The sequence below is a fragment of the Flagellimonas sp. genome, assembly GCF_965233845.1.
GTDB lineage: Bacteria > Bacteroidota > Bacteroidia > Flavobacteriales > Flavobacteriaceae > Flagellimonas.
Map to the genome: position 1 here is coordinate 3536201 of NZ_OZ247584.1, position 57671 is coordinate 3593871.

Genomic DNA, 57671 nt, shown 5'->3' on the forward strand with positions numbered 1-57671 from the left:
AGTGGTGCTATATTATGTGAACACAAATTTTCCGGAGTTGAATATTTTCCAGGATGTGCTGGTGCTGGTCCTTTTATTTGGAGGTGTCTTTGGTCTCGGGGTTATCATTTCTTGGGGCAGCACCCATATTGCCACCCAAAGGTTCTTAAATCTGAGAACGGACGATCTTTATTATTAACTTTACCATATGAGTAAGAAAAATAAGAAAGCAACAAACGCGAACAAGCCATTTATCTTCCAAAAGAAAAACTATGTGTTCCTTTTTATAGGATTGGCCTTTATAGCTTTGGGGTTTATTTTGATGAGTGGTGGCGGTAGTGACGATCCCAATGTGTTCAATCCTGATATCTACAGCTTTAGAAGAATACGCTTGGCACCCACTTTGGTGCTCATAGGTCTTGGGATACAAGTCTATGCCATTTTGTTGAACCCTGACAAAAACAGAAAATAGTTTGGAGTTAATCGATGCGATTATCCTTGGCATTATTCAAGGACTTACCGAGTTTTTACCTGTATCTTCAAGTGGACATTTAGAATTGGGCAAAGCCATTTTAGGTGCGGAATCACTACCGGAAGAAAGCTTGTTGTTTACCGTGGTGCTCCATTTTGCCACCGCATTGAGTACCATCGTAGTTTTTCGGAAAGATGTATGGGAAATTATTCGGGGCCTTTTTCAATTCAAATGGAATGAGGAAACCCAATTTTCCCTAAAAATTATCATTTCCATGATTCCTGCAGCACTTGTGGGCTTTTTTCTGGAAGACTTTCTGGAGGTCTTTTTTGATGGTGCCATCATCATTGTGGGCATCATGTTATTGATTACCGCCATCCTTTTATATTTGGCCGATTTGGCCAAGACCACCGACAAAGGCGTGTCTTACCGTAGTGCCTTCGTGATTGGCATGGCCCAGGCCGTTGCCATTTTACCAGGTATTTCTAGAAGTGGGGCCACCATCTCCGCAGCCGTTCTTTTGGGTGTGGACAAGTCCAAGTCAGCTCGATTTTCTTTCTTGATGGTTGTACCCTTAATCTTGGGGAAAATGGCTAAAGACATTCTAAGTGGTGAGATAGATTTTGCGGGGGACCAAGCCATTGCCATGGGAGCAGGTTTCATTGCTGCGTTTATAGCTGGTTTGGCCGCCTGTACCTGGATGCTCAAATTGGTGCGGCAAAGTAAGCTTACCTATTTTGCCATTTATTGTTTGATCATAGGTCTTATTGCCATTGCTTGGAGCATTTGGGGTTAGCCTTTCCATAACGATGCTTACCTTAGTCCCAAAAAATTACAGGGAATTGAAAACCAAAGAAGATTTCTTAAACGGGCAAATATTGCTCATTGACAAGCCATTGGAGTGGAGTTCGTTCCAAGCGGTGAATGCCTTAAAGTGGGCCATTCGGAAGAAATTCGGTTTAAAAAAAATAAAGATTGGTCACGCCGGAACCTTGGATCCTTTGGCAACAGGCCTATTGATTATCTGCACTGGAAAGTTCACCAAAAAAATTCCTGAGCTCCAGGGACAGATCAAAGAATATACAGGCACATTTACTTTGGGTGCCACCACCCCTTCCTATGATATGGAAACTGAAGTAAACCAAACCTTTCCCATAGATCACATTACCGATGGGCTGCTTTATGATGCCGCAACCGGCTTTCTTGGAGAAATTGACCAAGTACCCCCTGTGTTCTCCGCCTTAAAAAAGGATGGGAAACGGCTTTATGAATTTGCTAGGGAAGGAAAGGAAGTCGAAATTAAATCCCGAAAAGTTGAAATTCGCACCTTTGAAATAACCAAAATCGACATGCCTCATGTGGACTTCCGAATTGTTTGTAGCAAGGGCACCTATATCCGATCCATTGCCCATGATTATGGTAAATCCGTGCAGGCTGGGGCCTATCTCTCCGCATTGAGAAGAACCAAAATAGGTGATTTTAACGTAGATAATTCCGTCACACCAATGGTTTTCAAGGCGAACCTTGGACTGGAAGGATAAATTTCTTTCCCGGTTCCAGTAGTTTCCACAACCTTTGGTGTAAAATAATTTTGAAAAAAAGCGGTTATAATAAGACCATGAATCTGAACAGAAACCAGTTATCATTTTTAATAACTTTTTTCTCCATGTCCATTATCGTTTTGTTGCTTTTCAACATTCATTTGGGCGGGATGCAAGAGGAAGAATATGTTATTGAAATGAGTTTGGATGATGAAGATATTGAGGAGTTGTTGAAGGAGGAAGAGGAACGTTTGGAAGAATTGGCCAATAACGAACCCATAAAAAGCCATATGGCCTTTAATGAAACGGCCAAACCCACCATAGGTAATCCTGAGCCTCTAAAAACCCTGGAAGAACTCATGGAAGAGCGCGCCTTGAACAGTGAGGAGGGCGAATTTTCGGATGCGGACAGCGATTTTGCCAACCAGTTGAAGGAATTGGCCGCAAAACGGGAGGAAAAAAAGGAGCTTCTAGGAGAAAGAGAGGCTCAAAAGGAAGAATTCACCAATTACTTAAAGGATAGGCGCACTTCAATTTCATTTTCATTGGTTGAGCGAAATGCGTATTCCCTTCCTCCGCCCATTTACACCTGTATTGAAGGAGGAAAGGTGGTTATCAATATAAAAGTGGATAGTAACGGCTACGTTACCGAAGCTGATTTTAATGATAGTAGTTCTGGCACAAACAACTACTGCCTCATTGAAAATGCCATTACCTATGCGCTAAAGGCGCGGTTTAGCCCAGATTCCAAGAATTTACAGATTGGAACAATTACTTATCTATTCCAAGGGAAGTAAATCCAACAAATCGCTTAAGGTGTTTTGCCCTTTATCCTTGTTGTACCAAACCTGAAGATTTTGCTTGAATTCGGATGTTAATGTTCCGTGTTCTTTTTTGAAGTCCTCCACCATTTGGGTTGCGATGCTAGGTCTAGGGCCCCATTCCCCAATTATTGCATCAGCCTCCTTATCCAAAACAATAAGCTTGGGAATGGATTGTGAGCCATTGGTCAGGAATTGATTCATTAAATCAAGGTTCTCATCCCGAAGCACAACTTTAAACTCGATGTTCGGATTTAGCTCCGCAATCTTGTTCATTACAGGTAAACTGGGTGCAGCATCCCCACACCAGCTTTCACTCAAAACCAAAAAAACAAGTTTGGACTTCACTTTTGCGATCCGCTGCTGCGCTTCCTCTGATATTTTGATGGTCTTATCCCACCGCTTCATTCGGCGGTCATTGAGTTCGGTATAATTGATTAGGGATTCCAACTGCTCTGGCCCTGTGGTTTGTCCATTTTTTGCCAATTGCTCCACCATACTGCGGTACTCCCCATATTCCATGCCCTTTGAAATTCCTTCTTGGATAAGTTCCAACGGGTTCTTCTGTATTTTTGCTTCTGCTACTTCCATTCCTTTTTTGCTTCAAAAATAGTCCCCATAAGAGACTAAAAATCTGATATTTGTCATTGGTTGGAAAATGGACTAAAAACTTACAAACTTGTTCAATCCAAAAGAAAGGCAACCATTTTGGTATTACTAAGAATCGAGGAATCGCTTTTTGACCATACCTCCACGGGTATCATTTATGCTGTTCATTACCACAAAGGCCGAGTTGTCAATCTTATCGATCTCGTTATGTAATTTTCGAATCTCCAATCGAGTGATCACTGTATAAATCACGTTGTACTCATTTTGCTCTCCCTGGCTCCCATACCCGCCCTTGGCTTCATAAATGGTGAGACCACGGCCCATTTTCTCCACAATCATTTTGCGGATCTCCTCACTTTGTTTTGATATGATGGTGACCCCAGTATATTCTTCAATTCCTTCCACTACAAAATCCAGGGTTTTGGAGGCAGCCAAGTAGGTAAGCATGGAATACAGTGCCGCTTCAATGGAGAGCAAATATGCAGCAGCAAGAAAGATGATGACGTTGACCAGAATGATGATATCCCCAATTTTAACACCCCATTTTCTACTCAAAAAAATGGCCAGGACCTCCGTGCCATCCAAAACGCTTCCCCCTCTGATAGACAGGCCAATTCCCGCCCCAAGGAAGAATCCGCCAAAAACCGCCACCAATAGTTTATCCTGTGTAACCTCTGGAAATTGAATCAAAACCAAGGTAAGTGCCAACCCCAAAATGGCCACCGCAGTCTTTAAAGCGAATTGTTTACCAATGACCTTGTACCCCATAAAAATAAAAGGCAGGTTAATTAGGACAATCAGTATCCACAAAGGTGCAGCGGTCACTTCTGAAACCAACAGTGAAATCCCTGTTACCCCCCCATCTATAAAAACATTGGGCAAAAGGAAACTTTCCAGGCCAAAAGCTGCGGCAAAAATCCCCATCAAAATGAAGAATGTATCCTTCAATAGTCGTTTGGAGTCTCCTTTGGTTCCCTGTACCGCCAATATGCTTTTTTTACCTGCCATGACTAAAATTTATAACTCAATAGGGTTGATGGCCAAACTTTTAAAGAGCTTTGCTTTAACATAAAAGAACTTATTCTGTAGTTCATTTTGCTTTAGCTGTGCGTCAATCAGTTTGCTTTCCCTTGAATTGATCAAGAATACGGAACTTTCCCCGACCGAGAACTTTCTTTCCTCGGCGTTAAGTAAACTACCGTAATTGGCAACTATGTCAACTATGAGTTGATTCTGCAACACGTAAGAGTCCAGTTCTTGATATAACGCGGTAATCTTGTTCAATAGCTCCACTTGGGCATTGTCCCGCTCAAATTGCACATCCCTTAACTTGAATTTTGCAAGCTTCAATTCTCCTCTTTCCTTTCTTAGAAAGAGTGGGAATCTAAAGGTTACACCACCTTTAAAATCATCTGTGATAAACGAATTGATCTGTTCCGGTGATTCCGTCAAAAAATTGTATTCCACATCCAATTTAGGCAACAATTTGTTAGCCTTCAAACGCTTATCCACTTCCATTCCATCAATTTTGAATTCAAGTGAACGCAGCTTGGGATGGTTTTCCAAGATCAAACTATCCAATCCCTGACCGGCAATTTGTAATGTGGCATCAATCTTTGAGGCTACCTGAACGTCCGGAATTACTTCGGGCTGCAGTTCAACAGGAACATCATTGATCCACAGAAAATTGGATAATGCCAGGGAAGCTTTCATAAGCTTTACCTTGGCCTGTTCCCTGCCCAAAACCCGATTTTGAAGGCCAATTTTGGCTTCAACGGTGTCAACTATGGCCATATCTCCGGCCATAGCACGACGTTTAATACCATCCAATCGCACATCGGCGTTTCTTACGAAATCATCATAAACATTGTAGTCCAAATAGGCCCTTAACCAATCGAAATATGCCAAGGAGGCCTTATACAAAATCCCATTCACCTGAAGATCTTGGTCGGCTTTGGATTGCTCCCTAAAGAACTTGGCCTTGCGCAGGGTGGCCATTCGATCATTGATCCAAAATCCCTGTCCCAAAGACATGGATACCCCAGCACTATACAGTCCGTCCATGGGCAAGGTTTCATCGGGATTGATAAAACTGCCCTGGTTTTGCTCAAAATTTCCTTTAAGCTCAATTCCAAACCAGGTTGGAATCTTGAAAGTGGTATTCAAACGATCCCAATATTCCGTGCCCTTGAATTCCTTTTTATCGTAATCCACTTCTATTTTGGGATCAAAACCGCCTCTTGCACGCATTAAATTGGCCTCACCAATAGCAATGTTCAGCTGGGCTTGTTTGGCAATGGGATGGTACTTTTTTACATACCCCAGATACTCCCGAAAATCGAGCACGGGATTATAATCTTGGGCTTGGACCCCAAGAGTGAAAAACAGGCAAATCCACAAATAAAATCCAGGAATGTTATTTATTAGCATCGGCCATTTTGTTTTGCGGTTGATAATAATTGGGTGGGAATCCATTGAGCTGCCTCCACACTTCGAACCAAATGGGCACGTCGTTCAAAAGGGCAATGGTATTGGCTCCAGAGCCAACTCGTAGGGCCTCTGGCCATTCCCCTTCCTCTAGGTCCGGAGCCAAAAGCACCCTGTATTTCCCATTTTCACTGATGAAAGTCTCGATGGCCACAATCTTGCCTCCGAAGGTTCCAAAAGAAACATTGGGCCAACCATTGAAAACGATGGCAGGCCAACCATCAAACTGGATACGAACCTTTTCCCCTATATGGATCAAGGGAAGATCAATAGGCTCCACATAGGTCTCTACGGCCATGTCATATTGAGCCGGCATAATGCCCACCAATCGGTCTCCTTCCTTAAAGGTCTCTCCAATTCCTGATTGCAGGGCCTTATTGATGAATCCGCTTTGTGGTGCCTTTATGTACATCATACTGTTACGGATTTCATAATTGGTGTACTGATTTTCCAGTTTGGTCACCTGCGCTTCGGAATCAAACTGATTGGATTGGGCAGTGAGCATATCGCTCCTTGCCTTGGAAATTTTGTCCGTGTACTCCGCTTGCACCCTATTGACCTCGACTTGGGTGTTGATGACCTCATTCTTACTGGTCAAAAGCTTATTTTCTTGGGAAATCAGCTTGGCCTGGGTCTCCTGCAACTTCAACCTTTTTTCCTCCACATCGGTCAAGGCTTTTAGGCCCTCCTTTTCCAGCTCGGCTATTCGGTTGTACTGACGCTCAGCAATGGCAATATTGGTTTTGGCCGCCTCGAGATCTATACTATCGCTCTGCACTTTTAGCCGGGATTGCAACAGTTTGTTTTGAGCCTGTTTCAACTTTAATTGACGCTCGGTGGTAAGGGCCGCAATTTGTTGGTTCAGGGCCTTAACTTTCTCTTGATAGGATGTAACGGCCATGGACTTTGCCTTGATCTGCTTGCCTGTTCTGGCGACCAAATTAGGATCAAAATACTCGCTCTTGACCTCAGAAATATGGAGTATGGTGTCTCCTTTTTCCACAAAATCCCCTTCCCTAACATACCATTTCTCAATACGGCCAGGTATGGGCGATTGAATGGTTTGCGGACGTTGATCTGGTTTTAAGGTGGTTAAATATCCCTTTCCTGATATGGTCTGTGTCCAAGGCAGGAACATCACAATCAGGGTTATTAGGGAGAACACTGCGAGCAAGCGGTTAAAATGCTTGTTGTGCCTTCTTCCAAAGACTTTTTGGGCAGCCTTATAACCACTCAAATCCACTTTTTCATTCAATTTGTTGGGTGATATATTTAGCATGCTTCTATCTTTCGTTTATCAATTTTCCTTTTTCCATGGTGATGATTCTGCCGCATCGCCGTGTCCATTTTGGATTTTCACTTACAATAACCAAGGCCCATCCATTCTCTGGATTCGTTAAGAAATCCATGATTCTTTCCGCCTCTTCTTCTCCAAATTGGTCCAAAGGGTCTTTGAGTACCAATAGCTTTGGTTTTCCAACTATGCTTCGGGCCAAAACAATCTTTTTGGAAATGGCATAGGGAATCTGCCTCCCTTCCGGATAAATGATGGTGTTCAATCCTTGGGGCTGCTCCTTGACAAACTCTGTTAAGCCTGTATTTTCAAGAGCCCAATACACATCATCCCTGCTTATGGACGAATCCCCGAACGTGATATTATTCAGCAATGTGCCTTCAAATGGGCTTTCTTCACTGAGGGACTGTCCCAAATGTGATCGATAATAATTGAGATTTATTCCCTGTAAGGCCACATTGTTTACAAAAACCTTTCCCTCGTCAGGTTCCAAAATACCGGCAATCAGGCGTAGTAATGTCGACTTTCCCGATCCACTGGATCCCTGAAGTAAAATGGTGCAGGACGGGGTGATGGTCATAGAAACATTGTCCACAATCTTTTTGTCTCTTTCCGGAACATAATAAGACACTTCATCCAATTCCAAAACAAAGCCCTCATCTTCGCTAAAAGGTTTCTCACCAGTTTGGGGCTCCAATTCCTTGTCCACAACCTGCCCCAATTTTTCCAAAGAGGTCAACAAATCGTAAAAGGTCTCCAGACCCAAGATCATTTTTTCTACCGAACTGATCACCAAAATGATGATGATCTCAGCAGCAACAAATTGCCCTATATTCATTTCTTGGTTCAGTACGAGTAGTCCTCCTATCAACAGTAATCCTGCGGTAACCAACACCTTAAATCCTATCATTTGGATAAACTGAAGGACCAATACCCTAAAATGTCCTTCCCTGGCATCCAAGTAATCTGCTACCAAAGTATCGTTCTTGTCTACTGCGTGACTGGTTTTCCCTGAAAGTTTAAAACTGACCAAGGATCGGGCAATTTCCTGAATCCAGTGGGCTACTTTGTACTTATTTTTTGATTCATCCAGACTAGTATCTAGCCCCCGTTGCGCCGTAAATTTAAAGACCACATAGATCAGCAACACCAAAAGCAGACCATAGAGAATAAAAAACGGGTGGTAGAACGAAAGCAACAATAAGCCAAATACAATCTGCAGCAGGGCCGCTGGAAAATCGATTAGAATTTTGGACAATCCCTTTTGGACTGTAAGGGTGTCAAAAAAACGATTGGCCAACTCTGGCGGATAGTAATTCCGGAGCTCGTTCATCTTAATTTTGGGGAATCTGTAAGCAAATTCAAAAGAGGAACGGGTAAATATCTTTTGTTGGACGTTCTCTATAATGCGCATCTGCATCAACTGCAGCGTACCTGCAAAAGCTACACCCAAAGTGACCAAGATCACCAGGACAATCCATGAGGTGCTCACCTGCGCTCCTTGAATCAAATTGATAATTGCCTGTATCCCCAACGGAAGTGATAGGTTGACCACCCCGGCAAAAATGGCGTAATAAAAAACTTGGAGTATGTCCTTTTTATCCAATGCCAGCAACCCCATTAAGCGTTGCCATGCGGTTAGAACTTTTTCTGTCATACCTTTGGTGTTAAAGTACGGAACACAATATTGGTAAAATATTGGGTAGGGGTAACAGTGTCATCACAATCAGTAAGATTGGGAAAATGCTCTTTCAAGAAATACTGGTGCAATGACCCCTCCAAAATGGTGCTGGCCAAACTTGAGGGGTAAGGATAATCCTTGTCCACTGTGATAATCATTTCATGTAAGCGCTGGACCAACCGTTTGTAAATAACAAAATAACCCTCCTTGTTTTCCTGATCTACTTCCTTGGTCAAATAGGATTTTGAATATTCATTGATCACAATCTTATTGAGCAGTACTTCATTGACATGTGAAAAGTTAACATCCTCTTTTACGGTTTGTGTTAGGATTTCAATAGCCCTTCTTAATTTCTCCGTAGGGTTGGGTATGCCATTGGTGGCAAAGACCATTTTATATTCCAACCAGCCCCAATACCAGGAAGCCAAATAGAGCAGTAATTTATGTTTGTTCTCAAAATACCGGTAAACTGAGCTTTCATTGGATTGAATCTGCTCTCCCAGTTTTCGAAAGGTGAAACTTTCAAATCCCATTTCATGAATCATCAAAATACTCTGCTCCACGATTCTTTTCCCCAAATCCGAAGATTCAGGGTCTTTTAGATAGATTTTCTCGTTGATTCCTATTTTAATTGATTGCATTAACCGCTCCATAAGCTTTGCATTATTTGATATTGGTCTCAAAAATAAAAGTAATACTATTAAATTATAATAGTTTAACACTCTTTAACAATAGTGTTTATGTTTTTCAAGCGATTAATTCTATCTTTAGCTTGAAAAAATGGGAAATAAATTGCTATGAAAAGATTATTACCTTTAATAAGCCTGCTTCTTTTTGGTTATGCTGCCAGTGCACAGCAAAACCAATTTAGTATGCAGGTAATGCACTTCAATGAAAGTCGTGGGGATTTTGAACATGGAAAGCTGTTGGAAATCCCTTATTCCAAAATGGTGCTTGTGGAGAATTCCTTAAATTCTTCGTCGGGATTTGGCCTACAGCTCAATTTCCACGGACATCGAGTAACCGTAGATCAAATGGAAACCATGGCTGACGGGAGTGTTCAAGTGGTTTTACGGCGGGAAGACGGCAGAAATTTTTACGGCTTTAAACCTACCATTAAAGCTATTTTGGTACGTTAGCACAACTAAGAACTAATTGTAAACCTGACTGATATGAAACGATTTATTTACACTTTGGCCTTCGCATTGGTTTGCTTAGGTATGCAAGCTCAAGAACGGTATGTGGACCAAATTGAAATTGGTGATGAGATAATTCTGGGAAATCCTTCGGGCAGCCACTATAAATTTGTGGATGTTCCACGCAAGAACTTTATCATCAAAAGAGGAGGTATTGCAGATTTGTCAACCTTAAACAAAACCACCGTTACCATTACCGAAATTTTTAATGGTAAGGAGCCCAAGGTCACTTTTAAGCGCAAAGACGGCAAGAAGTTTTTTAGAATCTACAAAACCATGACCGCTGACTTTGACAAGGCCGTAGCTTCAGGAGAATTAAAGATGATTCCTGAAAAGAGTAAAGCGGCTATTGTACGATAAAGGGTTATCCTATGATGAAAAAGTGGCAGACATTGTGGTCCAAATCCAGTTCAGATGGGATTGAGGACAAGTCAAATTCGTCCATCGGCTGATCGATGGGCGGTTTGGCCATAGGTTTCTTGGCCAATGAACATCAAGCCGAAGGGATAAAACCATTTACCACCGATATTTTCATAGGATTTTTGGCCGTACTCCTTCTGGATATGGGAATCACCAGTGGTAAAAAATTGACCTCCTTTCTAAACAAGGGATGGTTTAGCATTGATTTTCTCTATTGGACTCCCCATTGTTAATAGCTGTGTGGTTGCATGATCCAGTCAATTCATCACGGAAAGTGTTGGTAATCGATTTTTATTTGCCATCCTTGCTGCCAGTGCTTCCTACATAGCGGTACCCGCGGCTATGTGGATTGCTGCTCCAAGGGCCAACCCAAGTCTTTATGTTCCTATGGCCCTGGCCTTGACCCTTCCCTTTAACATCACATTGGGCATGCCCCTATATCTTTTCGTTATCCAATTGTTTTAAAATCCACTGGCGAAATAAATCTTGTTTTACCCCAGCTTACTTTCCATAAAAAATTCAATTTCCCCTATCTTTAAACAAAAACCTATTTATGGCTAAACATCGATGTGGTTGGTGCGAAGGTGACACACTGTACGAAGCCTACCACGATCAGGAATGGGGGACTCCAGTAAAGGATGACCCTACACTTTTTGAGTTTTTGGTATTGGAAACCTTTCAGGCCGGACTAAGCTGGATTACCGTTTTGCGAAAACGGGAAAACTTCAGAAAAGCTTTTGACCAATTTGATTACGAACAAATTGTCCAGTATAACCAGGACAAAATTGATGCACTCTTGGCCGATTCCGGAATCATCAGAAACAAGTTGAAAGTCCACGCAACGGTGTCCAATGCAAGAGCCTTTATGGACATTCAGAAGGAATTTGGAAGCTTTAGCACCTACATTTGGGGATTTGTGGATGGGAAAGCCATCAAAAACAAATGGGATAACTACAAAGATTGCCCGGCTACGACCCCCCTTTCCGACGCCATAAGCAAGGATTTGAAAAAGCGGGGATTCAAATTTGTGGGAAGCACGGTAATTTACGCATTTATGCAGGCCACAGGAATGGTCAACGATCACGAGATGGGCTGTTTTAGATATGAAGAGGTCTAGATTTATTTTGCTTGCTATTTTCTTGGCCGCGGCCGTAAAGCTGTCGGCCCAGGGTAAGTATGAGCAAGAAACCAGGATTCCAAGAGCACAATTTCCGTCCAATGCGCTTGAATTGGTTTCCCCTTATCTAGAAGATGCAAAAAGAGTCCGGTTTTATCACGAGCAGGATAGCACCAAAAGAAGCTATGAGGTAAAATTTAAAAACCGAAAACTCCACTACAGCATAGAATTCAATGAACAAGGACTTTTGGAAGATGTTGAGTTTATCATCCAAAAAGGGGATATCCCAGAGGACAGTTGGAACCATATGACCAATCAGTTGACTTCCAGGTTCAAAAAATTCAGAATCAAAAAAATACAACAACAGTATCCCAGCAAGGATCGGGATTCCAAAGAAGTAATGCAACAGGCTTTTCAGAATTTGATTTTATCCTACATCAATTACGAGTTGGTTTTTGCAGCCAAGGACAAGCAACAATTCAAGACTTATGAAGCTTTGTTCAATTCAGAAGGAACACTGCTAAAGTTACGTCAATCATTCACATCCAACTATGACCATATCCTCTACTAAATGGCCTATTGGATTGGTGCTTTGTCTATTGCCCTTGCTATCTTGGGGGCAAGGGGAGTTCACTGGATTCTGGCAGCCCCAAATGGCTGTCAATTATAAGGTTTCGGGAACTTATTCACATAATCTCTCCTTGGCACACCGTATTTATTTTGTGGACGAAGGCGAATCTGGGTTTAGGGGCAGACATTTGGATTTGGTACATTTTTCCAAATTGGAGCTCAGTGATAATCAAAGTATTGCCCTTGGTATCCAGTATCGTTATAGGGATCTATTCGAGCAAAATCCCAACGAACTCAGACTAATGCAACAATTTAATTTTACCCAAAAGCCTTTAGTGGTTCGTTTTGGACATCGTTTCCGATCAGAACAGCGAATCACCAAATTAATGACCATTCATCGTTTCCGCTATCGATTTGCGGTTGACTTTCCTTTAAAGGGTGAAAAATTGAATTTAGGAGAGCCTTTTCTAGTTGTCAGTTTAGAAGGTCTGGCCAGTTTTGCCAAAAGTTCTTCCCCGGAATATGATGCCCGCGTCACAAGTCAATTGGGTTGGAAATTTGATAAAGGGCTTAAACTTCTAATGGGCACGCAGTATAGAGCTGAAAACTATACGGCTACAAAACCGGACCATATCTTATTCCTGCTCACGGGCGTTCAATTATCCCTTTAGGTGGGTCATAAAATCCGATCTGGAAATGAGCTCTGCTCCAAGGCTTTCCAAATGGGGTGTATGCACTTGGCAATCAATAAGTCTGTAGTTTTTTACTAGACATTCCTCTGCCAATTTTACAAAGGCAAATTTGGAAGCGTTGGAAGTTAGGCTGAACATGCTTTCGCCACAGAACACATGACCCAAATCCACGCCGTATAGCCCGCCTACAAGGGTGTTTTGCTGCCAAACTTCCATAGATCGGGCAATACCTCTTTGAAATAGTTCCATGTATGCCGACTTCATATTTGGGGTAATCCAAGTTCCTTCCTGGTCCTTTCGTTCCACTTGGGCACAACAATCCAAGACCTGTTCAAAACATTGGTTCTGTGTTAAGGAAAATTGTTGGTTTCGCATGACCTTGCGCATACTCTTGGACACTTTTATCTTTTGGGGGAAGAGTACCATTCTTGGGTCAGGGCTCCACCAAAGAATCAGCGCATCTTCATTGAACCATGGAAATATGCCATTTTTATAGGCCAACAAAAGACGCTCCGGTGACAAATCCCCTCCAACAGCCAAAAGACCATCAGAACTGGCCACCTCCACAGGCGGAAATTCCAATTGATCACCCAAAAAGTGTAATGGGATGTTGATTCCATCCTTTTCCATTTTCCAAAGCAGTTTTCTATAAATTTAATGAAAAGTTTACCAGATCAAAAGTCCTGCAATATAGATTAGGGACCCTACCAACATGAAAATTAGGGTATAGGGAAGAATCTCCTTGGCCTTCAACTTGGTAATTCCCAATAGAGGTAGTGCCCAAAAGGGTTGTAGCATATTGGTCACCTGATCTCCATAGGCCAGAGCCATTATGGCTTTGGGCAGGGGTACACCCAATTGCAGGGCGGACTCCAAAACCAATGGCCCCTGCACAGCCCATTGACCTCCTCCGCTTGGCACAAAAATATTGACCAGGCCAGCACTGAGAAAGGTAAAGATGGGAAGTGTTGTTTCTGTACTAATAGATACAAAAAAGTCGGAAATCCCATTGATCATTCCACTGTTGGCCATAATACCCATAATTCCAAAATACAGGGGAAACTGTATCAGGATTCCAGCAGTATCCCCAATGGCTTCTTCAATCGCATTTAAAAAACTCTTGAAACTTCCATGTAAAATTATGGCCAATCCCAGCATGAAAAAGTTGAGCATATTAGGGGTAATGTTCAGTATTCTAAGGGCCGGAAGGTATTGAATCAAGAAGGTCAGTAAAATCAAAACCCCAAAAATAGAAGCTGCTATTTTGGAATAGTCCAACTTTTCTGCCCCTTCCAAATTCTCCTTTTGAATGGACTGAAACTTATATTCCTTCAGGTTCATGACGGTAGGTTTGGCTTTTTTTCCTAGATAACGAACGGTCAAGGTTATGGCGGTAACCACCAAGACAAACAGGGCAAGGTTCCAGGGACTAAAAACTGTACTTGAGGTCGAAATCAATTCTGGCAACTGGTCAAAAAGTGAACTGTTCGAAACATTTTGCATCAGTTCCCTAAGATGCCCAGCTTCGGATACTTTTATAGGAGCAGATCCACTAATGCCCCCATGCCAAATCATTAATCCAGCATAGCCTGCGGCCCCGACCAAAGGATAATTTATCGGGATGTTGTTGGCCTGGGCGTACTCACCCACTTTTCTTGCCAAAATGGCCCCAAAAATGAGCCCAAGCCCCCAGTTAAAAAAAGCAACCAACATGGTAGGAAGAGCCACCAGAACTGCGGCATTGGAAGTAGAAGTTACAAGTTTAGTAATTCGAAGGATGAGGCGCCCCATAGGTTTACTCAGCACCAGCACGTGGCCCAAAACCAAAATGAGCATCATTTGGTATGCAAAAACCAAAAGCCCATTGTTCCAAACACCGTCTTCCCAATAGGATAGAATAGCCACTATGTGGCTCTCCTCTGAACGGTTCTCCGTGAAACAAAAGGCCAGGACCATGGTAAGCATGGTCAATAGAATGGCAATGGTGAACGGCGACGGTAAATACCGTCTAAAAATGCGCTCTATTACCTGGGTAAGTGCCAAAATGGTTTAGAATGGCAAATCGTCGTGATCTTCCTCGTTTAGGTCATCAGCAGGTTCAAAAGCCTCCATGGGTGGTACCGGCGGCATATCGGCAGAAGGTTGGGCAGCTTCCAAGTTTTCTATACGCCACCCTTGAATGGAATTAAAATATTTGGTCTCTCCCTGGGGATTTACCCATTCCCTTCCTCTTAGGTTGATACTGATCTTTACTTGCTGTCCAACACTATAGTTGTTCAGTAAATCGCATTTATCCTGTACAAATTCCACCAAAATATGCTGCGGATATTGTTCTTCCGTGGTTATTACAATTTCTCTTTTCCTAAAACCGTTATTACCGTAGGTTTTGGTTTCATCAATCATTTTTATTCTACCCTGAACTTCCATATATGCTATTTTCAATAAGCCCCAAAAATACATAAAATGCCTTCCAATAAAAACGACCAAGCATACCGAACTATCAACAAATTCTCACTTTTCTCCTATCTTTAATCAGAATTCCACCAAAGCATGAACTTCAGCCCCAAAAACAAAGCGTCCAACATCACCCTCTTGATTTCTGCTTTTGTCATTGTAAGTCTCATCCTGTGGAACACCAATAGTTTTTTCAAAAAATTTAAGGAGGAAGAGCGACTCAAAATGGAGATTTGGGCCACTGCCCAATTGGAGCTCATTCAATCTTCGGTAGACCAGGAATTGGGCAATCTTACCTTAAAGGTTATGGGAAACAACACTTCCACCCCTATGATCTTAGTGAATGAGGAAGGGTCTATCAAAACACATAATATTGCTCCCGAAAGGGCATCGGACAGTGCCTACATCCAACGAAAAATCAGGCAATTTGCCAGTGAAAACGAACCTATCCATATTGTACAGGAAGGGGAGCTTTTGGAGACGCTATACTATGGAAATTCTGAGGTATTGAACAAGCTCAAGTATTATCCCTTGGCTCTTTTACTGATTATTTTCCTGTTTGGAGCGGTCATTTTCTTCTTCTTTAAGACGAACAAGGCCTCGGAACAGAACAAATTGTGGGCAGGAATGGCCAAGGAAACAGCCCATCAGATCGGAACCCCACTTACCTCGCTTTTGGGGTGGAACGAACTATTGAAATCCGAGGATATCAATCCCGACATTACCAAGGAAATTGAAAAGGACATTATCCGTTTGCAAACCATTACGGAGCGGTTTTCCAAAATTGGGTCTACCCCGGAGTTAAAAGAGCACGATATTGTATCAGAGACTGAAAAAGCTTATCAATATCTTAAACGAAGAAGCTCCAAGTTGGTTCATTTTGATTTTACTTCCGATATTGAAAAACTTCCCGTGATGTTGAACCCTCCGCTCTACAATTGGAGCATTGAGAATTTGGTGAAAAACGGAATAGATGCCATGAAGGGTAAAGGGAGTATCAGTATTCAAATTGAACAGAAGGGTCAACACGTACACGTTTTGGTCTCGGACACCGGACATGGAATTCCAAAAAGCGATTTCCAGAATATTTTTAACCCGGGCGTAACTTCCAAACAAAGAGGCTGGGGCCTAGGGCTTTCTTTGGTAAAAAGAATTGTGGAAGAATACCACAAAGGAAAAATTAAAGTACTTTCGTCAAATAAAGAAGGAACAATCATGCAAATTTCCCTCAAAGCAAATGTTTAGATGCCATGGCAAAAGAAAAACAAATTGCGATAAAGGAAGCAGAAATTACCAACAACTGCCCCGAATGTTTTAACCAGCAGCTTAAGCTTACCTTCTATCAGAAGCATACGTTCAATCCATTTTTTCATAGAACCACGGATGTGGTTACCCACGAAATAAAATGTAAGAAATGTTACTCCATTATCTATCCCGTAAACTGGACAGAGGATATTGAGCGGGTGTTTGACTATTACAATAAACTGGTTCAACCGGACCGACCCCAAGTACGATTCACCACCCTATTCTATATACTTCTTATTTTGATCTTGGCCTTAGTAGTCGGTGGATTCTATTTGAGAATGGAGGGACTTATTTAAGGGCTCCGCTAATTTGTTCGGCTACTTTTTCAAACTCTTCAGGTGTCAACGATTCCTTATATTGGAAGGTTGCATTTTTCATGCTTTGCAATGGAATTAGATGTACATGTACATGGGGCACTTCCAACCCAATAACGCTCATGCCCACCCTTTCACAGGGAACCACTGCCTCAATGGCCTGGCCCACCTTTCTGGAAAAAGCCATGAGTTTTAGGTAGGTTTCCTCATCCAAATCCAACAATCTATCCACTTCTTTTTTTGGCACGCACAAGGTATGGCCCTTGGCATTGGGGTTGATATCCAAAAACGCAAAATTGTCTGCGTCCTCGGTAATTTTATAGCAGGGAATCTCCCCATTGATGATTTTGGTGAAAATACTGGGCATTAGGTTTGGTTTTGTTTGGTTTGAAATAAAAAATCCCGTCAAAGGACGGGATTAAAATTATGCAATTAAATGTGTTTTATTCTCGGGTGATTTCCAAAATATCAAACTTTAACGTTCCATTGGGTACCTGGATTTCGGCCACCTCCCCAACAGATTTCCCCAACAATCCTTTCCCTATGGGCGAGGTCACTGAAATCTTACCTGATTTCAAATCGGCCTCACTTTCAGCAACCAAGGTATATTTCATCTCCATTCCATTGGTCTGATTCTTAAGTTTTACCGTGGACAAAACCAAAACCTTGGAGGTATCCAATTGGGATTCATCTATCAAGCGGGCGTTGGACAAGGTTTCTTCCATTTTGGAAATTTTCATCTCCAAAAGTCCTTGAGCTTCCTTGGCCGCGTCATACTCCGCGTTTTCAGATAAATCTCCTTTATCCCTGGCCTCAGCAATAGCCTGTGATGCCTTGGGGCGCTCCACATCTTTAAGGTGGTTTAGTTCTTCCCTAAGTTTTTTTAATCCTTCAGCTGTATAGTAAGATATTTTACTCATATCGTCATTTTTTAATGCAAAAGAACATTGAGGAAAATGTGTTTATTTTCCCAATGCGCTTCTTTGGTACAAATACAAAAAATCCTCAACTGGAACTATGTCAAGCATAGTTTTTGCGAGGATTTAACGCAAATATAGGCAATTTTTGACCAATTTTGTCGCTGTAATACCATGAAATCCACGCTATGAAGTACATCTGGGGCTGTCTTTTGTTATTTTTCCTAATCTCCTGTGAATCTGATTCCACCAACCGAAATCCTTATTTGCAAGAGGTCAATTTTAGGTTTGACTTAAACCTAAATCTACCTTTATACAATGACCTGAATAATATTGGCAATCCTGTTTATGTGGGAAATAACGGAGTGGGGACACGGGGAGCTTTTGTAATGCGCACAGGACTGGACACTTTTTTTGCTTTTGAAGCCAGCTGTCCCAACCACACACCCAATAGTTGCTCCACTATGACCATCGACGGTCAGAATGTGACCTGCTCCTGCGAAGATTTCACCTATAGCCTATTCACAGGTCAGCAATTGAACAGACCTGATGACGGCACCCGCTATTATGACCTTTTGTTCTATAGGGCCACCCAAAGTGGAAACGTTGTGACCATATCCAACTAGTCCCCCAAGATTTTCTCCATGACCCAGCTGGTATGAAGCCCAGAACTTCCTTGGGATGGGTGTTGCCCCAACCCCATAAGGTGATCCTGTATGTTTTGGACGTGGTATTGTTGTACGTGCTCTGGGTTGGATATTTCCAAAGTTGTCTTTTCAGATCCGTATTCCAGCATCAATGGGGCCTCATCCAACACAGCAAAGGTGATTTTTCCTTTGGAACCAAAAATTTCAACCTTGTCTTCGCGATGATGTGAGGCAAAGTTCCAAACCCCGGTCCCTGTAACTCCATTTTCATGAATCCAACTGCCTGCTATACTGTCATGGGCGCTATACAATCCCTGCTGATTAGTCGCAAAGCCTTGTACACTTTGAACGTTCCCCAAAAGATGCACAAATAAATCCAAGCCGTGGCTTGCCAGGTCATCAAAATAACCTCCCGGGGCTACTAGCTTATCCGTTCTCCAATTATAGGTTCCCTTTAAGTCCACTTCTGATGGAGGCTTGGTCTTTTGCCAATGAATATGTCTTACCTCCCCAATCTTTTCTTCATCCAACCATTGCTTTATCTGATTGAACCTAGGCAGCGATCTTCGGTAATAGGCTATAAAAAGAGGCAAACCCTTTTCCTCAAATGCCGTATAAATGGCCAGACTGTCCGCATAGGTAGGTGCCATAGGCTTTTCAATACAACAAGGTTTCCCCGCCTTGGCGACCAAAAGGGCGTATTCTTTATGCGAATCCGGAGGGGTTGCAATATACACCGCATCCACCTCTGGACTATCTATCACTTCTAGGGCATTGGTAGTATAATTCGGGACATGGTGTCTGCGGGCATAGTCCTCCACTTTTTCGGCATTCCTACGCATGACCATGACCACTTCAAAATCTTTGGCCATTTGATAAGCTGGAACACTTTTTTTCTCGGCCACACCACCGCAGCCAATCACACCCCATCGAATAGGGGTTTTATTGAAAAATGAAAGGGATTCTGTCATAGGCATAAATGTACAGAATCCCTTGTTTATTTTAGCTTGAGTTCGACATGGGATTATCCTCATTGAACGGACAAGCCATGGTTCCTGATCTGTGTCAGGTCGAGCCTGCCTTTGTCGGCAGACAGGCGCAGTCGAGACCTACTTGGAGAATTGGTATTAAAGACTTCTCGACTGCGCTCCAAGTGACAAGTCCCTCTATATTTCAGAAATATGACATTGGAAAACAATCACTTCTTAGGTTGAATACACGTTATTTAGTTTAGCAACCACTAGAAATTCACCGTGGCCCCCAACAAAAAGTTGATTCCTGCCTGTGGGTAAAAACCGGCCCCTTCTATGGTTGTAATGGTTCCAGGGTTGGAAAAGTCGTCATCGTAGGTAAAGAAATACCCGTTGGAAACAATATCCGCATCAAAAATATTGTTCACCAATCCTGAAAGCACTATGCTCTTCACAAAGGAATTGGTCTCAATCACGTACTGGACGTTCAAATCCGTTTGGGTATAGCTGTCCAACACTGATGCTTCCGAATCGATGTTCCCCATATATTGCTTCCCTACAAATTTGCTCAGCAAGGATAGCTGAAGCTCCTCCGATGGCATAAAGGCAAGGATGTTACCTGCTACCAGATTGGGAGAATAGGCAATTTTGGTGTTCCCCAAATCTTGTAGCACCCCATCTCTTTGGAAAACAAAATCCACATTTCTATTATCGCTCAAAGTAATGTTTGGTCTAAGGGCCCATTGATCGCCCAACGCTATGTTGGCATCCAATTCCAATCCCAAACGGTAGCTGTCACCAACATTGGCCCTTAAAGGTGCCCCTACATCGTTTAATTCGCCGGTAAGGACCAATTGATCTTTATAACGCATATAGTATGCATTGGCATTCAACTGAAAGTTGGGCGAAACATAGCGCCACCCCAATTCAAAATCGTTGAGCTTTTCCGGTTTTGGACTTCCGTTTTCATAATCGTTCCGGTTGGGTTCCCGATTTGCCCTGGCATACGACAGGTAAAAGTTGTGGTTTGGGTTTAAATCGAAGGTAATCCCAGCTTTTGGGTTGAAAAAGTTGAAGGTATCATCCACCAAACCAGTATCTTCTCCATTGGCTTCATATCCTACTCCTCGGTACTGGACATCTCCAAACACAGACCATTGGGAATCCAGCTTATAATTGGCCTTTACGTAGGTATTAGCATCCGTTTTGGTAGAGTTGTCATCGTAATAGCGATCCCTGATGCTGCTGTTCCCGGCAAACCTGGCCCAAATGACCTCACCAAAATGATCTCCCTTATAAACATTATATCCTCCGCCAATGATAAGATTCAGATTTTCTTTCTGATGATTTAGCGATACAACGGTACCATAAAAATCATTGTCCAACCATCTTCTTCGGATCAAATCGGTGGAGTTTACCGTTTCTCCATCAACGGTAATGGGTTCAAAACCATAGGTGTCAAAGTCATCATCTTCCCTGAACTGCTCAAAGTAGCCTCTGCCACGTGTATAGTGGAAACCAATATTGGCATTCCAATTGGAGTTCAATCTCTCGTTCCAATGCAATTGAAAATGGTCCTGTTTGTAATTGTCTTCTTCTCGATCATAAAATTGGGTCACCCCATTCTCATCGGTGAACATTCCTGCTGGATTGAAAGTTCGGTTCGAGTTAAGTGTAGCCTCATCTATACCAAACCAAGCTTGGTAGGTGACCTCGTGTCCTCCAAACAGCAAGGCCTTGATCAATGTATTATCATCCTTGTATGCTCCTTGAAGAAAGTACGAATCGAGCTCAGAACTTGCCCTATCTATATACCCATCCGAAGTAATCCTGGACAAACGCCCGGAAAGTTCTATGTGGTCATTGATAAGTCCTGTACTAAATTTGACATTGTTGCGCAGGGTGTTGAAACTTCCAATGGACGAAGAGATTCTACCATAGGCTTCTTTCGAAAATGCATCCGTAAGAATGTTTAAACTGGCACCAAAGGCACCAGACCCATTGGTTGACGTACCCACACCGCGCTGCAATTGTAAACTTTCCGTAGAAGAGGCAAAATCGGGCATATTCACCCAAAAGGTGCCATGCGATTCGGCATCGTTGTAGGGCACTCCGTTAATGGTTACGTTTACCCGAGTGGCATCACTTCCCCTAACGCGGATTCCCGTGTATCCCACCCCGGCTCCAGCATCTGAAGTGGTTACCACGGCGGGGAGGTAGTTCATTAAAATGGGAATGTCCTGTCCCAAGTTTCGTGGCGCAAGCTCTTCCTGATCCAAATTGGAAAACGTAATGGGAAACTCCTTGGTGACCCTAACGGCCTGTACCAATACCTCATCGAGGACGATTTTTTTCCCTTCCAGGGAATCTGTTGGGTTTTGTTGTGCACTTGCGGAAAGTGCCAGCCCAGAAAGGGACAAAGTTGAAAATAGTGTTTTAGCGCAGCGCCTTAGGTGTTTTTTTGGCTGTCGCTTTGAACAAAATGGTTTCATCCGTAAAAAAATTTACGAATAAAAGGGGCCATTATTCTGATTAAAAATTGATTTGTGTTTCTAAGGAAACATAGAAATTCCAAGATGCGCTTGGCGCAATCCCTTGGCAGCATTACCCGCCCAGGTTCATTGGGTATAATCTCAGCCTTTTAAAAAAGCACCCCTTTGAGATGGCGCAAATGTAGTGCGCCCAATTTATTTTTCACAACAATTCGTGAACGAAATAACATTTCTTGCTGCAAGTCTTTCAATTTCAACAAAAAGAAAAGGCTGCCGAAGCAGCCTTAGCATTGCCAACGTATCATCACCCCATACTACAAAGAGAATTGATCGCTGGCGTTATGGACAACGCATGGTTAGTGTTTGCATAGCATTATCCTTTTTCTTTGGTTTTTTTTGCCCGGTGTTCCCTTCTCAAATAAGGTACCACCAAAATGATGGCTATGAGAAATGACAGAATGCTCAATGTCAGAATTATGGTAAATAGCATTTTCAGTGTTTCTGATATATGGGACACCTATTTTTCAAATAGGTCACAAAAAAAGGTCGTACTACGTACGACCTTCTAACCAAATCAACCAACCAAAAAACTAAGCGTCCAAGCTTAGTGGTACTTTATATTTTCCACAGAGCAGCTTGCTCCCTTTATACCCTTGTACCTATTAGGACACTATTTTTTTTGATAGGTCACATCGGGTCACAAAAAAAGCCCCAAAAAGGGGCTTTAACTTATTAATTCAGAAGGGATTATACTTGATGCGTTGGCTTTAAAAGGTCATTCACCGTTTTTACGGGATTAAAGGTCACTAGAGGCACCTCAACGAAAAGCGTATTCCAAAACGCCATGGCACCATTCCAAAGACCCGGAAGTTCCAGGGCTTTGAGGGCTTTCCCTTCTTTGGTCTTTTCTGTAATAAAACCCTGTTTTTCATCCACAAATTCAAGTAGATTGAACTTTTCTCCCTTATAATTGCGGACTCCACACACTAAATCAACCGGATTAAAGTGGGTTGAATTCTTCAAAATGGAAGCTTGTTCGGTATTGGCCATATCTATTTGGGCCGATTCTATGATTTGAAGTGATACGTTGCCCTGGTCATCTTTAATCCAAAACGGACCTCCACCCGGCTCTCCTTCGTTTTTGACCATTCCGCATACCCGTATAGGCCTGTTAATTTTATTTTTAAGCGTTTCCAATTGTCCTTGGGAATCCAAACCATTGTAGCTTTTTTCAAAACGAACGTTGAGCTCTTTCTCCAAAAAGGACTTTATTTCCTTCCTTTCTGCATCGGAAACACTTTCCTCATCAAGTTGTTTGGCATATCCAAAAGCCTTATCCTGTACCCTTTTCAAAACTCCAGCCAGCATCTTCTTGCTATTGGAGACAGCTTCCAGATTTTGATCAATGACCACGTTGTCAATATTCTTTATAAAGATGATATCGGCATCTTGATCGTTTAAATTCTCAATCAATGCCCCATGGCCCCCAGGCCTAAATAAAATGGAGCCATCGCTGTTTTTGAACGGCTTGTTCTCCATATCTACGGCAATGGTGTCAGTAGAGGGTTTTTGATTGGAATACGAAACATTGAATTCCGTATTGGTGTTTTTGGAGACCCTTGGTCCTGCCGAGGCATGTTCCGCTTTGAACATAGCATCATGCTGCTCAGAAATGGTAAAGTGCAAATTAGCTTTACCAGCTGTTTTGGCATACAAGGCAGCTTCTTTTAAGTGTTCGTCAAAAGGAGTTGCACCAACTTCCCCATATTGGTGAAAAGGAAGCAATCCCTTGGGATAAAATCCATAGTTTAAGCCATCCGCTACCAACATTTCCTTGACAAACAGATAGGCTTCCTCGTCTTTGGACGCAGCTTCACCTTGGATTCTGTCCATAATCAAACCATAAAAAGGTAAGGCTTCCATTCCTTGAATGAACTTTTTCATGGCGTCATCCCCTGTGCTATCCAGATAGGACTCCAAGGATTCTTTGGATGGATCAAAGGCATCCAAAAAATTAAAGGTGGCTTTGAACATTCTGGACGCGGCCCCGGAAGCAGGCACAAATTTTAAGAGCTCAAGGTCTCCTCTTGTACCTTCAAAATAGGCTATATTCTCAGCTTGCTCCTCCTCACTAAATTGCAATATCCCATCCGAAACAACGGCAGCTTTTATCAGGTTCACAAAAGGGATTCCTGCCTTAAACGTGGCGATTTGGTTATTGACTTTTTCTTGGGAAACGCCTTTTCTTTGAAGCTGTTCCAGGTCTTTTTGGCTTAGGTTGATCATGCTTTTTGGAGAAGTTTATCAATGTGTTGGACTGCGGCTTTTAGCCTTGTTTTCTTATCTCCTTTCAAGATAACGAAATTCCGATTATATTTTTTCAAGGTATCGTGGAAATATGCAAACATTCGCTCCCTTTCCTTGGGTTTATCCCGTAAATCGTCTGCTTCCCAAGGTGTGTCAATATAGGTTAGAAAATACAGGTCATACGTGTTTTCCAAGGCATACTTTTCCAGAACAGGGTCACAGTATCCCAAATAATAGGCTTCGGAATATACCTTGGTCTCCAATAAGTCCGTATCGCAAATAAGGACATCAGATGCCTTTTTGGTCAACTCGTTCTCCAGTCTGATCTGTCCTTCCGCAATGGGCAATAAATCCTTGGGTTCGCACGTTTTGCGCTCGTTGTTCCATTTGTTCTGAAGATACTCACGGGCATATTCTGGAACCCATACGGTATTGTACTGCCTTGCGAGCTGCTGGGAAAGTGTAGTCTTGCCAGTGGACTCAGGTCCAAAAAGCACTACTTTAACAAGGTCTGAGGGCTCTTGCCCAAGTTTTTCTTCCATGCCTTATAGCCATAGATGGCAATTATGGTTAGCAAAAAATAGAGCAGGGAACTAAAAATTAGTCCCTTATACCAATACAAGGGTACAGTAATAACATCACCTATAATCCAATATACCCAGTTCTCCAGTTTTTTCTTGGCCATTAACCACATCCCAACAAAGAAAATGGCTGTTGTTACGGTATCAACATAGGCTGTCCATACGTTGAACTTGTCTGCTACCGAATAAACAATGGAGACAAATATCAAGGTTCCCACGAACAACAGAATGGACCATTTTTTCTCATTTTTAGTAGTCTTGGTAATGGGAACGAAATGGGTTTCATCTACTTTTCTGGTCCACAGGTACCATCCTACTATACTCATGATAAAATAGTAGGTATTGATGAGCATATCGCCCAGCAAACCATAAAAAAGTAAAATATACGCTGCAATTCCAGTTCCAACAATTCCAGTAGGATAGACCAGGATATTTTCCCTTTTAGAATACCAAACACTGAGCAATGCAAAGACCACACTAATCAGTTCCAATACAACGATATGCGTTGGAACGCCTTGGTATTGCGAAAAAATCCAATCAAAAATGTGGCTCATACCCGCTTCGGTCAGATTTTACCAGCTTCATGGTCATCACCACATGCTCCAATTGTTCAAAGCTTTGTTTTATTTCGGATTGAAGCAAGTCCATTACTTGATCATATTCCCCATATACTTGAGTGCTCAACGGATTTTCAAGAACCTGAAGGCCAGATGCCCTTAGCTTTTTGATAAAGGATATTATCGGAGGTTCAAAATTGTCCTGAAGGGGAGTCAAGGTGAGTTCAACGGAGATCTTCATGGGTACTGCTGAATTTTAAGCAGCAAAGCTAGTAAAAAGACCCTATCAGTTACCCATCATTTTGTGTGCAAATACACAAGTGAAACCTTCAAACTCCAAAAACTCGATTCCATAGTGGGATTTTTTACCCTTGTAAGCAATTTTAGCCACCGTGCGTTTATCATCAAAGGAAAAATCCATCACATCTATATGCCTAAGAAAGCTAAGCCCCTGTTCCGCATAAATCTTATACAGGGATTCCTTGGCGCCCCAAACAATGGTCAGTTTTCTTATAATGGCCTCGGTGTTGGCCAAAGTACGGTATTCTTCCAGCGGCGTAAATTTATGGGCTATCCTAAGAATCTTTTCCCGTTGCATTTCAATATCGATTCCTACCTCGTCAGTTTTGCTCAGGATAATGCCTGTAAAATTACGGGAATGGGTAATGGAAATATGGTTTCCATCATGTAAGTGAGGCTTTCCAAAATCGTCGTAGAACATGTCGTGGTCCACATATCCCGCTTCTGCCATTAAGTGCCTGATACTCCAAAAAGCCCTGCGATGAAGCTCTGACTTCATCCCTTCTATCCTTTTTTGGCAATGCGGTGTAAGTTCTATGCCTTTGGAAAGTTCATCTTCCGGTTCGGTGACCTTCCAAACATATACCGATGTTGTTGGCGAAATAGGTATGGTTTTGTATAATGGCACGACTATTAGTTAGGTGATTTCGTATCTTTGCTGACTGTTAGAGCTAAGCTACATAAAGTTAATTAAAATAAAAGATGAGCACAAAGACAATTCCCTATGTACCATTTAAGGTAAAAGACATTTCCCTTGCGGATTGGGGGCGAAAAGAAATTGAACTTGCAGAGGCGGAAATGCCCGGTCTTATGGCATTGCGGGAAGAATACAAGGATGAGCAACCATTAAAAGGTGCCCGCATAGCGGGATGCCTGCACATGACCATCCAAACTGCTGTTTTGATAGAAACCTTGGTTGAATTGGGTGCCGATGTGACCTGGAGCTCCTGTAATATTTTCTCGACCCAAGATCATGCAGCTGCTGCCATTGCTGCTGCTGGAATCCCGGTATATGCCTGGAAGGGCATGACCGAAGAAGAGTTTGACTGGTGTATAGAACAAACCTTGTTTTTTGGTGAGGACAGACAGCCCTTGAACATGATTTTGGATGATGGTGGGGATTTGACCAATATGGTTTTAGATCAATACCCAGAATTGGCTTCTGGCGTAAAGGGTCTTTCTGAAGAAACCACTACAGGAGTGCATCGCTTGTACGAACGGGTCAAGAACGGAACCCTTCCCATGCCTGCCATTAACGTGAACGATTCTGTAACCAAGTCAAAATTTGATAATAAATATGGCTGTCGTGAGAGTGCTGTGGATGCCATCAGAAGAGCCACGGATACCATGTTGGCGGGGAAACGTGTTGTTGTTGCCGGTTATGGTGATGTAGGTAAGGGAACTGCGGCGTCTTTTAGAGGTGCCGGGGCCATTGTTACCGTTACGGAAATTGACCCCATCTGCGCCCTACAAGCTTGTATGGACGGATACGAGGTGAAGAAATTGGAAACTGTTGTAGGTAACGCCGATGTTGTGATTACCACCACAGGAAACAAGGACATCATCCGTGAAGAGCATTTCCGTGCGTTGAAGGATAAGGCCATTGTGTGTAATATTGGACACTTTGACAACGAGATTGATATGGCCTGGTTGAATGGTGCCTATGGCAATACCAAAGATGAAATAAAGCCCCAAGTGGATAAATATACCATTGATGGTAAGGACGTGATTGTTTTGGCCGAGGGAAGATTGGTCAACTTGGGATGTGCAACTGGACATCCAAGTTTTGTGATGAGCAATTCGTTTACCAACCAGACCTTGGCTCAAATTGAGTTGTGGAAACATAGCGACAAATATGACAATGAGGTATATATGTTGCCCAAACACTTGGATGAAAAAGTGGCCAAGCTGCACCTTTCAAGATTGGGAGCGGAGCTTACCCAACTTAGGGAAGATCAAGCCGAGTACATCGGCGTTACGGTACAAGGTCCCTATAAACCAGATTATTATAGATACTAGATCTTTTTTAAGGTATAGTTAAAAAATAAAAGGCCCCAACAGATGTTGGGGCCTTTTTTATCTTATTAACTGTTCCTATCCCTTTAACCAGGCATTTCTCAATTCTTTTTGGGATGCGGTTGCTTCTGGGTTTTCCAACAATGTTTTGGCCTTCGTATAAGAAGGTGTGGTGGTTGTACTGATCAAAACTTCCTGTCCTTCCCGCAATAGCACCACTTCTATTTCTTTACCGGGTTTCCACGAAAACACCTCACCAAAAACTTGGTTTGCATTGGCCAAATTCACCTCGGTACCATTAATTGATTTGAACAAATCATTGGGTTGTGCCCCATTTTCGGCCCAGAAACTGTTGTTGGTCACCAAGTCATTAAACTTAATTCCACCCTTTTCACGGTCGGCACCAACAATCAGGTTTCCTGCATTTTGGATGTAGTTGGTCTTAACCTCGGCTTCCCCAAAGTGCAGTCCAACTTTCTCAAAGAATGCATCATAATCAATGGGCGTTGTACCCACCACATGCGTGTTCAGGAATTCCCCAACGGCAGGATAAGTCATCGCCGTAATTTCAGCGACCAGATTGTCATCAACAAATGGTTTGTTTTTTCCATACTTTGCAGATAATTCTGCCATAAGGGAGCGAAGACTGCGTTGACCATTGCTGTTTTCCCGCATTAAAATATCCACACACATGCCTATAAGGGCTCCCTTTAAATAAACGTTGGCATAGTTTTCTTTGTACGGGCTTTCCAATATGTTCTCACTCATTTGGGTAAAACTCATGGAATCATCATAATTGGATCGGGAGCCATTTATTTTTTGGGTCGTTCTGGAAAAGTACTCAGGCTCGTCAATTAAACCTTCATACACCTGGAAATGCTGCGCAAAATATTCGGTTACCCCTTCATAAAGCCATAAATGCTTACTAAAAGTAGGTTCGTTGTAATCAAAGTAATGGACATCCTCAGAATGTACGGATAAAGGAGTGACGATATGGAAAAACTCGTGCGCCACAACATCTATCATGGACTCTGCCAAAGCCTCTGGTTGCATATTTTCAGGAAGTACAACCACGGTTGAGGTATGGTGTTCCAAAGCTCCAAATCCTTTGGGAGAATCTTCTTTTTCAGTATCGGAGAGGTACAGTAGAACGTCATAACGGGGGGTACTGTCCAAATCTCCCAAATATTCTTTCTGGGCCAACATCATTTTATGGACCGTTTCCTTTATCTCTTTGGCCGTATGCACTCCATTAGGAGAGAAAACACTCAATACAATTTTGATGTCACCCACCATAAATTCTTCCACTTCAGTTTCTCCATACATCATGGGGTTGTCCGTCACCTCAAAATAGCGATTGGCATAAAAAACAGAGGTTGTGGTCTTGCCATCTTCACTTTTGGAGGTGTTGATTTCCTGCAGCGGCGAAGTATAATTAAACGTATCGGGAGCGGTAATTCCAATTTGATAGGCGTTATTTTTAAGGGAATCAAAATAACCCACAAAGCCATGAAGGTTGAGCATTACCTGTTTCGGTTCAATGTTGGTCCCCGAGGGTGAAAATGGCACCTCAGCTCCTATACCTCCTTCAATTTCTTGGTCAAAAGTGTCATTGACCCAATAGGTTATTTTGTCAAGGTTTTGGGCGTTGGCGAACACCCAGGTATTCGTGTCTTGTTTTGTTCCTGCCAATTCATTGCCATCATAGTCCATCCCTTTCAGTCCCTCAATGTATTTTCCAAAATCGGACACGGCATAGGTTCCTTGAACCACTCTTGGCAATCTGTAAATCACAGTATCACGCACAAACCTTCCCGGGTCAATGGTAACCTCTACCTTGTCGTTCTCGAGATTCACCAAATCCAAGTGGGCCATGATGGGGTTTTGGGTTGCTAAATCATTTGATATGTTCTTGGTTTTGCAAGACATGGCCAGTCCTGACAAAATCATCAGTATAAGAAACCTTTTCATTCTTTTACGTTTTTAAGATTAATGATAAGCGAATATAGTTAGAAAAGCACTCTGATGCTGATTGGTAACCGAAAAGGAAGATTCGTTACATATCCAACCACTTTTTAAAGTTGGTGGTCCGTTCCCTGGACACAATTACCTGTTCTTCTTCCTTTGGAAGAAGTTTTAACAACAAGCGACTGTTAAAGTAACTATGGATTTCGACCACTGCCTTGACGGAGACCATAAATTTGCGGTTGATCCTAAAAAAATGAATGGGATTCAATATGTTTTCCAGCTGGTCTATGGTGTATTCAATAGGATAACTCTGTCCTGCGTGGGTATACAAACATATCATTCCCTCGTGCGATTTGAAAAAGGCAATATCCTCCACATTAAATGACCTAAACTGATTGCCCACCTTAACCATAAACCGATGTTTGTATTCCTTATGGAACAATTGTTTAAGATGTTCCAGATTCTCAGTGGAACCGCGGCCATTTTGGGTCACATTTTTTTTGAACTTCTCCAAGGCCGTTTTCAAATCGGCCTTAACAATGGGTTTAAGTAAATAATCCACCCCATTGTATTTAAAGCCACGGATAGCAAACTCATTATAAGCGGTAGTAAAAATTACGGGCGGATGATCGTCCATACCATCCAAAATGTCAAATCCGTAGCCGTCGTTAAGCTGAATGTCCAAAAAGACCAGATCGGGAAGTGCGTTCGATTTAAACCATCGGATTCCAGTTTCCACAGAGTTGATGTTGGCCAAGATTTCAATCTCGGGGGCCAGCTCTCCCACCAATTTGGTCAATCTTTTGGCTGCAAATTCCTCGTCTTCTACGATTACTGCATTCATATTAAGAAATAGCTATCAGATTCATGTCGGTAACTTCCTTATCCAACAAGGGAATGATCACTTCAAAGAAATCCGCTTCCTCTCTGACCAAAACCTGTTTATTGGTATAGTAAGAATATCGCTTTTTAATGTTCTTTAATCCCAATTGGGTGGTTTCTTCCTTTAGCTTTCTTTTTCTAAGGTTATTCCTAACCGCCAAGGCATCATTACCAATAGTTGAAATTTGGATTTCCAAGGGTTTCTCCTTACTGTAGTAGTTATGTTTCAGTGCATTTTCCACCAGCATTTGGACCGATAAGGTGGGTATGAGAAATTGCTCAGATGACTTTTGGATTTCCGATTTGATGACCACAGCATCCCGATGTCTTACGTTCATCATAAAGACAAAGGCATCCAAAAAACCCAACTCTTTTTTTAAGCTTACCAGATCTTGTTCCCGATTATCCAAAATATAGCGATAGCTAGATGCCAATCGGGTCACAAAGTCCGAAGCCAAGTCCCGATCTTCGTACATCAAAGAAGTAAGCGTATTTAAACTGTTGAACAGAAAATGGGGGCTTATCTGGTTCTTCAATGAGCTGTATTTGGAGGCCAGCATTTCCCGCTTCAGGTCTTCCATCTGTTTGGCGAGCTCTTCCCTTTGGGTCATGGAAAAATGGAACATATTAAAGAAAATCACGGTTAAGCCCAGTAAAGCGGCCCTGAAGAAATCCGTAACAAACTCCACTGGCGGAGGGTCATCACAAATAATCCCCCAACGCTCCCTAAAAACAAACAAGCCCAAATAATAAATCAAAGCCGTTAACGGGGCCAACAATGCCATATTTTTTCCAATGATGATCAAACTACTTCTAAAATCAAGCCCTCCTTTCAATCGTTGTTTTCTCAGGAGCCAATCGTTGGTCTCCCAAGTAAACATGAACAGGAAAAATGCCGTTACATAATAGAAAATACTGGTAGGATTGAACAAGCCCTCTACCATGTCATCATCTTGTTCCATGGTCGTTTTTATTAGAAAAAAGACCACATTGATCACCAGCAACCTGAACAGTATTTTGTATATCCTCTTTTTCTTCAACGTAAAATCATCTGGGTGTAAAGATACACATGCATGGGTCTTCCCATCGAAATCAACCCATTGAACCGTCAATAATCCCATTGAATTGTCAGGAACCAGTCTTATTTGGCCAAACGGGGATCAAAACCTTTCCATTGAGACTTAAGGGGTAGAATATCAGTTCAGCAAGCAAATAAGCAATTCACCCATTGTGCCACCAGACAATTCACAGGTTTCCAAGACTTTCGGGGAAACAAAAAAATAAACCCATCATGAAAAAAACCATTTTGGCCCTAGTGTTGATGATTTCCTCCTTGGCATTGGCCCAAACAGGAGTTATTAAAGGAGTTGTTTTGGACAAACAATCCGAAAGCCCATTGGAAGGGGCCACTATAGAGCTGCTCAACGTGGATGTAGCTACAGGCGTAATTACCGATTTTGACGGTCGATTTACCTTAAAAGATGTTCCCATTGGCAGGCAAAGCATCCGAATAAGTTATTTAGGCTACGAGAATTCCTATGTACCCAATATTGAAGTGACCACGGGCAAGGATGTACAGTTGAACATTACTTTGACTGAAAGTTTCAACACCCTGACCGAAGTGGTGGTGACCTCAAACTCCAACTTGGACAGGCCTAAAAACAAAATGGCAACGGTATCCGCCAGGCAATTTGGCATAGAAGAAGTAGGTCGCTTTTCTGGTGGTCGGGGAGACATTGGAAGGTTGGCTGCAAATTTTGCTGGGGTCTCCGCACCAGATGACAGTAGAAACGACATCATTATCCGTGGAAATTCCCCTACTGGCCTGCTTTGGCGCATTGAAGGAATTCCAGTTCCCAATCCCAATCACTATTCCAGTGCCGGAACAACGGGCGGTCCAGTATCCGCCTTGAATCCCAACATGCTCAAAAATTCGGATTTTATTACATCAGCATTCCCTGCGGAATATGGCAATGCCATTGGTGGGGTTTTTGACATTGGCTTGCGAAATGGGAATACGGACGATTATGAGTTTGCGGCTCAAGTAGGTGCATTTTCCGGGGTGGAAGCCACGGCGGAGGGCCCTCTGGGCGATAAAGGTTCTTTTTTGGTTGCAGGAAGGTATTCGCTTGTCGGTTTGATCGGGTCGGCCGGGGCGGGTACCTCCGCTAACCCAAATTATGGGGATTTCTCCTTCAATCTGAACTTTGGAAAGGGCAAATTGGGAAGTTTATCCTTGTTTGGTATTGGAGGAACTTCGGATATTGAATTTTTGGGTGACAATATTGAAGCGGACGACTTATTTGCAGCAGTAGATGAGGATGCCTACGTGGAATCCGGTTTTGGGGTCATTGGGGTTAAACACACCATTCCCTTCGGAAAAAAGTCTTACTTAAGAACCGTAGCTGGGTTTTCCACTTCTTCCAGCAAGTATACTGCCGATCGTTATTTTGGGAAGGACACCCCACAAGAAACCCTTCTGCTGTATACCAAGGATGACGAAAAGGAAAATCGGCTTACATTTTCCACCCTTTTCAACTCCAAAATCAATAATAAGATAACCTTTAGAACTGGACTTCTATACGAAAACCTTGCTTTGGATTACAGCAATCAAGATCGTGAGGAACAAGCTGATTTGGATAGCGATGGTTTTTCCGATTTGGTAACCTTGATAGAAATGGATGAAAGCCTGGCCCTGTATCAACCTTTTGCCCAAGGTCAATTTCGACTATCCAAAAAGCTCACCTTGAATGCTGGCCTGCATGGACTATACAGTGACCTGAACAAGCAGTTTGTGATGGAACCAAGGGCAGGACTAAGTTTTGAGGCCAATGACAAGCACCGATTCAGTTTGGGCTATGGCCTGCATTCCCAAAACAATCCGACACCTATTTTATTTTTGAATGAAGAGATCGATGGTACCCCAGTGCAATCCAACAGGGATTTGGAATTTGTGAGAAGTGCACATTACGTCTTTGGATATGATGTAAAACTAGGGGATAAATGGCGAGCCAAGCTGGAAGCCTATTACCAAGACATTGATAACGTTCCTGTGGATCGATTTGCCTCCAGCTACTCCACCCTGACCGAGGGGGCCGATTTTGGATTTAGTACAGATGCCATTGACCTGGTCAACAACGGAACCGCTTCCAATCAGGGTGTTGAGCTGACTTTGGAAAAGTTCTTTAGCCAGGATTACTACATGCTGCTGACCTCCTCGTTCTACCAAAGTAAATACACCGGTAGCGATGGTATAGAACGCAACTCTCCTTTCAACAATGGACAGGTTGTGAATTTGCTGGGTGGTAAGGAATGGGCCGTTGGTAAATCCAAAAAGAACAAGTTCTTTGCAGATACCCGAGTTACCTATTCAGGAGGAAGATATTATACCCCAATAGATCTGGAAGCCTCCAGGAATATGGGCTATGAGGTATTATTTGATGATTTGGCCTACAGCCAACAATACGACAGCTATTTTAGGTGGGATGTAAAGCTTGGGCTTAAGATAAACAGCAAAAGCAAAAAGCAGTCGCACCAGTTTTACGTGGACATGCAGAACGTGACCAACAAAAACAACATCTTTTCCAGAAGATACAACAGGCTCACCAACAATATTGATCGGGAGGACCAAATAGGTTTCTTCCCGGATTTTGGTTATCGTTTTCAGTTTTAGTGTTGAAAAACCCCATGGTAAACCATGGGGTTTTTATCATTCTTTTTTGACTTTATCCGGCATTCCTTTGGGTAGTAGCTGGGGTTGACGAAATTTCATAGCTTTATGACACTATTTAATTTGCCCTTTGGGGTACAGATAAAAAGTCGCATTTGTCTTTTTTAGATCCAGAATTTTCCAAAATAACATCCTACGTTTCACAGCGGGATGCCCTAAATCCCAAAGTGTCCAAAGTGGATGTTGCCTGGCATTTGGACCATATTCTAAAGACCGTTATTGTTGTCTGTAAATCTTTGGAAGTTTCCAAGCCGGAGGACTATAAATCCAATTTTAATTTGACCAGAACCATCATCTACCTATGGGGAGATTTTCCTAGAGGAGTAGCCAAAGCCCCTAGGGTGGTAAGACCTCCAGACGCTATCCAGACCGACGACCTCCATCTCCAAATTGCTACTGCCAAAGAAGGCTTAAAAACAATCCAGGGTTTGGATGAAAATGCCCATTTTGAGCATCCCTATTTCAGCATTATCAATAAAAAACAAAGTATCCGGTTCCTAAAAATCCATACCCGACATCATTTAAAAATTGTCAGGGACATCATTAAAAACACATAGAAAACAAGTTAAGCACATGAATGAACGTTGGTTCGAAATAACAAATGTCAACACGGTGGATTCCCCCTCCATTGCTTTATACAAACAACATTTACAATTCAACATTGGTCATATGGTCTCTTTGGTAGATGGCCAAACGGACAGGCTTATGCCGCATATCAAAACGAATAAAATGCCAGAAGTGATGAAAATGCTACTGGCATCCAACATCACCAATTTTAAGGCTTCCACCATTTCCGAAGCAGAAATTGCGGCTGAGGTCGGGGCGACGTCCGTTTTGATCGCACATCAATTGGTAGGGCCCAAAGTGAACCGTTTTTTGGATTTGAGCCTCCATTTCCCCAATACCCAGTTTTCTACTATCCTGGACTCCATTGAAACTGCGAAAATCTTGAATGAGGAAGCCACCAAAAAAGGGATAAGCACCCAAGTATATATTGATGTGAACAACGGCATGAATCGTTCTGGAATAGAGGCGGGTCAAGGCTTGTTGGAATTGGCCGCGTTTATTTCCACTTGCGCCTCTCTTCATCTCATGGGATTGCATGTGTACGATGGGCATTTAAGAGATAATGATTTTAATCAACGAAACCAAAAAATTGAAACAGGATTGGAAGAAGTTTTGCATTATTTTGAAACCTTGAAGCAAGAAAATCCCAAACTTAAAATGATCTGTGGAGGCACTCCCTCTTTCACCTCCCATCTTCTGGACAAAAGTAGAATTACCAGTCCGGGAACCTGTGTGCTTTGGGATCTGGGCTATTCTGAAAAACTTCAAGAACAGGAGTTCAAATATGCGGCCCTTGTGGTTACCCGAATTATTTCCAAACCTACTGAAGGTATCATCACAGTGGATATGGGGCATAAATCCGTAGCCCCGGAAAACCCATAGACAAACGCATAAAATTCCTTAATCTGAGTGATTATCAACTGCTTTCACAAAGTGAAGAGCATGGCGTGATCAATGTTTCGGATTGGGATCAATTTCAAATAGGGGATGTGCTTTATGGAGTGCCCTACCACATTTGCCCAACCATCAACCTTCATGATGAGGTCTCGGTTATTGATGGTGGACAAAAAGTAGATTCCTGGGAAATTACCGCCCGGAAGCGAAAGCTCCAGTTTTAATCTTATTCGGACATTTCCAGAAATCGAGATAAATCGTGATAGTAAAAGTTGCGTTCATCATTCATGGACACAAACAATCCTTTAGGAAAGTTCTCGTTTAAAGGAACCGTAACCACATCGCAACCATCAGTTTCCAGGGTGGTCAAGTTGACTGCTTTTACAAACGAATTGTCTTTTCTGGAAAAAATATTGAACTCTCCCAACTGCTGGTTGGAGACGATTAGGTAACCCTCACCATTCGGATACTTTGCTATCGCAATTCCTTCAATATCCTCCAAGAAAAGTTGCCCGCCAAAACAGGACAATTCCTCATTTCCCTTGTTGGGTTCTGCATGGTACTTTCTGATACAGACCCCTTCGTCCGAATAATAGATGTATCCAAGCTCATCATCCACAGCAATGGCCTCAATCTCTTTTTGTCCACTGAACTTGCCAAACTTACGGGCCAACCTTGCTTTAACACTGCCATTGACAGCCTCCAATGCATATTGATAAAGGTATCCATCACTGGGGCCCGTTTTCCTGCCCACCACGGCATACATGGTAGCATCCACTGGGGATTTATACAGACTTATGCCCATGGGCAGTTTCTCATCAAAAGTCTTGGCATCCTCAAAAACGGGAAAACCTCCTCCATCCAATGGGGTCATATCAGGAACCGAAAACACCCGTATCTGTTGTTTTTCCCTTTCGGTAAAAACCAAAATGTCAACCAAAGTGGAGTCGTTGAGTTTTAGGCCATATTCCACGTCCACATTATTGGGTCTTTGAATATTTAAAATGCATTTATCCTTGATGATCCTCCCATCCAAATCAAAGGCATAAATGCCTCCGTTGGTTTCCTTATCTGTTCCAAAAACAATGCTTTTGGAGGCGTCTTGAGGGTTCACCCAAATGGCGGGATCATCCGTATCGTTGATGGTGGTTTCTGTAATTACATCAGGTTCTAGAGGTGGTAGGGTGCTTTTGGTGGAACAGGCCACCAATGTCAAGATGAAAAAAATTGAAAGAATATTGAATTTCATAGAAACAAATTAAGACAAAAGCCGCCCAAAGGGCGGCCTTAAAGACATTTACTTTGGTAGGTTACTTTTTGAACAAGTCGTATTTCAATCCAAACGTCAATCGTTTTTCATAAAACTCCACCTGTTGCGTACGGTTTTTAACACCTTGATAGTACCGCAAAGGTTGATTGGTAAGATTGTTCAAATCTGCATATAGTCGCAGGTTTTTGTTAATGGTAAATGAAGCGTTCAAGTCCACAAAGAACTGTTTATCGTAGTATCTATCCTCAAATGCATTGCCTCCCAGTTCATCTATATAAGCATCTGAAAAGTTGGTTGACAGACGAATACTGAACTTTTTATCGGCATATCCCAAAGATCCGTTGAACATGTTGGGTGCCGTTCCTGGCAGGTCAATATCCTCCCGAATTTCATCTCCGTTTCGGATGCCATCCGTAGAAGAAGTCAATAAGGTATAGTTGAGATAGATGCTAAAGTTTTTGGCAAAACCTGGCAAGAAATCCAATTGTCTCTGGAAAGCAACTTCGGCCCCAAATATGGAAGCGCTATCCCCATTCAAAGGTTGAAAGAGATCAAATCCTGTGGCCGTATCCTCAGACAGGGAGACATAGATAAAATCTTTGATGTCCTTATAAAATATCCCTCCAGATATTATCCCCACTGACTCAAAGTAGTGTTCTGCTGCCAAATCAAAGTTCATGGAGGTAGTAGGGTCCAACTCGGCATTTCCGGTCTCTACTTCCTCATCCTCGTTGATCACATTTCGGAAGGGTACCAAATCCACATAGTTGGGTCTGGCAATAGTGTTGGTCCACGCAAAACGCAATACAGTGTTGTTGCTTGGATTGTATTTGAAGTGCACGCCTGGCAAAAAGTTGGTATAGGAACTTTCATCCCTGATCTGGTTAAAGCTGTCAAAATCGCCCTCATCATCAAAAACAACCTCATTACCTAAACTGTTGATTTTGGTATTTTCCACCCGAAGACCTGCCAGCATGGACAATTCATCCGACAATTTTTGGTTGGTCATGATATAACCCGCGTAAACTTTCTCGTCCACATCATAATTTCCGGCCAAAAATTCGTCCTGGACTGCAGTAGTGTCAAATAACGTATTATCCGAAAAATTCAGGTCCCCTAAAAATTCCGGGGAAACGAAATTGCCCGCAGCATACTGGCTTCCTGCCAAGAAATCGGATTTGGTATAGTCCCTTGTTTCCACATCGGCCAAGCTTTCAAACCCACTGATGGGTTCAGCTTCTGTAAAATCATTGTCCCGTACCTTATTTTTGGACTTATATCTTCCGCCAAACTTTAGTGTTCCATCCCCGGCTCCAAAAAGGTCCAAGGGCAATTCAAAGTTCAAGAAGGCGTTAATATCTTCTTCTTCCGTAAACTGGTTTTCTTCGGTAAACTCTTTCAATTCAAAATTGACCAAGGTGGCGTCCGCCGCGTTTGAGGGTCTAAAAGACGGATATCTAGGATTGTTCAAATCGGCATTGATTCCAATGGCATCACCAATTTCATATTCGGCATATCTTTCGTTGGGGCGCTCTTCGGAGGCTTTGGCAAAAGATCCCATCCAATCCATTTTTAGACTTCCGAATAAATGGTTACCTCCCACGCTATAGTTCTGCATACGCTGGTCTTCCAGACGTGTGTTTTTGGTTCGCCCTCCAGGAATTCCCCCTTTGGTCTGTCTTCGGATTTCGCCTTCATAACCCACAATGTTTTCGGTTCCATCAGCAAAAACCGGCTCAATACTTCTAAAGCGCAAACGAAATCTGTTTTCGCGGTCATCCCTCCAATTGTACATGGTTTTGATGAAAACGGTGTTGTTGGCATCAAAAGCATAATCCACATTGGCGGAAAAACTTCTGCGGATACGTTGTACCAAATAGGTTCTAATATCCGATTCCTCCACAAATGGATTCACATCAATATCTTCTTCTGTCAAGGGGCTTTCGGCTTCATTGACCCATTCCGCCTCCACATTGTCGGAACCAAAATCAACATTGTTATAGGAGGCAGCAACCATCCAACCAAATTTTTTGTTTTTGGAACGGTCACCCAACAAAAAACTACCATTATATATAGGTTCATCATTGATCAAACTAACCCCTGACCCCAAGGTTGCAGACAATCTGAAACTCTGCGGGGACGAACGGGTAACCAAATTGACTGATCCTCCAAGGGCATCACCATCCATATCAGGAGTCACGGCTTTGTTCACCTCAATGGTTTGAATCATATCTGAAGGAATCAGGTCCATCTGTACATTTCGGTTGTCACCTTCGGCAGATGGAATTCGGCTACCGTTTAATGTTACGGAATTTAACTGGGGAGCCAATCCGCGGACAATGACGTTTCTGGCCTCTCCTTGATCCACCTGCATGGTGATTCCGGGGATTCGCTTAACGGCATCTCCAATGTTGGCGTCGGGGAACTTTCCAATTTGATCTGTGGAGACCACATTGGTGATGTTCAAGTTTGTTTTTTGGGTATTTAATGCCTTGGCTTGGCCGCTTAATCCGTAGGCGGTCACCTGTACTTCCTGCAATTCTACATTACTCGGGTTCATGATCAGGCTTACTACGGTGGTTTCACCAGCTACAACGTTCACGTCTTGTTGAATGGGGGCAAAGCCCAAATACGAAATTTGCAAGTTGTGGGTCCCCTCTGGCACATTTACCAAAGTGAATTTGCCATCAAAATCTGTAATGGCTCCCTTGCCCAGGTCTGAAATGAGCACATTGGCGCCAGGTACATAAATCCCATTATCATCGGAAATGTTTCCTTGGATATTTCCTGTTTGGGCATAAAAGGATAAGGGAATAAAAATCAGGGTAAAAATCTGTAAATACTTCTTCATTTTCTAAGTGGTTGATTCAGACCACAAAGAAATTGGATATCGCCGGAAAAGGGGGTTAGCTAATTTTTAAGAATACGTAATGTTTAGCACTAGTAAGGAAGTATTTTAAATTGGCTTAACACTGGGCTAACAAAAAACCCCCACTTAGAAGTGAGGGTCTGTACATTTTTTTACCTAAAGTGTTATGCTTCAAAAGGCTCTATGGAAACAAATGACTTTCCACCTGCTTTTTTCTGAAACTTAACAATACCATCTACTTTGGCATGTAGGGTATGGTCTTTGCTGGCGTATACATTTTCACCAGGATTGTGCTTGGTACCACGTTGTCTAACAATGATGTTACCGGCAACAGCGGCCTGTCCACCAAAAATCTTTACACCAAGACGTTTCGATTCTGATTCTCTACCGTTTTTTGAACTACCTACACCTTTCTTATGTGCCATGATATATAAATTTTAGTTCTTTATCTTATTTGTTAAGCGCTTCTATCAATTCCGCTTTTTTCATGGAAGAAATACCTGCAATTCCTTTTGCCTTGGCCATTTCTTTCAACTCTGCCACTGTTTTGGAGCTTAAATCCTCAGCTGGTTTTTTGGCAGTTTCCTTTTTTGGAGCGGCTTTCTTTGGAGCTTCTGCTTTAGCCGCTGCTTTTTTGGGCTCAGCAGCTGGCTTTTCAGCTTTTGCTTTAGCAGGGGCAGCTTTTTTAGCTCCCTTGGCTACAATACCTTCCACCACAATTTCGGTCAAGGACTGTCTGTGTCCATTTTTAACACGGTATCCTTTACGTCTTTTCTTTTTAAAAACGATTACCTTGTCTCCTTTTAGGTGCTTAACTACTTTGGCTTCAACAGCCGCACCTTCTATGACTGGGGCGCCAACAGTTACGTTACCTCCGTCATCCAAAAGAAGAACTTTATCAAAAGTCACTTTTTTACCTTCCTCGGTCTGCAAACGGTGAACGTACACTTTCTGGTCTTTTGCAACTTTGAATTGCTGCCCTGCCATCTCTACAATTGCGTACATAATGCGTTAATTAGATTATTTTATTTTCGCGTTGCTAAAATTAGCGGGTGCAAATATACTGCTAAATCCTTAATCTACAAGTAATCTTGGGGCAATTCCCCATTTATTTTTTAAGATTGTTGGAGGTTTTGAACAACTGCATAAACGATAAGGTAAGAACCAAGGTTGTTGCAAAGCCCATAATAGCCACAGTGAAGAACACTATGCCCTCAAAATTACTGTAATCCTTGGACCAAACCTCCGAAAGATCACTTAGAAAAGTACTACTCAATTCTGTGGAATAAAACGCAAAGAATATGGTGAACAGCAAGGTGGCGATAAAACCCGTTGTAACACCTGCTGTAAATCCCTTACCATAGGTAAACGACTTTCCTTCCCGCATTTTGGTGTATTTGATGGTCTCATAAATGCCAAATCCGGTTATAACCCCATTAAAAAGACTAAAGAAGACATTGGTATGCTTTCCCATTAGTGCCAAAATGAGGAAATACGCCATCAAACAGGCGCTGGTTACGATGCCAAACCGGATGGGGAGGGTGAGATTTTTCATTTTGCTAATTTTTTGGGTGGATCCTTAATTTACTGAATGTTGACGACTTATCCCACAAATTCTTTTTAAAAGACTCTTTGGGAGTCCCAATCTTCTGATAACTTTATTCTATATTTAACGTAACATCGATCAAAAATTCCACACTAATCTTTTTTATACATATAAACGTACTTTTTGATATGAAACAATATATTGCAATGGCACTGTTCCTCTTCACTGCCGGAAACTTAATGGTAGCCCAACAAGTTTCCTTTGAGGAATATGACCTGGACAATGGGCTACATGTGATCTTACACCAAGATAATTCGGCTCCAGTGGTTACTACCGCTGTAATGTACCATGTGGGCTCCAAGGATGAAGACCCAGAGAAAACCGGGTTTGCTCATTTCTTTGAGCACTTATTGTTTGAAGGAACCAAAAACATAAAACGGGGAGAATGGGATAAAATAGTGGCTTCCAATGGAGGTAGCGGAAACGCCAACACCTTTTTAGACCGAACCTATTATTACGAAACCTTCCCTTCCAACAGTTTGGAAACCGGGCTTTGGTTGGAATCTGAACGCCTAATGCACCCCATTATTGGACAAGTGGGAGTTGACACCCAAAAGGAGGTGGTCCAGGAAGAGCGCAGATTGCGTGTGGACAACTCACCTTACGGGGCGTTCTTTGAGGTGCTGTTAAAAAATCTATACACCAAACACCCGTATCGATGGGGCGTTATTGGCTCTTTGGATCATTTAGCCAGTGCAACCCTGGACGATTTCAAGAATTTCAACAAGACTTACTATGTGCCCAACAATGCAGTTTTGGTGGTAGCTGGGGACTTTGAAACTGCCAAAACAAAACAAATGATCTCGGACTATTTTGGTCCTATTCCAAGAGGGGCCGAAATCCAAAGAAACCAGGTAGTAGAGGATCCCATTGTAAATACCAAAAAAGCAACCTATCACGATCCCAACATTCAAATTCCGGCCATATTGCTGGCTTATAGGACACCGGGGCAGGCAGAACGTGATGCCTACGTAATAGATATGATCTCTACTTATCTCAGTGATGGGGAAAGTTCCAAGCTTTACAAGAAATTGGTGGATGAAAAGAAAATAGCCCTTCAGATTTTTTCAGTCCCCATAGTTGCCGAAGATTACAGTTGTTATGTGGTAGGTGGATTGCCTGTTGGGGAAAATTCCATTCAGGACATTAAAAATGAGATTGATGCCGAAATCCTCAAAATCCAATCTGAGCTGATTTCCGAAAAAGATTATCAGAAACTCCAGAACAAGTTTGAGAACAATTTTGTCAATGCAAATAGCAGTATTTCTGGAATAGCCAATTCGTTGGCCGAAAACTATATGCTGCGGGACAACACCAATTTGATCAATACCGAAATTGAAATTTACCGCTCCATAACCCGGGAAGAAATTATGGAAGTTGCCAAAAAGTACCTCAAGGTGAACCAAAGAGTGGAGTTAGCGTATTTACCAGAACAAAAAGATGCCAATTAAAATGAAAAAGTATATTGTTTTTTCCATACTGTCCATGTGCGTGGTATTTTCCCATGCCCAAATAGATCGCAGCAACCCACCCAAACCTGGGCCTGCTCCAGAAATCAATCTAAAGGAACCTACAAGGTTTGAATTGAACAATGGATTAAAAGTAATGGTTGTTGAAAACCATAAACTCCCAAGGGTATCCATGCACCTGACCATTGACAACCCACCAATTTTACAGGGAGGCAAAGCTGGGGTAGCAGCCCTAACTTCCAGCCTTTTGGGAAAAGGGTCCAAAACTATTTCCAAAGAGGATTTCTATGAAGAAGTCGACTTTTTGGGAGCGAGTATCAACATTGGCGACCAAAGTGCCTCGGCCAGTTGCCTGTCAAAGTACTTTCCCAGAATCCTGGAGCTGATGGCCGATGCGGCCCTAAATCCCAATTTTACCCAAGAAGAGTTCGACAAGGAAAAGGATCGCATCCTTACCGGAATCAAATCAGAGGAAAAGGATGTGTCCGCCATCGCAACAAGGGTGCAGTTGGCGCTAGCCTACGGAAAAAACCATCCTTATGGGGAAATCACCACGGAAGCTACAGTGAACAACGTTTCCCTAGTGGATGTAGAGCAACATTATCGGTCTTGTTTTGTGCCCGCCAATGCCTATTTGGTTATTCTGGGGGATGTGGATTTTGAAACTGCCAAGGAACTGGTGACTACCTATTTCACCCCTTGGTCCAAGGCCACACCACCATCTTTTAGCTATGCAAAACCGACAGATGCCCAATACAACCAAATCAATTTTGTGGACATGCCCAATGCTGTACAATCCGAAGTAGCTGTGCAGAACATTACCGAGCTTCAGATGAAAGATGAGGACTATTTGGCCGCACTTCTTGCGAACAGAATTTTAGGGGGTGGTTCACAAGCCAGGTTGTACAAAAACCTTAGAGAGGACAAGGGCTATACCTATGGGTCCTATTCTGGAATCCGTGCCAATAAATACAGTCCCATGCGTTTCAATGCCTTTGCACAGGTTCGGAATGTGGTTACGGACAGTGCTGTAGTGCAAATTCTAAAGGAAATAGATAGTATTGCCCACCACCCTGTTTCCGAGGAGGAATTGGCCAATGCCAAGGCCAAGTACGCTGGTAGCTTCGTTATGGCATTGGAAAAACCTGAAACGGTGGCCAATTATGCCTTAAACATCCAGACGGAGGGTCTACCTAGCGATTTTTATAAAACGTATTTAGAGCGAATCGATGCCATTACCAGAGAAGATGTGCAGAAGGCCGCCCAAAAATATTTCTCCACCAGCAACGCCAGGATCGTGGTTACCGGCAAAGGCAGTGAAGTCCTGGAAAATCTTGAAAAGGTGTCTTTCAACGGTAAAAAAGTGCCGGTGCTGTATTACGATGCATACGCATCCAAAACAGAAAAGCCCGACTATTCCGCTCCCTTACCTGAAGGAGTAACCGTTACATCCATCCTGGAAAAATATATGGAGGCCATTGGAGGTAAATCCAAATTGGAGAACGTGGAATCCTATGCCTTGACCGCGGAAGCAGAAATGCAGGGAATGACCCTGGAACTTGAAATGAAGAAGACCAGCAGCTACCAATTTATGCAGGACATCAAGGTTATGGGCAATTCGGTTCAAAAGCAGGTGTTGGACGGTGACAAAGGATATGCCATGGCCCAAGGTCAACGAAAAGACCTAACGCCAGAGGAAATTGAACGAATCAAGGAAGAATCCGCAGCTTTTCCAGAACTCAATTATCTGGCAGCCGGGAATATCACAGTGGAAGGGATAGAAGCTGTTGGAGACAAAAAGGCATACAAACTTAAAATCACTGAAAATAAGCATTGCTACTATGACGTGGAGACTGGGCTCAAGCTGCAAGAAGTGAGTATTGAAGATGTCCAAGGACAGGCCATGACCAATACTTTAGCATTTGATGATTACCGAGAAGTATCGGGAATTAAGTTCCCTTTCAGTATGAGACAGACATTTGGGCCACAGAATTTTGAGTTTGTGGTCAAGGAAATCAAGGTCAACGAGGGAGTAAGCCCCTCGGACTTTGAATAAAAAGTCTTTTTTCAAAATTTAATAGGGCGCTCCATTTTGGGAGCGTCTTTTTTTGAAATCAATTAATCGCTAATTTTGCATTTCTAAATCAGCCATCCTTTGAAACGGTTTGCCGCCCATTGGTTTGTACTTCTTTACTTTTTGGCCATGTTACGGCCGGTAATTCCGTTGGCAGAATATATTATTTACGAAGATTATATTGCCGAATTTCTCTGTATCAACAAGGAAAAAAAAGAACTCGAATGTCAAGGGAAATGCTATTTGATGCAACGACTTTCGGAACAAAACGAGGAAAAGAAGCAAAATCTTCCAAAAATTGCCATGGAGGAATATCCTATTGGATTTGTGGAGCTCTTGAACTATACCAAGGATAAAGTCCAAAATGCTCCAATTCAAAACGAGTTTGACTATCACAACCATTACACCTATTTGTACATTCCTTTCAATTTTCATCCGCCAAGTACGCTATCCTAGTAAATAGTGTATCATACAAATTTTTTAGGCGAATCAATCTTCGCCAAAACTTCAATTTCAATAAGGATGAAAATATATTTTTCGGCCCTGTTTCTAGTGGTCACAACTGCATTTTATGCACAAGAAACCAATAATCAATCTTTAAAAAGGTCTGCGAGAAGGCCGGACGGACACGCTCCCATTTCCACCATGGGAGATCATATGCATGGGAAGGGAGAATGGATGTTCTCCTACCGCTATATGTACATGAATATGGATGGGTTAAGAGCTGGAACGGATGATGCAACCACAGCTGACGCCCTTGCAGATTATATGGTTACTCCGACCACAATGCCCATGAACATGCACATGTTGGGCGCCATGTATGCTCCAAGTGATAAGGTAACCCTAATGGTCATGTTCAATTATCTAAATATGGAAATGGACCATCTAACCCGAATGGGGGGTACGTTCACTACTGAAACGAGTGGATTGGGGGATATCAATGTATCGCTGATGTACCGTTTTTTTAATAAAAACAGACAGAGTCTGCACGGGCAGCTGGGTATTTCCATACCTACAGGAAGCGTTACGGAAAGTGACGTAACCCCGGCATCAGCCCCCAACGAAACAGAACTTCCCTATCCCATGCAGATTGGAAGCGGAACCCTTGACCCATCTTTGGCCTTAACCTATCTTGGGCAAGGAGAAACAATTTCTTGGGGAAGCCAACTTAAAGGTATTTTCCGTTTTGGAAAAAATGATAGAGAATACCGATATGGAAATAAATACAGTTGGAACAATTGGTTGGCCATTAAAGCTGCTAATTGGATCAGCTTTTCCGCCAGGCTGGAAGGATTGGTCATAGGAGAGCTTGAAGGTGCAGACCCCAATCTCAACCCTATGATGGTCATTACGGCAGATACCAACAACTCTGGCGGCACTTTTTTGAATGGCGGACTAGGGTTCAATATCTATGTCCCCTCCGGATCTTTGAAGAATTTAAGGCTTGGTTTTGAACTGGCCTCCCCTCTTCTCCAAGATTTGAATGGCATTCAATTAAAAAACAAGGAGACCTTGACCTTCGGGATTCAGTATTCCTTATAGTATATTACAGGGGCGCATTGCGCCCCATTTTACTTTGCTTATGACTAAACGAAAAATCATACAGTACACCAGAAAATGGCATCGCTATTTAGGTGTTGCTTTGGGAATTCAATTTTTGCTCTGGACTCTTGGAGGCCTTTATTTTAGCTGGACGAATATCAAGGAAATTCGCGGAGAGCATCTAAAGGAAAAACTCCCTTTCCCTCAGTCGTCCATAGATATGGTCTCTCCCAATGTATTTCTTAATTCCCATTTTAAAAGTTCAGATTCTGTAGTGTCGCTGGAATTAATCAACATTCTGGACGAGCCAATTTATAGGGTCATTTATACCTCACAAATGGAAAAAAAAGCCCGATTGTTCCACGCGTCCAGCGGAAAACCAAAAGCTTCATTATCTGAAAAAGAGGCTATTCTGGTGGCTATGGACGGTTTAAACAAACAAGCCGGGGTGACGGAAGTAGAATATCTTACAACTACAGGCAAACATCATGAATATCGAGGTAGACCATTGCCCGCTTATGCCATAAGCTTTGCCAAACCCGTGAATACTACGGTATATGTTTCCAAAGAATATGGGGATATCCAAACCTTCCGAAGCAATACCTGGAGAGCCTTTGATTTCTTTTGGATGTTACATACCATGGACTATGAGGGTCGTGATAATTTTAACAACTATCTACTAAGAGCTTTTGCTCTTTTTGGGTTGTTCACCATTCTTTCCGGCTTTAGTTTGTATATTTTTACATCAAGAATTTTTAGAAAAAAAAGACATAAATGAAAAAACATATTTTCTTGGCAACACTAGCATTGTTATTGACCGTTGCCTGTAAATCAGATAAAAAAAGTGCAGATGGAGTTTCACAAATGGACCAAGTAATGGCCATTCATGATGAGGTGATGCCCAAAATGAGCACCTTGGGCAAATTGGTCGGGGAGCTAAAATCCAAAGTGGACACCACGGAAACGGGCCAAGCCTATGAAGCCGCAATGCGGGATCTTCAAGCCTCACACAACTCCATGATGGATTGGATGAAGGGATTTGGAGACCGTTTCAATTCCGATGAAATTCTGAACGGCAAGGAACTCACGGAGCAAAAACAAAAGTGGTTGGATGAAGAGGAAGTCAAAGTCAAGGCACTGAAGGAGCAGATAAACACCAGTATCGCCAAGGCCGAAGAGCTTTTAAAGAAGGAATAGGGATTATTTCCAACGGAGCGTTTCCATAATTCTTCGGATATCCTGTTGCAGATATACTGCCGCAGGAAGAATGGAGTCGTAATTGGGTTTAGCGTAAAAATACAGGGAGCCCGTCACAAAGTGGTTGGTGCTGTCCGTCACATAAAACTGTGATTGGGAGGCGGCGTTCCCGCTTACCTCATAGAACATCCCATATACTTTATCTTCTGGGTTTATAAAAGGCTGTTCCACGATATTGTCCGCCTTTACCACATGCTCATAAGATAGCTTTTGGGCATCGGTAAGTAAGGTCTTTAGGTTGTCCTGAACGGGTTTATACGTAATGTATACAGAGCCATTCATCATGGGGTAGTCCAAAACCAAGGAACAGTCTTTATTTTCCTTGATAACGGACAAGGTATTTTGGTCAAAAGTATAGTGGCAATCGTTGGACGATGGGCCATAGGATGCCTCTGGATATGTAAGGCGCAGCAAGGCATTGGGTTTGGGCAAGACATCATCCTTGCAGCCCATCAAAAATGTAAACAGTGCTAAAAATACCAGCCAATTATGCTTCATGGGGGAGTGTAACTTTTATCCGTTTCAATCTTTTCTTATCCAAGCTTTCCACTAAAAATTCGTAGTCTTTGAACCTTACCTTTTCCCCTCTTCTGGGAAAACTGCCAGAAATCTCCAGCACAAAACCGGCTATGGTCTCTGATTCCCCCTTTTTGTTCTCAAAATCTTCTTCGTCCTCAATCTTAACTACCCTGTAGAAATCCTTCAGGGCTGTTTTTCCCTCAAAGACATAATTGAAATCATCCAATTTGGAAAAAATAAGGTCCTCGTCATCAAATTCGTCACTAATGTCCCCAACAATTTCTTCAATGATATCCTCCAAGGTCACAATTCCGGACGTTCCACCATATTCATCAACCACAACTGCCAAATGGTTCTTTTTGTCCTGAAATTCCAGCAAAAGGTCATCCAGCTTTTTGTTCTCCGGCACAAAATAGGGTTCCCGAATTAAGGACATCCAGTTAAAACTCTTTCTATCGATGTAGGGAAGAAGGTCCTTCACATACAAAACGCCCAATACGTTATCCATATTTTCCGAAAATACCGGAATCCGGGAATACCCATTTTTCTTGATTTCTTCCAGCACTTCAGGGAATTTCATCTTCTCATTGAGAGCAAAGATGTCGATTCTAGGCCGCATTACCTGCTTGGTATCGGTGTTTCCAAAAGTCACAATCCCCTCCAAAATCTTTTGTTCCTCCTTGGTAGTATCCCCTTCCGAAGCCAACTCCAATGCTTGCGATAAATGGTCCACACTGAGGTTGGATTTCTCCCTCCCCAATTTTTCGTGCAAGTATCCTGTGGCAGTGCTCATGGGAGAACTAAAGGGGGTAAATAAGGCATTCAAAATGCGGATTGGTACCGACATGAATTGGGAAAATTGAACACGATTGCGATTGGCATAAATTTTTGGAAGAATTTCCCCAAACATCAAAATCAGAAAAGTGGCCACGATCACCTCTAAAAGAAAGCGTACCGAAACCACTCCAAACAACACTTGGTCAATATTGGAAAATATGGTATTGCCAATGGAACTAAAAAGAAGTACAATTCCAATATTAATGGCATTATTGGTAATAAGGATGGTAGCCAAAAGCTTTTTGGGCCGATTCAATAAACGAACAATTAGTTTGTCCCTGGAACTGTCCGATTCCCCCATTTCATTCAAATCTGTTTGTGAGAGTCCAAACAGGGCAACTTCTGCACCGGAAATAAGTGCGGAGCATATCAGCAGAAACAACAGTACAATCACTTTCGCGGTGAACATACCATTAAAGATAGTCAAGAAAAACGCCAAACAATAGGGCTCGGGATCCAATTTCTACAGGTTTATGCTAAAAGTTAGAACGGCAGGTCGTCATCCTGGTCCGTTTCTTCGGCCGGAGCAGGCTCCACCGATTTCATTGGTGCCGATTGCGGTGCCATCTGCGGATTTTGCTGGGCGTTCTCCATACCTGCCTGTCCGGTAGGCAGGCTTTCCTTTTTGGTGGACAAAAAGGTAAAGTCCTGTACATGCACCTCAGTAGTGTATCGGGTATTCCCATCTTCTCCTTGCCATTGCCTGTTTTTCAATCGGCCTTCCACATAGACTTTGTCCCCCTTGCTCAAGTACTTTTCGCAAATTTCGGCCGCCTTGTTTCGTACCACAATATTGTGCCAATCCGTATTGGTGACTTTTTCACCAGTTGTACGGTTGGTGTAAGTTTCATTTGTGGCCAATGGGAAGCGTCCTACGCATCCCCCGCCTTCAAAATAATGGACTTTTACCTCATCTCCCAAATGCCCGATCAGCATCACTTTATTCAATGTTCCGCTCATAACTCTTTAATTGATCAAAAGTACTAAATTTTAAATGTCTTTATAAAGTCGGCCAACAAAACTGGCACTGGATAATTGTGGACTTTCTCCCATGGGATTCCCCCGGAATTCAGTTCGTCTGTTTCCAAAATCCAAAATCGGGTATGCAAATGCTGGTGTGATAATTTATGGATTATGGGTTCCTTATTGTACAAGGCAACTGTATTGGCAGCATCTTTCAATTTCCCATTAAGGATTTGGGTCAATTCCTTCTGCCCTACCAAATCTTCGGTCTCCAATAGCGGAAATTGATACAGGTTTTGCCAAATACCTTTACCCTGCCGTTGTTCCAAGATTGTTCTTTTATCCTCGTCCAAACAAACCAAATAATTAAAATAACGCTGCCTTACTTTGGTCTTGTTTGTTTTGATTGGCAATTGGAATACCCTGTTTTCTTTTAGGGCCACGCAACTTTCATTCAGTGGGCAACTTCCGCAATCAGGATTCTTGGGAGCACATTGTATGGCTCCAAACTCCATGATCCCTTGATTGTAATCCCGAATGTTCTTGACATCCATAACTTCCCGGGCCAAATCTTTAAAGTATTTGACTCCCTGGGTACTGTTGATGGGCAGATCCACCCCAAAATAGCGCGATAAAACCCGATACACATTGCCATCCACCACAGGTTCGGGAATATCAAAACAAATAGAGGCAATGGCGCTAGCCGTATAATCCCCAACTCCTTTTAGGGCTTTTAACTCTTTATAAGTGTTTGGAAAATTACCCTTATAGTCCTCCACCACCATCTTGGCCGTGGCATGAAGATTTCGAGCTCTGGAATAGTAGCCCAATCCTTGCCATAACTTTAACACTTTTTCCTCCGAAGCACTGGCGAGGTCCTTAACAGTAGGAAAATTTTTCAAAAATTTATGATAGTACGGCATGCCCTGGGCCACCCTGGTCTGTTGCAGCATAATTTCCGAAAGCCAGATTTTATAAGGGTCTGTGGTAGATCTCCACGGTAGATCACGCTTATGGATTTGATACCAATCCAGAATTTTTCGGGAAAAAGACATGCAAGGAAATAATAAGGGTTAAAAGTAGCAGTTTATATACTTAAAATTAAAGGGTTTAAACGAAAGATTAATTTTAATTTTTATATTTGCAAGCCTAAAAAATTAGAAAACAGTAATACGAAATGACGAAAGCAGATATTGTAACTAGAATCTCAGAAAAACTAGGTATAGAAAAAGGAGACGTACAAGCAACAGTGGAATCTTTTATGGAGGAGGTAAAATCGTCCTTGGAGAATGGAGATAATGTTTATTTAAGAGGTTTTGGAAGCTTTATCATCAAGACCAGAGCGGAAAAAACAGGTAGAAACATTTCAAAGAACACTACCATCAAAATTCCTGCCCACAATATTCCTGCCTTCAAACCTGCAAAGGTTTTTGTGGAAGGCGTAAAGAGCAACGTTCAAGTAAAATAAGATAACTAACACAAAAGGAAGAACCATATGCCAAGTGGTAAAAAAAGAAAAAGACATAAGGTAGCTACCCATAAGCGCAAGAAGCGCAGAAGAGCTAACCGACACAAGAAAAAGTAGTTGTTGCAACTACTTTTTCATTTTACACCCATACGTTCTTTGACATAGAGATTCAGAAAAAGAATTTCAATCGGTACAAACCGATTCTACATATTGTTTAATCATCCGCCACGGCGGATAAAAATCGATTCAGGTGAATAGAGAATTAATCGTTAGATCTAGTCCTGATGCAGTCGATTTTGCCTTGTTAAAGGATGGAAAACTTATTGAATTACATAAGGATGAGGATGACAACAACTTTTCTGTTGGTGACATTTTCCTGGCTAAAATCAGAAAGCCCGTCACTGGCTTAAATGCGGCCTTTGTAAACGTGGGTTATGAAAAAGATGCATTCCTGCACTATCATGACCTTGGACCGCAACTGTCCTCCATGCTTAAGTTCATTAAGAAGATTAGAACGGGAAAGCTAAAAGACTATTCCCTCAAAGATTTTCCATTCGAAAAAGATATAGACAAAAATGGCAGTATTAACGATGTTATCAAGGCCAACCAGTCATTATTGGTACAAATTGTAAAAGAACCCATTTCCACCAAAGGACCTCGAATCAGCTCCGAGCTTTCCCTAGCCGGGCGCTATTTGGTCATGGTACCCTTTTCAGACCGGGTTTCCGTGTCACAAAAAATTGGGACCAAGGAAGAAAAGGATAGGCTTATCCGACTTGTAAAGAGTATTAAGCCGAAAGGATTTGGAGTTATTATTCGTACCGTTGCAGAAGGCAAGAAAGTTGCAGAACTAGACAAAGATCTTCAGAATTTGTTGTCCAAATGGACAACCATGTGCAAGAGATTGCAGCGGGCGTCGCATCCATCAAAAGTATTGATAGAGCTCAATAGAGCCTCATCCATTCTCAGGGATGTATTCAATGATTCCTTTACGGGAATCCATGTTGATGATGAGACGCTCCATAATCAAATCAAGGATTATTTGCACGAAATCGCACCTCAAAAAGAATCCATTGTAAAGTATTATTCCGGTTCGGCCCCAATTTTTGAAAAATTTGGGATAGAACGACAGATCAAGACTTCTTTTGGTCGCACAGCCTCCATGAGCAGGGGTGCCTATCTTGTTATAGAACATACCGAAGCGCTTCACGTAATTGATGTGAACAGTGGTAACCGTTCCAACAAGGCCAAGAACCAAGAAGACACTGCCCTAGAGGTAAACCTATTGGCCGCCACAGAAATTGCGCGGCAATTGCGTCTTAGGGATATGGGAGGAATAATTGTAGTGGATTTTATTGATATGACCAAGGGTGATCACAGAAGAAAACTGTTTGATCATCTAAGAGAGGAAATGAAGGATGACCGTGCCAAGCACAAAATCCTACCTCCCAGTAAATTTGGTCTGGTCCAGATTACCCGACAAAGGGTACGACCAGAGGTCAACATCAAAACCAGCGAGGAAAACCCCAATGGTTCAGGCGCAGAAGTAGAAGCTCCCATTGTTTTGATCGACAAAATAAATGTTGATCTAGAACGAATCATGAAAGGTAAGTACAAGGATAATGGTATTATCCTGAACACCCATCCTTTCATCGCTGCCTACCTTAACCAAGGATTCCCATCACAACGTTTCAAATGGTTTTTGGAACACAAAAAATGGGTTAAGATCCAACCAAGGGATGCGTACACATACCTTGAATATCGTTTTAAAGACAAAGACGGTAAAACAATTAGATAACAAAAAGCGACTCCAAAAAGGGGTCGCTTTTTTTTGTTTTAAGGGTTTCGGAACAATATGGTATTTTTGAAAGATAACCTGCACTTTATGAAAACTGTAGCCCTCTTCTTGGGAACATTCCTTTTTTTAGGCTGTTCCAACCCAACACAAAATTTACTTTCGGAAATCCTAACGGAATCTACTTCAATTAAGGGGAACAAGGAATATTTGGAATCTCCATTTGTAACAGCTGGTAACAGGGTCTATATGGTGGGCCATCAAGATGGAAGCTTCCCTGATTTAGGTTGGCATATTAAAGGTGAAATGGGAGGGGTTTGGAACCATCCCATCAAACTAATGGATGGTTTTGACGGAAAGCTCATTTTAGAAAATGACACCTTAGTCCTTAATAATGCATCAAAATTTGTCAACTACCCCTTTGCCAATCTGCACGTTTTTGAATGGCCATCAAAAGACATCGAGGTGGAAAGATGGCAATTTGTCCCTGACAATATGCAGGGGCTGGTCGTCCAATACGTAATTAGAAATAACACGGAAAGTAAACAGAAATCCTCCTTTCAATTCATTGGACATACGGACTTAAGACCTACATGGTTGGGGGAAAAGACTCAAATGATCGATGCCAAGGACTCCTCCAGTTTTGGATCCGGACAATGGGTTGTGAACGATAATGATAACCCTTGGTTCAATATTTTTGGATCCGACCAAATCCCAACAGCCCACGAATCCCTGGACGGAAAAGGAAATGGAAGTTCCAATGCATTAACCTATTCTGTGGCATTGGACGGTAAATCTTCCACTGTTATAAATTTTGTTGTTTCCGGGTCTTATACTTCAAAAGAAGATGCCCAAAAAACCTTTACGTCTATTCAGAAGGATTTCATTTCTATGGCATCGGCCAAAAAAGAGCGCTACCAGCAACTGGCCTCACAAACCAAGCTTAGCATACCGGATAAACGGTTGGAGCAGACGTTTGAATGGCTCAAATACAACTGTGATTGGCTGGTAAGAACCGTTCCCGAAATAGGGACAGGAATCGGGGCGGGGATTCCCGATTATCCGTGGTGGTTTGGGGTGGATAGCGAATATGCCTTGAAAGGATACATGGCCATAGGTCAGGATAAGATAGTGGAAGAAACCATAAAACTACTGGACAGCGTTTCCATGGCTGTAAACGGAAATGGAAAGATTCTTCACGAAATGTCCACCAATGGATTTGTCTTTAACCCGGGCAACATCAATGAGACCCCTCAGTTCGCATCCTTAATCTGGGAAATTTACACTTGGAACGGGGACAAAAAATTCCTGGAGAAGTACTTTCCCACCATCCAAAAAGGACTTGGCTGGCTGCTTGAAGAAAACGACGGCAACAAAAATCTTTTCCCAGATGGTTTTGGGATGATGGAAATACATGGTTTGAACAGTGAAATGATAGATGTGGCCGCTTACACCCAAAGAGCTTTTGATGATGCCGCCAAAATTGCTTCTGAATTGGGCCAAGAAGATGTGGTCAAGGAATACTCTGAATTGGCCATTCAACTCAAGGAAAAAATCAACAATGAACTTTGGTCTGAAGACTTTGGGTCATATGCCGATTTTTTGGGAACCGATGAACAGGCCATTCATCTTATTGAAGATGCCATTATTCGTGCCGACACCCTGAACAAACCCTGGGCCATTGAGGAGCTTGAAGCTACCAAGGCGCAAATTCTTAAAAATCCATCCCCCGTACTAAAACCTTTTGTGCTTCATCATAACTGGGTGGTTAACACCCCCATGGAAATGGGCATAGCCGATTCGGCCAAAGCCATAACCGCCTTGGATACGGCTAAAAAGTTTACCAATCCCTTTGGGGTATTTGTCACTGGGATAGACCGTGACGATTCCGCAGGCAAGGATTTTGGTTCGTTTCAAGGTAGCAAGGTGTTTTCCTATACAGGAGCAGTGATGACCTTGCCCACAGGGGTACAGGCCATAGCCGAGAACAACTATGGAAGACCCGATGAAGCCCTGGACTATCTGGAACGAATGACCAGAACCTTCAGTTACGCCCTCCCAGGAAGCATTTACGAAGTTTCCCCGGACTATGGAATGATGACCCAGGCCTGGAACATCTATTCCTATGCCATTCCCATTGTGCAGCAATTTTTCGGGATTCGGCCCATGGCCAATCAAAAAAGAGTGGTCATAAGACCACAAATGCCGACTGCGTGGGATGAAGGTGCCTCATTGGAAAATGTAAAGATTGTTAACAATACGATTTCCATCCACTACACAGATGATACTATAGAAATACAGCAAACCAATCCAGAATGGGAAATCCAATTGGAGTTGGATAAAGGGAGCTACCTTATAACTGAAGGAGAAGCCTCCACCACAGAAAGCAATCAGTATTCCGTGTTTACCGCAAGCGGAAACAAATTGGTCGTAACCAGAGAATAGGATATATGCCCTTCCCAAATCCACCCCATAAGCACATTTCCGTGCAGGAGGCACTACGAAAAATGGAACATTACTGTGCCTATCAAGATCGTTGTCATAAGGAAGTGATTGACAAGCTTAAAAGCATGCGCATGATTCCCCAGGCCATAGACACCATTATGGCCCATTTGATTCAGGAAAACTATTTAAACGAAGAACGCTTTGCCAAGAGTTTTGCCCGTGGAAAATTCAATATCAAAAAATGGGGTAGAAACAGGATTGTCAATGAGCTAAAAACGCGACAGATTTCAAGGTTCAATATCAAAAGTGCCCTAAAAGAAATTGATGAGGAAGATTATAGGGTTACGCTGGATGAGCTTGCCAAAAAAAGATGGGAGCAGCTACAGGAAGCCAATATTCAAAAGAAAAAGAAAAAAACGGCAGACTACTTATTGTATCGAGGGTGGGAAAGCCATCTGGTATATGAAAAGCTGATGGAGCTTGTAAATCAGGACAATCCCAAAATAGGATAAATCCCTACTTCGGAAACACTACACTATGGGTTCGGGCAATGGCCCTATCATTTTTCCAATCAATCCATTTTTGCCCTTTTAGCCTGCGCATCAAATTGTCAAAATGCCGCATAAACATGATGTTGTAAACCGCTTTTCCAAAATTTCTGGGTTTGCGGGCAATGGCACGAAGACTCATGGAAAATCCAGGAGTAATGTACTTCATGTGGTGCCAATACCCTTCGGGTATATATAGCACATTGCCATGTTCCAAATGGGTAATATGGCCTTTGGCATGCTTTAATGCCGGCCACTTTTCCAAATCTGGGTTTGCAAAATCGATATCCTCCCGGGTAATCAATGAATGCGGAATCTTGTATAAAAACTTGGTCTCTGATTGCGAAAAAAGGATGCACTGTTTTTTTCCCTCAAAATGAAAGTGAAAAATGTTCGCCAAATCAATATCGTAGTGCATAAAGGTATGGGAGTTGCTTCCTCCAAAAAAAAGCATGGGAAGACCCTTCATCAGACGTAATCCAAAATCAGGATATTTAAAATCTTTTTGAAGTGCGGGAACTTCCTTCAAGACATTCCATAAAAAAATCCGATACTTGGTGGGCTCTCTTTTTAACAGGTCAATATAGTCCCGCATCCTCATGCGGGCATGGGGTTCGTTGAACCCTTCATCATGCTTAACGGGCCTATCGTCATAGAGCGGAACGGTTTTCTCTCCGGCAATTTCCTTGATATAGTCCAAGTTCCATTTGGAATGTGCTGGCCAATCCTCAATGAATTGTTCTATAACCACCGGCTTTTGCGGTCGGAAGTATTTCCGAAGAAACTCCTTTTTGGTCAGGGTTTTTTCCCTAGGAATCTGGTCAAGGTTAAGTTCCAAAATTTCAATGATTTTGAAACAGCTAAATTAAGAAAAGGTTTTTAATCTCGGTGCGAAGTTTCATTCTTTGGAAACTAATTTTCCCTTAAGCTTTGCCTCTTCATTCCGGTCAATGGTATGCCCGGGGCGAGACCACTTGGGTTTTTCTCCTTTGGACTCAAACTGGGAATCCTCGGCTTCCACGGTTTTGGGTTGGGAAATTTTGGTAAAAGGTTTCTGCGGATTCAAGCCCAAGAGCTTGAACATTTCCATGTCCTCATTCACATCCGGATTGGGTGTAGTGAGCAATTTATCTCCTGCAAAAATGGAGTTGGCTCCTGCAAAAAAGCACATGGCCTGTCCTTCCCTACTCATATCGGTTCGCCCTGCGGACAAGCGAACTTGGGTCTC

Annotated in this window: 60 protein-coding genes and 1 pseudogene (2 of these 61 running past the window's edge); 29 read left to right on the forward strand and 32 right to left on the reverse strand. The window is 42.5% G+C overall.

Annotated features, from left to right (window positions below; translation table 11 throughout):
- The 5 genes from ACO6S0_RS15695 to ACO6S0_RS15715 all read left to right on the forward strand — a co-directional run.
- Positions 1 to 178 carry the 3' portion of a cell division protein FtsX gene (locus ACO6S0_RS15695; protein WP_422349260.1) on the forward strand. It extends 701 nt beyond the left edge of the window, so the window shows 178 of its 879 coding nt (coding positions 702-879); its start codon lies off the left edge, out of view; its stop codon occupies positions 176 to 178.
- Positions 179 to 187: 9 nt separating this feature from the next.
- Positions 188 to 451, forward strand: a complete 264-nt coding sequence (locus tag ACO6S0_RS15700) for a DUF3098 domain-containing protein (protein WP_422349261.1) — start codon at positions 188 to 190, stop codon at positions 449 to 451.
- Between the two features lies 1 nt (position 452).
- A complete protein-coding gene (locus ACO6S0_RS15705) occupies positions 453 to 1247 on the forward strand; it encodes an undecaprenyl-diphosphate phosphatase (protein WP_422349262.1) in 795 nt (264 codons plus the stop codon).
- A gap of 46 nt (positions 1248 to 1293) precedes the next feature.
- Entirely contained in the window at positions 1294 to 1992 is a 699-nt protein-coding gene (gene truB, locus ACO6S0_RS15710; RefSeq protein ID WP_422349263.1) for a tRNA pseudouridine(55) synthase TruB, read from the forward strand.
- 125 nt (positions 1993 to 2117) lie between these two features.
- Positions 2118 to 2789, forward strand: coding sequence for a hypothetical protein (locus ACO6S0_RS15715; RefSeq protein ID WP_422349264.1), 672 nt, complete (start codon positions 2118 to 2120; stop codon positions 2787 to 2789).
- On the opposite strand, the gene ACO6S0_RS15720 is transcribed toward ACO6S0_RS15715, so the two are convergent.
- The 6 genes from ACO6S0_RS15720 to ACO6S0_RS15745 form a co-directional block, all read right to left on the reverse strand.
- Positions 2772 to 3404, reverse strand: a complete 633-nt coding sequence (locus tag ACO6S0_RS15720; protein WP_422349265.1) for a thioredoxin family protein — start codon at positions 3402 to 3404, stop codon at positions 2772 to 2774. The two genes, ACO6S0_RS15715 and ACO6S0_RS15720, sit on opposite strands and share 18 nt — an antisense overlap.
- Before the next feature lie 126 nt (positions 3405 to 3530).
- A complete protein-coding gene (locus ACO6S0_RS15725) occupies positions 3531 to 4430 on the reverse strand; it encodes a YitT family protein (RefSeq protein ID WP_422349266.1) in 900 nt (299 codons plus the stop codon).
- 9 nt (positions 4431 to 4439) lie between these two features.
- Positions 4440 to 5852 carry a TolC family protein gene (locus ACO6S0_RS15730; RefSeq protein WP_422349267.1) on the reverse strand — a complete coding sequence of 471 codons (1413 nt, stop codon included), beginning with the start codon at positions 5850 to 5852 and terminating at the stop codon, positions 4440 to 4442.
- Positions 5839 to 7188, reverse strand: a complete 1350-nt coding sequence (locus ACO6S0_RS15735) for an HlyD family secretion protein (RefSeq protein ID WP_422349268.1) — start codon at positions 7186 to 7188, stop codon at positions 5839 to 5841. The genes ACO6S0_RS15730 and ACO6S0_RS15735 overlap by 14 nt, the downstream gene beginning before the upstream one ends.
- A 4-nt stretch (positions 7189 to 7192) precedes the next feature.
- Positions 7193 to 8860, reverse strand: coding sequence for a peptidase domain-containing ABC transporter (locus tag ACO6S0_RS15740; RefSeq protein ID WP_422349269.1), 1668 nt, complete (start codon positions 8858 to 8860; stop codon positions 7193 to 7195).
- Positions 8857 to 9537 (reverse strand): TetR/AcrR family transcriptional regulator, encoded by a 681-nt coding sequence (locus ACO6S0_RS15745; protein WP_422349270.1) that lies wholly within the window; start codon positions 9535 to 9537, stop codon positions 8857 to 8859. Before ACO6S0_RS15745 ends, ACO6S0_RS15740 begins: the two co-directional genes overlap by 4 nt.
- Before the next feature lie 144 nt (positions 9538 to 9681).
- Here ACO6S0_RS15745 and ACO6S0_RS15750 point away from each other — a divergent pair, with 144 nt between their 5' ends.
- The 6 genes and pseudogenes from ACO6S0_RS15750 (at position 9682) to ACO6S0_RS15775 (ending at position 12858) form a co-directional block, all read left to right on the forward strand.
- Entirely contained in the window at positions 9682 to 10023 is a 342-nt protein-coding gene (locus tag ACO6S0_RS15750; protein ID WP_422349271.1) for a hypothetical protein, read from the forward strand.
- 33 nt (positions 10024 to 10056) lie between these two features.
- Entirely contained in the window at positions 10057 to 10440 is a 384-nt protein-coding gene (locus ACO6S0_RS15755; RefSeq protein WP_422349272.1) for a hypothetical protein, read from the forward strand.
- 95 nt (positions 10441 to 10535) lie between these two features.
- A pseudogene (locus tag ACO6S0_RS15760) lies at positions 10536 to 10965 on the forward strand (sodium-dependent bicarbonate transport family permease); the annotation flags it as partial.
- Positions 10966 to 11053: 88 nt separating this feature from the next.
- Complete coding sequence (locus tag ACO6S0_RS15765) at positions 11054 to 11617, forward strand: DNA-3-methyladenine glycosylase I (RefSeq protein ID WP_422349273.1); 564 nt, start codon at positions 11054 to 11056, stop codon at positions 11615 to 11617.
- Positions 11604 to 12188, forward strand: coding sequence for a hypothetical protein (locus tag ACO6S0_RS15770; protein ID WP_422349274.1), 585 nt, complete (start codon positions 11604 to 11606; stop codon positions 12186 to 12188). The genes ACO6S0_RS15765 and ACO6S0_RS15770 overlap by 14 nt, the downstream gene beginning before the upstream one ends.
- Positions 12169 to 12858 carry a DUF2490 domain-containing protein gene (locus tag ACO6S0_RS15775; RefSeq protein WP_422349275.1) on the forward strand — a complete coding sequence of 230 codons (690 nt, stop codon included), beginning with the start codon at positions 12169 to 12171 and terminating at the stop codon, positions 12856 to 12858. The genes ACO6S0_RS15770 and ACO6S0_RS15775 overlap by 20 nt, the downstream gene beginning before the upstream one ends.
- Here ACO6S0_RS15775 and aat read toward each other — a convergent pair.
- The 3 genes from aat to ACO6S0_RS15790 are packed head-to-tail and all read right to left on the reverse strand — an operon-like array spanning position 12847 to position 15306.
- The gene (gene aat / locus ACO6S0_RS15780; RefSeq protein WP_422349276.1) at positions 12847 to 13509 is read right to left on the reverse strand and encodes a leucyl/phenylalanyl-tRNA--protein transferase; all 663 of its coding nucleotides are present in this window, start codon (positions 13507 to 13509) and stop codon (positions 12847 to 12849) included. The two genes, ACO6S0_RS15775 and aat, sit on opposite strands and share 12 nt — an antisense overlap.
- Positions 13510 to 13545: 36 nt before the next feature.
- Positions 13546 to 14922 (reverse strand): short-chain fatty acid transporter, encoded by a 1377-nt coding sequence (locus ACO6S0_RS15785; RefSeq protein ID WP_422349277.1) that lies wholly within the window; start codon positions 14920 to 14922, stop codon positions 13546 to 13548.
- 6 nt (positions 14923 to 14928) lie between these two features.
- Positions 14929 to 15306, reverse strand: coding sequence for a DUF3127 domain-containing protein (locus ACO6S0_RS15790; RefSeq protein WP_420401087.1), 378 nt, complete (start codon positions 15304 to 15306; stop codon positions 14929 to 14931).
- A gap of 123 nt (positions 15307 to 15429) precedes the next feature.
- On the opposite strand from ACO6S0_RS15790, the gene ACO6S0_RS15795 reads away from it, so the two are divergent.
- Both ACO6S0_RS15795 and ACO6S0_RS15800 read left to right on the forward strand, forming a co-directional pair.
- On the forward strand, positions 15430 to 16578 hold the full coding sequence (locus ACO6S0_RS15795) for a sensor histidine kinase (RefSeq protein ID WP_422349278.1): 1149 nt from the start codon (positions 15430 to 15432) through the stop codon (positions 16576 to 16578).
- 5 nt (positions 16579 to 16583) lie between these two features.
- Entirely contained in the window at positions 16584 to 16934 is a 351-nt protein-coding gene (locus tag ACO6S0_RS15800; RefSeq protein WP_422349279.1) for a hypothetical protein, read from the forward strand.
- On the opposite strand, the gene ACO6S0_RS15805 is transcribed toward ACO6S0_RS15800, so the two are convergent.
- Positions 16927 to 17319, reverse strand: coding sequence for an HIT family protein (locus tag ACO6S0_RS15805; protein WP_422349280.1), 393 nt, complete (start codon positions 17317 to 17319; stop codon positions 16927 to 16929). The two genes, ACO6S0_RS15800 and ACO6S0_RS15805, sit on opposite strands and share 8 nt — an antisense overlap.
- A gap of 76 nt (positions 17320 to 17395) precedes the next feature.
- A complete protein-coding gene (greA, locus tag ACO6S0_RS15810) occupies positions 17396 to 17872 on the reverse strand; it encodes a transcription elongation factor GreA (RefSeq protein ID WP_422349281.1) in 477 nt (158 codons plus the stop codon).
- 185 nt (positions 17873 to 18057) lie between these two features.
- Between greA and ACO6S0_RS15815 the strand changes: the two genes are divergently transcribed.
- On the forward strand, positions 18058 to 18495 hold the full coding sequence (locus ACO6S0_RS15815) for a Rieske (2Fe-2S) protein (protein ID WP_422349282.1): 438 nt from the start codon (positions 18058 to 18060) through the stop codon (positions 18493 to 18495).
- On the opposite strand, the gene ACO6S0_RS15820 is transcribed toward ACO6S0_RS15815, so the two are convergent.
- From ACO6S0_RS15820 to ACO6S0_RS15850, 7 genes are all read right to left on the reverse strand, one after another.
- Positions 18492 to 19487, reverse strand: a complete 996-nt coding sequence (locus ACO6S0_RS15820; protein ID WP_422349283.1) for a Gfo/Idh/MocA family protein — start codon at positions 19485 to 19487, stop codon at positions 18492 to 18494. The two genes, ACO6S0_RS15815 and ACO6S0_RS15820, sit on opposite strands and share 4 nt — an antisense overlap.
- A 269-nt stretch (positions 19488 to 19756) precedes the next feature.
- Positions 19757 to 21979 (reverse strand): TonB-dependent receptor, encoded by a 2223-nt coding sequence (locus ACO6S0_RS15825; RefSeq protein ID WP_422349284.1) that lies wholly within the window; start codon positions 21977 to 21979, stop codon positions 19757 to 19759.
- A 747-nt stretch (positions 21980 to 22726) separates the two neighbouring features.
- A complete protein-coding gene (locus ACO6S0_RS15830) occupies positions 22727 to 24265 on the reverse strand; it encodes a DUF4301 family protein (protein ID WP_422349285.1) in 1539 nt (512 codons plus the stop codon).
- On the reverse strand, positions 24262 to 24828 hold the full coding sequence (locus ACO6S0_RS15835; protein WP_422349286.1) for an AAA family ATPase: 567 nt from the start codon (positions 24826 to 24828) through the stop codon (positions 24262 to 24264). Before ACO6S0_RS15835 ends, ACO6S0_RS15830 begins: the two co-directional genes overlap by 4 nt.
- Positions 24783 to 25421: a nicotinamide riboside transporter PnuC gene (gene pnuC / locus ACO6S0_RS15840; RefSeq protein WP_422349287.1), complete on the reverse strand. Its 639-nt coding sequence runs from the start codon at positions 25419 to 25421 to the stop codon at positions 24783 to 24785. Before pnuC ends, ACO6S0_RS15835 begins: the two co-directional genes overlap by 46 nt.
- Entirely contained in the window at positions 25405 to 25665 is a 261-nt protein-coding gene (locus ACO6S0_RS15845; RefSeq protein WP_422349288.1) for a YkoF family thiamine/hydroxymethylpyrimidine-binding protein, read from the reverse strand. Before ACO6S0_RS15845 ends, pnuC begins: the two co-directional genes overlap by 17 nt.
- 45 nt (positions 25666 to 25710) lie before the next feature.
- Positions 25711 to 26352 (reverse strand): 4'-phosphopantetheinyl transferase superfamily protein, encoded by a 642-nt coding sequence (locus tag ACO6S0_RS15850; protein ID WP_422349289.1) that lies wholly within the window; start codon positions 26350 to 26352, stop codon positions 25711 to 25713.
- A 74-nt stretch (positions 26353 to 26426) separates the two neighbouring features.
- Between ACO6S0_RS15850 and ahcY the strand changes: the two genes are divergently transcribed.
- Complete coding sequence (gene ahcY, locus ACO6S0_RS15855) at positions 26427 to 27743, forward strand: adenosylhomocysteinase (protein WP_422349290.1); 1317 nt, start codon at positions 26427 to 26429, stop codon at positions 27741 to 27743.
- Positions 27744 to 27818: 75 nt separating this feature from the next.
- On the opposite strand, the gene ACO6S0_RS15860 is transcribed toward ahcY, so the two are convergent.
- The 3 genes from ACO6S0_RS15860 to ACO6S0_RS15870 all read right to left on the reverse strand — a co-directional run bounded on the left by ACO6S0_RS15860 (position 27819) and on the right by ACO6S0_RS15870 (position 31711).
- Complete coding sequence (locus ACO6S0_RS15860; protein ID WP_422349291.1) at positions 27819 to 29711, reverse strand: peptidase M61; 1893 nt, start codon at positions 29709 to 29711, stop codon at positions 27819 to 27821.
- Between the two features lie 85 nt (positions 29712 to 29796).
- On the reverse strand, positions 29797 to 30552 hold the full coding sequence (locus ACO6S0_RS15865) for a LytR/AlgR family response regulator transcription factor (RefSeq protein WP_422349292.1): 756 nt from the start codon (positions 30550 to 30552) through the stop codon (positions 29797 to 29799).
- A 1-nt stretch (position 30553) separates the two neighbouring features.
- Entirely contained in the window at positions 30554 to 31711 is a 1158-nt protein-coding gene (locus tag ACO6S0_RS15870) for a sensor histidine kinase (RefSeq protein WP_422349293.1), read from the reverse strand.
- A 170-nt stretch (positions 31712 to 31881) separates the two neighbouring features.
- Here ACO6S0_RS15870 and ACO6S0_RS15875 point away from each other — a divergent pair, with 170 nt between their 5' ends.
- The 4 genes from ACO6S0_RS15875 (at position 31882) to ACO6S0_RS15890 (ending at position 36005) form a co-directional block, all read left to right on the forward strand.
- Positions 31882 to 34263, forward strand: coding sequence for a TonB-dependent receptor (locus ACO6S0_RS15875; protein WP_422349294.1), 2382 nt, complete (start codon positions 31882 to 31884; stop codon positions 34261 to 34263).
- A 152-nt stretch (positions 34264 to 34415) separates the two neighbouring features.
- A complete protein-coding gene (locus ACO6S0_RS15880) occupies positions 34416 to 34877 on the forward strand; it encodes a DUF1569 domain-containing protein (protein WP_422349295.1) in 462 nt (153 codons plus the stop codon).
- 16 nt (positions 34878 to 34893) lie between these two features.
- Positions 34894 to 35769, forward strand: coding sequence for an alanine racemase (locus tag ACO6S0_RS15885; protein ID WP_422349296.1), 876 nt, complete (start codon positions 34894 to 34896; stop codon positions 35767 to 35769).
- Positions 35770 to 35834: 65 nt separating this feature from the next.
- Positions 35835 to 36005, forward strand: a complete 171-nt coding sequence (locus tag ACO6S0_RS15890) for a hypothetical protein (RefSeq protein WP_422349297.1) — start codon at positions 35835 to 35837, stop codon at positions 36003 to 36005.
- A 2-nt stretch (positions 36006 to 36007) separates the two neighbouring features.
- On the opposite strand, the gene ACO6S0_RS15895 is transcribed toward ACO6S0_RS15890, so the two are convergent.
- From ACO6S0_RS15895 to ACO6S0_RS15915, 5 genes are all read right to left on the reverse strand, one after another.
- Positions 36008 to 37030: a phytase gene (locus ACO6S0_RS15895; protein ID WP_422349298.1), complete on the reverse strand. Its 1023-nt coding sequence runs from the start codon at positions 37028 to 37030 to the stop codon at positions 36008 to 36010.
- Positions 37031 to 37091: 61 nt separating this feature from the next.
- Entirely contained in the window at positions 37092 to 39902 is a 2811-nt protein-coding gene (locus ACO6S0_RS15900; protein ID WP_422349299.1) for a TonB-dependent receptor, read from the reverse strand.
- A 182-nt stretch (positions 39903 to 40084) separates the two neighbouring features.
- Positions 40085 to 40345, reverse strand: coding sequence for a 50S ribosomal protein L27 (gene rpmA / locus ACO6S0_RS15905; RefSeq protein ID WP_138837476.1), 261 nt, complete (start codon positions 40343 to 40345; stop codon positions 40085 to 40087).
- Between the two features lie 25 nt (positions 40346 to 40370).
- Positions 40371 to 40925: a 50S ribosomal protein L21 gene (gene rplU, locus ACO6S0_RS15910; protein ID WP_422349300.1), complete on the reverse strand. Its 555-nt coding sequence runs from the start codon at positions 40923 to 40925 to the stop codon at positions 40371 to 40373.
- 103 nt (positions 40926 to 41028) lie between these two features.
- Positions 41029 to 41475 (reverse strand): DUF4199 domain-containing protein, encoded by a 447-nt coding sequence (locus ACO6S0_RS15915; protein ID WP_422349301.1) that lies wholly within the window; start codon positions 41473 to 41475, stop codon positions 41029 to 41031.
- A gap of 179 nt (positions 41476 to 41654) precedes the next feature.
- Between ACO6S0_RS15915 and ACO6S0_RS15920 the strand changes: the two genes are divergently transcribed.
- From ACO6S0_RS15920 to ACO6S0_RS15945, 6 genes are all read left to right on the forward strand, one after another.
- Positions 41655 to 42977, forward strand: coding sequence for a M16 family metallopeptidase (locus tag ACO6S0_RS15920; RefSeq protein WP_422349302.1), 1323 nt, complete (start codon positions 41655 to 41657; stop codon positions 42975 to 42977).
- A gap of 1 nt (position 42978) precedes the next feature.
- The gene (locus ACO6S0_RS15925) at positions 42979 to 45051 is read left to right on the forward strand and encodes a M16 family metallopeptidase (RefSeq protein WP_422349303.1); all 2073 of its coding nucleotides are present in this window, start codon (positions 42979 to 42981) and stop codon (positions 45049 to 45051) included.
- A gap of 99 nt (positions 45052 to 45150) precedes the next feature.
- A complete protein-coding gene (locus tag ACO6S0_RS15930) occupies positions 45151 to 45525 on the forward strand; it encodes a hypothetical protein (protein ID WP_422349304.1) in 375 nt (124 codons plus the stop codon).
- Between the two features lie 66 nt (positions 45526 to 45591).
- Positions 45592 to 46611, forward strand: a complete 1020-nt coding sequence (locus ACO6S0_RS15935; RefSeq protein WP_422349305.1) for a transporter — start codon at positions 45592 to 45594, stop codon at positions 46609 to 46611.
- 40 nt (positions 46612 to 46651) lie between these two features.
- On the forward strand, positions 46652 to 47389 hold the full coding sequence (locus ACO6S0_RS15940; protein ID WP_422349306.1) for a hypothetical protein: 738 nt from the start codon (positions 46652 to 46654) through the stop codon (positions 47387 to 47389).
- Complete coding sequence (locus ACO6S0_RS15945; RefSeq protein ID WP_422349307.1) at positions 47386 to 47808, forward strand: hypothetical protein; 423 nt, start codon at positions 47386 to 47388, stop codon at positions 47806 to 47808. Before ACO6S0_RS15940 ends, ACO6S0_RS15945 begins: the two co-directional genes overlap by 4 nt.
- 3 nt (positions 47809 to 47811) lie before the next feature.
- Here ACO6S0_RS15945 and gldD read toward each other — a convergent pair whose 3' ends face one another.
- The 4 genes from gldD to mutY all read right to left on the reverse strand — a co-directional run bounded on the left by gldD (position 47812) and on the right by mutY (position 51242).
- On the reverse strand, positions 47812 to 48366 hold the full coding sequence (gldD, locus tag ACO6S0_RS15950) for a gliding motility lipoprotein GldD (RefSeq protein WP_422349308.1): 555 nt from the start codon (positions 48364 to 48366) through the stop codon (positions 47812 to 47814).
- On the reverse strand, positions 48356 to 49633 hold the full coding sequence (locus ACO6S0_RS15955) for a gliding motility-associated protein GldE (protein ID WP_422349309.1): 1278 nt from the start codon (positions 49631 to 49633) through the stop codon (positions 48356 to 48358). The genes gldD and ACO6S0_RS15955 overlap by 11 nt, the downstream gene beginning before the upstream one ends.
- 74 nt (positions 49634 to 49707) lie before the next feature.
- Entirely contained in the window at positions 49708 to 50184 is a 477-nt protein-coding gene (locus tag ACO6S0_RS15960) for a single-stranded DNA-binding protein (protein ID WP_422349310.1), read from the reverse strand.
- A 23-nt stretch (positions 50185 to 50207) separates the two neighbouring features.
- A complete protein-coding gene (mutY, locus tag ACO6S0_RS15965) occupies positions 50208 to 51242 on the reverse strand; it encodes an A/G-specific adenine glycosylase (RefSeq protein WP_422349311.1) in 1035 nt (344 codons plus the stop codon).
- A 122-nt stretch (positions 51243 to 51364) separates the two neighbouring features.
- On the opposite strand from mutY, the gene ACO6S0_RS15970 reads away from it, so the two are divergent.
- From ACO6S0_RS15970 to ACO6S0_RS15985, 4 genes are all read left to right on the forward strand, one after another.
- Complete coding sequence (locus ACO6S0_RS15970) at positions 51365 to 51655, forward strand: HU family DNA-binding protein (protein WP_036380395.1); 291 nt, start codon at positions 51365 to 51367, stop codon at positions 51653 to 51655.
- 250 nt (positions 51656 to 51905) lie between these two features.
- Positions 51906 to 53453: an Rne/Rng family ribonuclease gene (locus tag ACO6S0_RS15975; RefSeq protein WP_422349312.1), complete on the forward strand. Its 1548-nt coding sequence runs from the start codon at positions 51906 to 51908 to the stop codon at positions 53451 to 53453.
- An 87-nt stretch (positions 53454 to 53540) separates the two neighbouring features.
- Positions 53541 to 55895, forward strand: a complete 2355-nt coding sequence (locus ACO6S0_RS15980; protein WP_422349313.1) for a glycogen debranching protein — start codon at positions 53541 to 53543, stop codon at positions 55893 to 55895.
- Positions 55896 to 55900: 5 nt separating this feature from the next.
- Positions 55901 to 56407, forward strand: coding sequence for a regulatory protein RecX (locus ACO6S0_RS15985; RefSeq protein WP_422349314.1), 507 nt, complete (start codon positions 55901 to 55903; stop codon positions 56405 to 56407).
- 4 nt (positions 56408 to 56411) lie between these two features.
- Here ACO6S0_RS15985 and ACO6S0_RS15990 read toward each other — a convergent pair whose 3' ends face one another.
- Together ACO6S0_RS15990 and bioB are read right to left on the reverse strand one after the other, a co-directional pair.
- On the reverse strand, positions 56412 to 57281 hold the full coding sequence (locus ACO6S0_RS15990) for a cupin-like domain-containing protein (RefSeq protein WP_422349315.1): 870 nt from the start codon (positions 57279 to 57281) through the stop codon (positions 56412 to 56414).
- A 60-nt stretch (positions 57282 to 57341) separates the two neighbouring features.
- Positions 57342 to 57671, reverse strand: partial view of a biotin synthase BioB gene (gene bioB / locus ACO6S0_RS15995; RefSeq protein ID WP_422349316.1) — the end only. It continues 771 nt past the right edge of the window; 330 of the gene's 1101 nt are visible here — the last part of the coding sequence; its start codon lies off the right edge, out of view; the stop codon is at positions 57342 to 57344.

Coding starts and splice junctions, on each gene's coding strand:
- ACO6S0_RS15700 (WP_422349261.1), top strand. CDS start 188: ATGAGTAAGAAAAATAAGAAAGCAACAAACGCGAACAAGCCATTTATC.
- ACO6S0_RS15715 (WP_422349264.1), top strand. CDS start 2,118: ATGTCCATTATCGTTTTGTTGCTTTTCAACATTCATTTGGGCGGGATG.
- ACO6S0_RS15720 (WP_422349265.1), bottom strand. CDS start 3,404: ATGGAAGTAGCAGAAGCAAAAATACAGAAGAACCCGTTGGAACTTATC.
- ACO6S0_RS15725 (WP_422349266.1), bottom strand. CDS start 4,430: ATGGCAGGTAAAAAAAGCATATTGGCGGTACAGGGAACCAAAGGAGAC.
- ACO6S0_RS15730 (WP_422349267.1), bottom strand. CDS start 5,852: ATGCTAATAAATAACATTCCTGGATTTTATTTGTGGATTTGCCTGTTT.
- ACO6S0_RS15735 (WP_422349268.1), bottom strand. CDS start 7,188: ATGCTAAATATATCACCCAACAAATTGAATGAAAAAGTGGATTTGAGT.
- ACO6S0_RS15740 (WP_422349269.1), bottom strand. CDS start 8,860: ATGACAGAAAAAGTTCTAACCGCATGGCAACGCTTAATGGGGTTGCTG.
- ACO6S0_RS15745 (WP_422349270.1), bottom strand. CDS start 9,537: ATGGAGCGGTTAATGCAATCAATTAAAATAGGAATCAACGAGAAAATC.
- ACO6S0_RS15750 (WP_422349271.1), top strand. CDS start 9,682: ATGAAAAGATTATTACCTTTAATAAGCCTGCTTCTTTTTGGTTATGCT.
- ACO6S0_RS15755 (WP_422349272.1), top strand. CDS start 10,057: ATGAAACGATTTATTTACACTTTGGCCTTCGCATTGGTTTGCTTAGGT.
- ACO6S0_RS15765 (WP_422349273.1), top strand. CDS start 11,054: ATGGCTAAACATCGATGTGGTTGGTGCGAAGGTGACACACTGTACGAA.
- ACO6S0_RS15770 (WP_422349274.1), top strand. CDS start 11,604: ATGAAGAGGTCTAGATTTATTTTGCTTGCTATTTTCTTGGCCGCGGCC.
- ACO6S0_RS15775 (WP_422349275.1), top strand. CDS start 12,169: ATGACCATATCCTCTACTAAATGGCCTATTGGATTGGTGCTTTGTCTA.
- aat (WP_422349276.1), bottom strand. CDS start 13,509: ATGGAAAAGGATGGAATCAACATCCCATTACACTTTTTGGGTGATCAA.
- ACO6S0_RS15790 (WP_420401087.1), bottom strand. CDS start 15,306: ATGGAAGTTCAGGGTAGAATAAAAATGATTGATGAAACCAAAACCTAC.
- ACO6S0_RS15795 (WP_422349278.1), top strand. CDS start 15,430: ATGAACTTCAGCCCCAAAAACAAAGCGTCCAACATCACCCTCTTGATT.
- ACO6S0_RS15800 (WP_422349279.1), top strand. CDS start 16,584: ATGGCAAAAGAAAAACAAATTGCGATAAAGGAAGCAGAAATTACCAAC.
- ACO6S0_RS15805 (WP_422349280.1), bottom strand. CDS start 17,319: ATGCCCAGTATTTTCACCAAAATCATCAATGGGGAGATTCCCTGCTAT.
- greA (WP_422349281.1), bottom strand. CDS start 17,872: ATGAGTAAAATATCTTACTATACAGCTGAAGGATTAAAAAAACTTAGG.
- ACO6S0_RS15815 (WP_422349282.1), top strand. CDS start 18,058: ATGAAGTACATCTGGGGCTGTCTTTTGTTATTTTTCCTAATCTCCTGT.
- ACO6S0_RS15820 (WP_422349283.1), bottom strand. CDS start 19,487: ATGACAGAATCCCTTTCATTTTTCAATAAAACCCCTATTCGATGGGGT.
- ACO6S0_RS15825 (WP_422349284.1), bottom strand. CDS start 21,979: ATGAAACCATTTTGTTCAAAGCGACAGCCAAAAAAACACCTAAGGCGC.
- ACO6S0_RS15830 (WP_422349285.1), bottom strand. CDS start 24,265: ATGATCAACCTAAGCCAAAAAGACCTGGAACAGCTTCAAAGAAAAGGC.
- ACO6S0_RS15835 (WP_422349286.1), bottom strand. CDS start 24,828: ATGGAAGAAAAACTTGGGCAAGAGCCCTCAGACCTTGTTAAAGTAGTG.
- pnuC (WP_422349287.1), bottom strand. CDS start 25,421: ATGAGCCACATTTTTGATTGGATTTTTTCGCAATACCAAGGCGTTCCA.
- ACO6S0_RS15845 (WP_422349288.1), bottom strand. CDS start 25,665: ATGAAGATCTCCGTTGAACTCACCTTGACTCCCCTTCAGGACAATTTT.
- ahcY (WP_422349290.1), top strand. CDS start 26,427: ATGAGCACAAAGACAATTCCCTATGTACCATTTAAGGTAAAAGACATT.
- ACO6S0_RS15860 (WP_422349291.1), bottom strand. CDS start 29,711: ATGAAAAGGTTTCTTATACTGATGATTTTGTCAGGACTGGCCATGTCT.
- ACO6S0_RS15865 (WP_422349292.1), bottom strand. CDS start 30,552: ATGAATGCAGTAATCGTAGAAGACGAGGAATTTGCAGCCAAAAGATTG.
- ACO6S0_RS15870 (WP_422349293.1), bottom strand. CDS start 31,711: ATGGGATTATTGACGGTTCAATGGGTTGATTTCGATGGGAAGACCCAT.
- ACO6S0_RS15875 (WP_422349294.1), top strand. CDS start 31,882: ATGAAAAAAACCATTTTGGCCCTAGTGTTGATGATTTCCTCCTTGGCA.
- ACO6S0_RS15885 (WP_422349296.1), top strand. CDS start 34,894: ATGAATGAACGTTGGTTCGAAATAACAAATGTCAACACGGTGGATTCC.
- ACO6S0_RS15895 (WP_422349298.1), bottom strand. CDS start 37,030: ATGAAATTCAATATTCTTTCAATTTTTTTCATCTTGACATTGGTGGCC.
- ACO6S0_RS15900 (WP_422349299.1), bottom strand. CDS start 39,902: ATGAAGAAGTATTTACAGATTTTTACCCTGATTTTTATTCCCTTATCC.
- rpmA (WP_138837476.1), bottom strand. CDS start 40,345: ATGGCACATAAGAAAGGTGTAGGTAGTTCAAAAAACGGTAGAGAATCA.
- rplU (WP_422349300.1), bottom strand. CDS start 40,925: ATGTACGCAATTGTAGAGATGGCAGGGCAGCAATTCAAAGTTGCAAAA.
- ACO6S0_RS15915 (WP_422349301.1), bottom strand. CDS start 41,475: ATGAAAAATCTCACCCTCCCCATCCGGTTTGGCATCGTAACCAGCGCC.
- ACO6S0_RS15920 (WP_422349302.1), top strand. CDS start 41,655: ATGAAACAATATATTGCAATGGCACTGTTCCTCTTCACTGCCGGAAAC.
- ACO6S0_RS15925 (WP_422349303.1), top strand. CDS start 42,979: ATGAAAAAGTATATTGTTTTTTCCATACTGTCCATGTGCGTGGTATTT.
- ACO6S0_RS15935 (WP_422349305.1), top strand. CDS start 45,592: ATGAAAATATATTTTTCGGCCCTGTTTCTAGTGGTCACAACTGCATTT.
- ACO6S0_RS15940 (WP_422349306.1), top strand. CDS start 46,652: ATGACTAAACGAAAAATCATACAGTACACCAGAAAATGGCATCGCTAT.
- ACO6S0_RS15945 (WP_422349307.1), top strand. CDS start 47,386: ATGAAAAAACATATTTTCTTGGCAACACTAGCATTGTTATTGACCGTT.
- gldD (WP_422349308.1), bottom strand. CDS start 48,366: ATGAAGCATAATTGGCTGGTATTTTTAGCACTGTTTACATTTTTGATG.
- ACO6S0_RS15955 (WP_422349309.1), bottom strand. CDS start 49,633: ATGTTCACCGCGAAAGTGATTGTACTGTTGTTTCTGCTGATATGCTCC.
- ACO6S0_RS15960 (WP_422349310.1), bottom strand. CDS start 50,184: ATGAGCGGAACATTGAATAAAGTGATGCTGATCGGGCATTTGGGAGAT.
- mutY (WP_422349311.1), bottom strand. CDS start 51,242: ATGTCTTTTTCCCGAAAAATTCTGGATTGGTATCAAATCCATAAGCGT.
- ACO6S0_RS15970 (WP_036380395.1), top strand. CDS start 51,365: ATGACGAAAGCAGATATTGTAACTAGAATCTCAGAAAAACTAGGTATA.
- ACO6S0_RS15980 (WP_422349313.1), top strand. CDS start 53,541: ATGAAAACTGTAGCCCTCTTCTTGGGAACATTCCTTTTTTTAGGCTGT.
- ACO6S0_RS15985 (WP_422349314.1), top strand. CDS start 55,901: ATGCCCTTCCCAAATCCACCCCATAAGCACATTTCCGTGCAGGAGGCA.